The sequence below is a fragment of the Streptomyces sp. NPDC002838 genome (assembly GCF_040295365.1).
Classification (GTDB): domain Bacteria; phylum Actinomycetota; class Actinomycetes; order Streptomycetales; family Streptomycetaceae; genus Streptomyces.
Genome location: NZ_JBEOVF010000014.1, coordinates 1 through 57,671 on the forward strand (window position 1 = coordinate 1; position 57,671 = coordinate 57,671).

A 57,671-nucleotide genomic window follows, 5' to 3' on the forward strand; every position below is an offset into this window, starting at 1 on the left:
GCGTCGGACTCCTACCGCGACTACCTCGAACTACACGGCCTGTCCGTGCAGTTGGCCGAGGCACTCGCCGAGTACTGGCACGCACGCGTACGTTCGGAGCTGGGCTTCGCGGGTGAGGACCCGGCCGACATGGAGGACATGTTCGCCCTGAAGTACCGGGGCGCGCGGTTCTCCCTCGGCTATGGCGCCTGCCCGAACCTGGAGGACCGCGCCAAGATCGCGGACCTGCTGAAGCCGGAACGCATCGGCGTCCAGCTGTCCGAGGAGTTCCAGCTGCACCCGGAGCAGTCCACCGACGCGATCGTCATCCACCACCCGGAGGCGAAGTACTTCAACGCACGCTGAGGCGTGTCTCACAGAGCGCGCTGATCGGATACGCCGTAAACTGGTCGGTCCACCGCAGGCCGGTTCCCCATGTGGGAACCGGCCTGATCGTCCCTCAAGGAGGTGTGCCCGGATGACCAGTACGGTCCCCGCGCCAGTAACCCGTACGGCCGAAGGCTCCGCCCTGCAGGCCGTGCTCCTCGACATGGACGGAACCCTGGTGGACACCGAGGGCTTCTGGTGGGACGTCGAGGTCGAGATCTTCGCCGGTCTCGGACACACCCTCGACGACTCCTGGCGCCATGTCGTGGTCGGCGGCCCCATGACCCGCAGCGCGGGGTTCCTGATCGAGGCCACCAAAGCCGACATCACCCTCGCCGAACTCACGGTGCTGCTCAACCAGGGCTTCGAGGACCGCATCGACCGCGCCCTGCCGCTGATGCCGGGAGCCACCCGGCTGCTGACGGAGTTGGCTACGCACGAGATCCCCACGGCCCTGGTCTCCGCCTCGCACCGGCGCATCATCGACCGGGTGCTGACGTCCCTCGGCCCCCAGTACTTCGCCCTGACCGTCGCCGGCGACGAGGTGCCGCGCACCAAGCCGCATCCCGACCCCTATCTGTTCGCCGCCGCCGGGCTCGGCGCGGATCCGGCCAGATGCGCGGTCGTCGAGGACACCGCGACCGGCGTCGCGGCGGCGGAGGCCGCGGGCTGCCATGTGGTGGCGGTGCCCTCCGTGGCACCCATCGCTCCGGCCGCCCGGCGTACGGTCGTGACCTCACTCGAAGAGGTCGACCTGGCCTTTCTGCGCGGTCTGTTGACGATTTGACGATCTAACGGCGCCTTGATGACGGAAATGCGCAAGGCGTTCACGCAGCGTGCGGTGCCGATAGGACGGGAATTCCACGGGGCGTGTCCAAGGGAATTCGAACCGCACCGGATGGCTGAATTCCGGTGTCTCCGCACACCGTTCAGTATGTGACGTTCCCCACGCCATCAGGGGTCGACAGAGACGCCGACGTGTGCCGTCCCCCCTCGTTCGGGGGGAGTGGGCGTGCCCTTGTGTCCCGATTCATCAAAGCCTGCACTAATCCTTCCCCCCTCGGGTTTCCGGTCCGTTCGCAGCCGGTTCCGCTGCGTGATGGGCACTCAACTCCGGTCGCTGCGAACCCCCGTGCTGGTGCGGACTAATCTCCTAGCGAGAACACCGACCTCACCCCGTGATCCGCCGCACCACCCATGCATGCCGGGTACACGGACTGGACAGCTCTGGAGAAACTCGAGCATGAACCGCAAGACTTTGGTGCTGCCGGCCGTGATCGGCCTGCTCGCGCCGGTGCTCGCCGCCTGCGGCGGGTCCGACGGCGGGAGCGGCGGCGACGCGATCGTCGTCGGCACCACGGACCGGTTCACCGCTTCGAAGGACGCCCCCGCGCCCCTCGACCCGGCCTACGCCTACGACGTCGGCACCTGGAACATCCTGCGCCAGACCGTGCAGACCCTGATGATCCAGCCGAAGGGCGACGGCGAGCCCGTCCCCGAGGCCGCCCAGAGCTGCGGCTTCACCGACTCCGGCAACGAGCGCTACGCCTGCAAGCTCCGTGACGGCCTGAAGTTCGCGGGTGGCGACGCCGTCACCGCCGAGGACGTGAAGTTCTCCATCGACCGCGCTCGCGCCATCCAGTCCGACAGCGGTGTGTTCGCCCTGCTGTCCACCATCGACACCGTCGAGACGCGGGGCGACGACGAAGTCATCTTCCATCTCAAGACCGCAGACGCCACCTTCCCGTACAAGCTGTCGACGCCCGTCGCCGGCATCGTCAACCCGGACGACTACGAGAAGAACAAGCTGCGCGACGGCTTCGACGTGGACGGCTCGGGCCCGTACACCATGCGGGCCGACGTCAAGGGCGACGAACTCGTCGACGCCGTGTTCACCAAGAACCCCAACTACAAGGGGACGCTGAAGGTGAACAACGACAAGGTCGAGTTGCGCTCCTTCGCGGACGCCGAGGACATGGGCGGCGCGCTGGAGAAGGGCGACATCGACCTGATGACCCGCTCGATGTCGCCGGCCCAGATCCAGAAGCTGTCCAACGCGTCCGGCGGCGCCGTCGACCTCGTCGAGGTGGCCGGCCTGGAGATCCGCTACCTGGCCTTCAACACCAGCGCCCCGGCCGTGAAGTCCAAGGCCGTCCGCGAGGCGATGGCCCAGGTCGTCAACCGCAGCGAACTCGTCTCCAAGGTCTACGGCTCCCAGGCCGAGCCGCTGTACTCGATGGTCCCGGCCTCCATCACCGGTCACTCCAACTCGTTCTTCAACAAGTACGGCGACCCGAGCGTCGGCAAGGCCAAGTCCATCCTGAACAGGGCCAACATCACCACACCGGTGAAGCTGACCCTGCACTACACGACCGACCACTACGGCTCGGCCACCAAGGAAGAGTTCGAGGTGCTGCAGAAGCAGCTCAACGACAGCGGCCTGTTCGACGTGACCATCAAGGGCGAGCCCTGGGCGACGTTCGTCCCGGCCGAGCGCAAGGGCGAGTACGAGGTCTGGGGCATGGGCTGGTTCCCGGACTTCCCGGACGCCGACAGCTACATCGCGCCGTTCCTCGACAAGGACAACTTCCTCAAGCTGCCGTACGCCAACAGCCAGATCCGCAACACCCTCATTCCGGAGTCCCGCCGCGAGGCCGACCGGCTGTCCGCCGTCGGCAGTCTGACGGACATTCAGGACATCGTCGCCGAGGACGTTCCGCTGCTGCCGCTGTGGCAGGGCAAGCAGTACGTCGCCGCCCGCGACGACGTCACGGGCACGGCCTACGCCCTCAACTCCTCCTCGACGCTTCAGCTGTGGGAGCTCGGCCGCGGTATGAGCGGCTGACACCTTCCCCTGCCCGGGGCCCGGGAGGGGCGGCCCCGGGGTCCATACAACCGACCAAAGGCACCTGCACGTGAATATGCGCAACCAGTGGCCGGTCCTGCCCATCGTGGCAGGACTGGCCTCCGGCCTGTTGACCGGCTGCGGAACGGAGTCCGGGGGCTCCGGGGGCAGCGGCTCATCGGTGGTGATGGGGATGTCCGACGACGTCCTGGCCACCGACCCCGCCTCCGGCTACGACCCCGGCTCCTGGCTGTTGTTCAACAACGTCTTCCAGTCGCTGCTGAGCTTCCCCAAGGGCAGCACCGAACCCCAGCCGGAGGCCGCCGAGGAGTGCTCCTTCACGGACACGCGGACCCAGGTCTACGAGTGCACCCTGAAGGACGGACTGAAGTTCAGCAACGGTGATTCGCTCACCTCAAAGGACGTCAAGTTCTCCTTCGACCGCATGCTGAAGATCAACGACGACACCGGCCCCGCGATCATGTTCCCCATGCTCGACAAGGTCGAGACGCCGGACGAGGAGACGGTGGTCTTCCGCCTCAACACGCCCGACGCCACCTTCCCGAGCAAGATCGCCTCCGGCGCCGGCTCCATCGTCGACCACACGCAGTACGACGCCGACAGCCTGCGCGAGGACGGCGAGGCGATCGGCTCCGGCCCCTACAAGCTGGAGTCGTTCAGCGAGGACGAGGCCGTCTTCTCGGTCAACGAGAACTACAAGGGCACCGCCGACGTGCAGAACACCGGCGTGACGCTCAAGTTCTTCCAGGGCGACCAGTCCGCCCTGAAGCGGGCCCTGCTCGCCAAGAAGATCGACCTCGCCTACCGCGGCCTCAGCGCGAGCGACATCGCCGACATCGAGAAGACCGGCGACAACTCCGGCGTCGAGGTCGTCGAGGGCAGCAGCGCCGAAGTCCAGCACCTGGTCTTCAACATGGACGACCCGGTGGCCGGACAGCTCGGCGTGCGCAAGGCCGTCGCCCACCTGCTCGACCGGGACGCCCTCATCAGGGACGTCTACCAGGGCACGGCCACCCCGCTGTACTCGATCATCCCGGCCGGAATCTCCGGCCACAACACGGCCTTCTTCGACACCTACGGTGCCCGACCCTCCAAGGCCAAGGCCGCCGCCGCGCTGCAGAGCGACGGCATCACCGACAAGGTGAAGCTGACCCTCTGGTCGACCCCGTCCCGCTACGGCCCGGCCACCGACGCCCTGATGAAGGCGATCGCCGGCCAGCTCAACGCCAGCGGCCTGTTCGACGCCGACGTGAAGTCCGTGGCCTTCGACCAGTACGAGAAGGACATAGAAGCCGGCAAGTACGGCGTCTACGTCAAGGGCTGGGTGCCCGACTACCCCGACGCCGACAACTTCACGGCCCCCTTCTTCGGCAAGGGCAACGTGCTGAGCAACAACTACACCAACAGCACCATCACCGGCACGCTCATCCCGCAGACCGCCGCCCAGAGCGACCGGGCCGCGACCGACGAGAACTACGGCAAGCTCCAGGACATCGTCGCCGACGAACTGCCCGTCCTGCCCGTCTGGCAGGCCAAGCAGTACGCGGTCACCCGCGACGACGTCTACGGCCTGGAGTACTGCCTCGACGCCTCGACCGTGTTCCGCTTCTGGGAGCTCAGCAAGGACTGACAGACCGCCGTACGAACGCAGAGGGCGCCCCTTGCCGACAAGGGGCGCCCTCTGCGTCGTAGAACCTCTTACTGAGCTCCGGGGCGCACCAGCCCGCTCTCGTACGCGTACACCGCCGCCTGCACGCGGTCGCGCAGCCCCAGCTTGGTCAGGACGTGCCCGACGTGTGTCTTGACGGTGGTTTCGCTGACGAAGAGATCGGCGGCGATCTCCGCGTTGGACAGGCCACGCGCCACCAGCTTCAGCACCTCCACCTCACGCTCGGTGAGCGTGTGCAGGGTGTCCGGCACCGGTTCGTCGCCGGACGGCAGATGCGTGGCGTACTTGTCGAGCAGCCGGCGCGTGATGCTCGGCGCGAGCATCGCCTCGCCCGCGGCCACCACCCGGATCGCCTGCACCAGTTCGTTGGCCGGGGCGTCCTTCAGCAGGAACCCGCTGGCGCCCGCCTTCAGCGCCTCCACCACATACTCGTCGAGGTCGAAAGTGGTCAGCACCAGCACCTTGGCCGGGCCGTCCCGCCCGGGACCGGTGATCTGCCGGGTCGCCTCCACACCGTCCATCCGCGGCATACGGATGTCCATCAGAACCACATCGGGCTGCAGCGCCCGCACCTGGTCGAGAGCCTGGAGGCCGTCGCCGGCCTCGCCGACGACCGCGAGATCCTGCTCCGCCTCGAGGATCATCCGGAAGCCGGTACGCAGCAGCGGCTGGTCGTCGACCAGTAGGACGCGGATGGCCACGTGAGTCTCCTTCGCTAGTCCGGCCCCATTCTGCCCTGCGGCACGCCACCGGACTCCGCCGCCCTCACCGGGAGCGGATAGGGCGGGGGAGTGCCGCCGAACTCCGGGCAGTGCTCCTGGTGGTCGCACCACCCGCACAGCTTGGTGGGGCGGGGCCGCCACTCACCGGTCTCGGTCGCCAGCCGGATCGCGTCCCACAGCGCGTGCAGCTTGCGCTCGACGCGCTCCAGGTCGGCGAGGACGGGGTCGTACGTCACGACGTCACCACTGCCCAGATAGACCAGCTGGAGCCGCCGCGGAATCACCTTCTTCAGCCGCCAGACGACCAGGGCGTAGAACTTCATCTGGAACAGGGCACCTTCGGCGTACTCCGGCCGGGGTGCCTTGCCCGTCTTGTAGTCGACGATCCGCACCTCGCCGGTGGGCGCCACATCGACCCGGTCGATGATCCCGCGCAGCCTCAGCCCGGAGTCCAGCTCCGCCTCGATGAACAGCTCACGCTCCGCCGGTTCGAGCCGGGTCGGGTCCTCCAGCGTGAACCAGCGCTCCACGAGCCGCTCCGCCTCGCCGAGCCAGCGCGCCATCCGCTCGCCCTCCGGATCATCGGCGAACAGCTCCACGACCTCCGGCCTGCTCTCGCGCAGCCGGTCCCACTGACCGGGGATGAGCGACTTGGCGCGGGGCGCGGTCCGCTCGGCGGCCGGGGCGTCGAAGAGCCGCTCCAGGACCGCGTGCACCAGCGTCCCCCGGGTCGCCGCCTCGCTCGGCTTCTCGGGCAGCCGGTCGATCACCCGGAACCGGTACAGCAGCGGGCACTGCATGAAGTCACTGGCACGCGAGGGAGACAGCGAGGCGGGAGGTATGGCGACCACCTCGGCCACGGGCGCCACATCCCCCGCCGCCGTCGGCTCGGCCGCGACCGGCGGATCCGCCGGTGCGGTATCGCCACTGTGGGCCTCCGCGGGGCCCTCGGTGCTCGTCTCCATGACCACAGACCATACGGCCCGCCACTGACAGTGACGCAGCCGCGGTCCCCGACCGCCGCGAGAGCGGAGCAAAGGCAGGGGGTGCCGGGGCGGAACGCATCGCGACGGCCGCATACCATCGACCCGAGACCCTTCCGCCCTGCAGGCGCGGAAGACGCTTCGAACGAGGGGACATCGTGGACGAGAGCGGCGGGAGCGGGCAGCCGCGGTCCGGCAACGACGAGTCGGCCGAGCGCCACGGGGGGCCTGTGACGCCGGCCGGCGATCCCGCACACCCCGACCCGACCCCGCAGGGCACCGGCAACGACGACGCCGTCCCGGCCGACGAACAGACCATGGTGGTACGACGGTTCGACGCGCGGCACGATGACGCCGAGGGGCGCGGCCTCCGGGGACAGGACGCGCCCGGCCGTGGCGCGCGGGGGCAGGACGCGCCCGGCCGCGCTGAAGAGGAACCCGGCGCGAAGCCCGCCGTAGGCCCCGCCGCCGAGCCTGCGATCTCACCATCGCCCTCGGAAGCCACCCCGGGCCCGGCCGACCCCGGCCCGGCGGACGGAACCGCGCCCGACCGGGCGACACCCCCCACACCCCCCGGCGACCGACCGACTCCGCACACGCCCGGCGACGCCCGGCCCCCCGCCGGAGCCGACCGCCCCCTCGCTCACTCCGGTCTCGCCAAGGGACGTCCGCCCCAGCGCCCGGCGCCCCGGGGCGGTCTGCTGATGGGACGGCCGTTCGGCGTGCCCGTGTACGTCGCGCCCAGCTGGTTCCTCGTCGCCGCCCTGATCACATGGGTGTTCGGCGGCCAGCTCGACCGCGTACTGCCGGAACTCGGCGCCGCCCGCTACCTCGTCTCCCTCTTCTTCGCGGTCGCCTTCTACGCCTCGGTCCTCGTCCACGAACTGGCCCACACCGTCGCCGCCCTCCGCTTCAAGCTCCCGGTCCGCCGCATCCAGCTCCAGTTCTTCGGCGGAGTCTCCGAGATCGAGAAGGAGGCCGAGACGCCCGGACGGGAGTTCGTACTGGCCTTCGTCGGGCCACTGCTCTCCCTCGTCCTCGCCGGCCTGTTCTACCTCGCCCTGCTGCCCATCGAGCCCGGCACCGTACCGGGCGTCCTGCTGGCGGGCCTGATGATCTCCAACCTCATCGTGGCCGCCTTCAACCTCCTGCCCGGCCTCCCCCTCGACGGCGGCCGCATGCTCCGCGCCGTCGTCTGGAAAATCACCGGCAAGCCCATGAACGGCACCATCGCCGCCGCCTGGGTCGGCCGCGCCCTCGCCGTCTCCGTCCTGATCGGCCTGCCGCTGCTCACCCAGTCCGGGGCGCTCGGCTCCAACGCCGAGGACAACGTCGGCATGGACACCGTCATGGACGCCCTGCTCGCCGCCATCCTCGCCGCGATCATCTGGACCGGCGCCGGCAACAGCCTGCGCATGGCCCGCCTGCGCGAACACCTCCCCGAACTGCGCGCCCGCAGCCTCACCCGCCGCGCGGTCCCCGTCGAGACCGACACCCCCCTGTCCGAGGCCCTGCGCCGCGCCAACGCCGCCGGAGCCCGCGCCCTGGTCGTCGTCGACCCCGACGGCACCCCGATCTCCCTCGTCCGCGAGGCCGCCATCGTCGGCGTACCGGAACACCGCCGCCCCTGGGTCGCCGTCAGCGGCCTCGCCCAGGACCTCACCGACGGCATGCGCGTCTCGGCCGAGCTGGCCGGAGAAGACCTCCTGGACGCCCTGCGCGCCACCCCCGCCACCGAGTACCTGGTGGTCGAGGAGACCGGCGAGATCTACGGCGTCCTGTCCGCGGCCGACGTGGAACGCGCCTTCGTGAAGGCGATGGCCAGGCCCTCGGCCTAGGAGCGGCCCGGTGGTCGGCGGCCCTCGCAAACGCCGGTAGGCTGTTCACATGTCCGAACCGACCGGTGCCGCCCGCCGTCGCGGGCCCTTCAAGGTCGGGGACCAGGTACAGCTGACCGACCCCAAGGGCCGCCACTACACGTTCACGCTCGAAGCCGGGAAGAACTTCCACACCCACAAGGGTTCCTTCCCGCACGACGAACTGATCGGCGCTCCCGAGGGCAGCGTTGTCCGCACCACCGGGAACGTCGCCTACCTCGCGCTGCGCCCCCTGCTCCCCGACTACGTCCTGTCCATGCCCCGCGGGGCAGCCGTCGTCTACCCCAAGGACGCGGGGCAGATCCTCGCCTTCGCCGACATCTTCCCCGGCGCACGCGTCGTGGAGGCCGGCGTCGGCTCCGGCTCGCTCAGCAGCTTCCTGCTGCGCGCCATCGGCGACCAGGGCATGCTGCACAGCTACGAGCGCCGCGCCGACTTCGCCGAGATCGCGCAGGCGAACGTCGAGCGCTACTTCGGCGGCCCGCACCCCGCCTGGCAGCTCACCGTCGGCGACCTCCAGGACAACCTGTCCGACACCGACGTCGACCGCGTCATCCTCGACATGCTCGCCCCCTGGGAGTGCCTGGAGGCCATCTCCAAGGCGCTCGTCCCCGGCGGCATCCTCTGCTGCTACGTCGCCACCACCACCCAGCTCGCGAGGACCGTCGAGTCCATCCGCGAGATCGGCTGCTTCAACGAGCCGACCGCCTGGGAGACGATGATCCGCAACTGGCACATCGAGGGCCTGGCCGTCCGCCCGGACCACCGGATGATCGGCCACACCGGCTTCCTGCTCACCGCCCGCCGCCTCGCCGACGGCGTCGAGCCGCCCATGCGCCGCCGCCGTCCCGCCAAGGGCGCCTACGGCGAGGACTACGCCGGCCCCAACGCCGACGGAGGCACCGGCGGCCGCTAGGCGGTCCGCCCCAGAGCGGCCTGTGCCGCGTCAACGTACAAGCGCTGCGGCCGAGTTCCCCCGGACACCGGGGAACTCGGCCGCGTCGTCCTCGTGCTGACGCGGCGCCAAAGCCCGTCAACACAAGGCGTCAACCGCGCGCCCGGAACTCCGACCCCGCCGTTCCCTGGCACTGTGACGTGTGGCACCATGCTGAGCCACCCCCACCGGCACAGCCCTCACAGGAGACGCTCCGAGTGCAGCAACCCGCCGTCCCGGAACTGGCACACACCCACACCCGTCCGATCCACTGGGTCGCCACCGCGTCGGCGGTCGCCGGAGTCGTGGCCCTGTCCTCGGTCCTGCAGCCCAACCCGGCCACGGCGGCCCAGGCGGCCGGCCCGGAGAACAAGCCCGCCCCGGCGATCACCGCACCCCCCGACCCCGCGGGCGTCGACTTCCCCCTCGAATGCGGTCCGGTCAGGGCGCTCGTGGTGAAGAAGGCATCCGGAGACCTCGACGGCGACGGCAAACCGGAAACGGTGGCCGTGGTGCACTGCGACGCCCCCATGGGCACCCCGCCCGACGCCGTGTACGTCATCACCCGGGCCGCGGACACCGGTGCCCCCCGCCTCGTCGCCACCCTGGTCGACCCCAAGGACCGCCGCACCGTCACCGACTTCGCCGTCCGGGACGGAGCCGTCCTCGCGACGCTGCTCGGCTACTCCTCCTCCGCCGTACCCAGTTGCTGCCCCGACACGAAGGACAGCGCGAAGTGGCAGTGGAAGGACGACGCCTTCGTCCGCTCGACACCCCGCGGAGCGCACGCCGTCTGAGCCGCGCCAACCCTGCGGATGTGAGAAATCAGACAAAGGTAACGGGGAGCGCCTTCGCGGTCACTCCGCGTCCGCGTCCGGGCCGTACACCTCGACCCTGTCCGAAGCCCGGCGCACATGGATGCACTCGCCCGGACACTCCTTGGCGGAGTCCACCACATCCGTGAGAAGCGGCAGCGGTACGGGCGTTGTGGCCCCCTTGCCCTGCAACAGCTCGTCGTCCGCGCCCTTCACATAGGCCAGGCCGTCGATGTCCAGCTCGAACACCTCGGGCGCGTACTGGGCACAGATGCCGTCGCCGGTACAGAGGTCCTGATCGATCCAGACCTCCAGGGCCTCGCCGCCGACCCCGGCCTCCTGCTGCACGCTCATCTCTCCTGCCGTTTCCTGCGTCGGGTCCCCGACCGCGAAAGCAAGTCGGTCCTGCCCTGACGGGTGTTGAACACTTCGACCCTACCTCCGGCCGCTTTCAGCCACGTTCGGTGCACATTCCCCCGACGGGTGAGATGCCTCCGATCGCCCGCCCCGGCCGGTCGGACCCGGCCGGCGACCGCCGGAAGCCGAGCCGCATCGCGGGTGACGCGCTCCGTCCAGCCGGACACCCAGCGTCACATGACCAGGCCCCCGGGCGGCCCCGGACGCCTCACCGGCCGGCCCGGAAGCCACCGCCGACCCCGCCCCCACCGACCGACCGCGGCCGTTTTCGCCCAGGCAGCCCCGCCCCCGACCACCGCAACTCCGGTCAGCAGTGCAGGTATTTGACCACTCCGGCCTGGAACAGGCCGCTTCTGAATGTCGTTGAGTGGGTATCCACACCGCGTGAGGAAGAGCACGGGGTGTGGCCGACGACACACCTTGACAGTCTTTGTGATCTAGGGGTTTCAATCGACACCCACCCAGGTAGGGTCTGGAAGCGTCCAGCTCCCCTTGGAGGAGGTGAGGACCGTGGCAGCCCACGACGACGACATGAACCGCGGCATCCGCCCGGGACGAGGGTCCGAAGACCCTGCCGGGCAGATTGCCTACCTTGAGCAGGAGATCGCCGTCCTGCGACGCAAGCTCGCCGACTCTCCGCGACACACGAGGATTCTCGAAGAGCGGATCGTCGAGCTGCAGACCAACCTGGCCGGCGTGTCCGCCCAGAACGAGCGACTCGCCAACACGCTCCGTGAGGCCCGCGACCAGATCGTGGCCCTCAAGGAGGAGGTCGACCGGCTCGCACAGCCGCCGGCCGGCTTCGGTGTCTTCCTCACGGCGAACGAGGACGGCACGGCCGACATCTTCACCGGAGGCCGCAAACTCCGGGTGAACGTCAGCCCCAGCGTCGAGCTCGACGAGCTCCGGCGCGGCCAGGAAGTGATGCTCAACGAAGCTCTCAACGTGGTCGAAGCCATGCAGTTCGAGCGCGTCGGGGACATCGTCACCCTCAAGGAGATCCTCGAGGACGGCGAGCGCGCCCTGGTGCTCGGGCACACCGACGAGGAACGGGTGGTACGGCTCGCCGAGCCGTTGCTGGACGTCACCATCCGCCCCGGCGACGCCCTGCTGCTCGAACCCCGCTCCGGCTACGTCTACGAGGTCGTCCCCAAGAGCGAGGTCGAAGAGCTCGTCCTCGAAGAAGTACCGGACATCGGCTACGAGCAGATCGGCGGCCTGGGCAACCAGATCGAAATGATCCGCGACGCGGTCGAGCTCCCGTACCTCTACCCGGACCTGTTCAAGGAGCACGAACTGCGCCCGCCCAAGGGCGTCCTCCTGTACGGACCGCCCGGATGCGGCAAGACGCTCATCGCCAAGGCCGTCGCCAACTCGCTGGCCAAGAAGGTCGCCGAGGTCACCGGCCAGGCCACCGGCAAGAGCTTCTTCCTCAACATCAAGGGCCCCGAGCTGCTGAACAAGTACGTCGGCGAGACCGAGCGGCAGATCCGCCTCGTCTTCCAGCGTGCCCGTGAGAAGGCCAGCGAGGGCACCCCCGTCATCGTCTTCTTCGACGAGATGGAATCCCTCTTCCGCACCCGAGGCTCGGGCGTCAGCTCGGACGTGGAGAACACCATCGTCCCCCAGCTGCTCGCCGAGATCGACGGCGTGGAGGGCCTGCAGAACGTGGTCGTGATCGGCGCCTCCAACCGCGAGGACATGATCGACCCCGCCATCCTGCGGCCCGGCCGGCTCGACGTGAAGATCAAGATCGAGCGTCCGGACGCCGAAGCGGCGAAGGACATCTTCCAGAAGTACCTCACCGAGCGCCTCCCGCTGCACTCCGAGGACGTCGGAGAGCACGGCGGCGACAGGGCCTCCACGGTCCAGAGCATGATCCAGACGGCCGTGGAACAGATGTACGCCGAATCCGAGGAAAACCGCTTCCTGGAGGTCACCTACGCCAACGGCGACAAGGAAGTCCTTTACTTCAAGGACTTCAATTCCGGCGCCATGATCGAGAACATCGTGGGCCGCGCCAAGAAGATGGCGATCAAGGACTTCCTCGAGCACAACCAGAAGGGCCTCCGCGTCTCCCACCTCCTCCAGGCGTGCGTGGACGAGTTCAAGGAGAATGAGGACCTGCCCAACACCACCAACCCGGACGACTGGGCCCGTATCTCCGGAAAGAAGGGCGAACGGATCGTCTACATCCGTACCCTCATCACCGGAAAGCAGGGCGCGGACACCGGACGCTCCATCGACACGGTGGCGAACACCGGTCAGTACCTGTAAAACGCAGGGCGGCTGCGGGTGCCCTCACCGGGTACCCGCAGCCGACTGTTTTACGGGCCACGGCTGGAGCAACCCAATGACGCAAATGATCTCCCCACCAGCGCAAAGGCGTTCTAGGCTCTTCCATACCGCCGAGTCGCGCAGTGCGGGGACGGGCACCGCACACGCACCGGAGCGCCAGCGGTACTTGAGCGGCGCCCCCGACCGAGGGCGCCGCCGGGCAAGGAGGGCCGCATGACCGTACGGCGAGTAATGGGCATCGAGACGGAGTACGGGATCTCCGTCCCCGGCCACCCCAACGCCAATGCCATGCTCACCTCATCCCAGATCGTCAACGCCTACGCAGCGGCGATGCACCGGGCCCGCCGGGCCCGCTGGGACTTCGAGGAGGAGAACCCGCTGCGGGACGCGCGAGGCTTCGACCTCGCCCGCGAGGCCGCCGACTCCAGCCAGCTCACCGACGAGGACATCGGCCTCGCCAACGTGATCCTCACCAACGGTGCGCGGCTCTACGTCGACCACGCACACCCCGAATACAGCGCCCCCGAGGTCACCAACCCCCGCGACGCCGTCCTGTGGGACAAGGCCGGCGAGCGGATCATGGCCGAGGCAGCGGACCGGGCCGCTCAGCTGCCCGGTGCCCAGCCGATCCACCTCTACAAGAACAACACCGACAACAAGGGCGCGTCCTACGGCACGCACGAGAACTACCTGATGAAGCGGGAGACCCCCTTCTCGGACATCGTGCGCCACCTCACGCCGTTCTTCGTCTCCCGCCAGGTCTTCGCCGGAGCCGGCCGCGTCGGCATCGGCCAGGACGGGCACGAGCACGGCTTCCAGCTCAGTCAGCGCGCCGACTACTTCGAAGTCGAGGTCGGCCTCGAGACCACCCTCAAGCGCCCGATCATCAACACCCGAGACGAGCCGCACGCCGACGCCGAGAAATACCGCCGGCTGCACGTGATCATCGGGGACGCGAACCTCTCGGAGATCTCGACGTACCTCAAGCTGGGCACGACCGCCCTGGTCCTGTCCATGATCGAGGACGGCTTCATCGCCGTCGACCTGGCCGTCGACCAGCCCGTCCGCACCCTCCATCAGGTCTCCCACGACCCGACACTCAAGCGCCTGGTCACGCTCCGCAGCGGCCGGACACTCACCGCGGTCCAGTTGCAGATGGAGTACTTCGAGCTGTCCCGCAAGTACGTCGAGGAGCGGTACGGCGCGGACGCCGACGACCAGACCAAGGACATCCTGGCGCGCTGGGAGGACACCCTCAACCGCCTGGAGCGGGACCCGATGAGCCTGGCCGGCGAGCTGGACTGGGTCGCCAAGCGGGAGCTCATGGAGGGCTACCGCCGCCGCGACAGCCTCGACTGGGACGCGGCCAGGCTCCACCTGGTCGACCTCCAGTACGCCGACGTACGGCCCGAGAAGGGCCTCTACAACCGTCTCGCGGCCCGCGGCCGCATGAAGCGCCTGCTGGACGACGGCGAGGTCGAGCGGGCCCGTACGAAGCCGCCGGAGGACACGCGTGCGTACTTCCGCGGCCGCTGCCTGGAGCAGTACGCCGACGACGTCGCCGCTGCCTCCTGGGACTCCGTGATCTTCGACCTGCCGGGCCGGGACTCCCTCCAGCGCGTTCCAACCCTGGAACCGCTTCGCGGAACGCGTAATCACGTCAAGGAACTCCTGGACCGCTGCCGCACGGCGGAAGACCTGGTCAGGGTGCTGTCGGGCGGCTAGCGGGTACTCGGGGCCGGCTCGGTCCCACAGGGTGGAATCCTCGGCGTCCGGGAATCATCGAGGTGGTCCCCGGACGTTGAGGGAACTGCGGGGCCGATGTCGGACCCTGCTTGTAGGGTCTGATCAAGAACGTCGAACCGAGCGGGGTGAGGGTTATGGCGACCAAGGACACCGGCGGCGGACAGCAGAAGGCGACGCGCAACACCGAAGAGGTCGAGGAGACGCCCGAGGCGCAGGTATCCGAGGACCTCAAGGAGCGCCAGGAGAAGCTGAGCGACGACGTGGACTCGGTGCTGGACGAGATTGACGATGTCCTCGAGGAAAATGCGGAGGATTTCGTGCGGAGTTTCGTTCAGAAGGGCGGCCAGTAGGCCGCTTTGGCCTTCGAATCGAAGGTTCGAGGGTTCCGGGGGTCGTGGGTGCAGGAAGAGCAGATGGTGAAGCGCTGCTCGCGGTGCAAGGAGTCCAAGCCGCGAGCGGCCTTCGCCGCCAACAGGGCAGCTCGGGACGGGCCGCAGGCCTACTGCCGGGAGGGCTGGGCCGAGTACCACCAGGCCCGGCAGTTGGCCAAGGGGAAGAACGTCCGGCCGCGGGTGCAGACCCCCGAGGGGCACAAGTTCTGTCGCGGTTGCGGTGAGATCAAGCCGCACAGCGAGTGGCATCGCAACGCGACTGCTTCCGACGGCCTCTCGACGAGTTGCGAGACGTGCCGGGCCAGCAAGGGGCGTGCCGGTCACCTGGAGCGCCAGTACGGCATCACCGAAGCCGACCGCGACGAGTTGATCTCTTCTCAAGCGGGCGTCTGCCGCATATGTTTGGCGGCCCCGGCCGCACATGTGGATCACTGCCACAACACGGGTAGGGTCCGAGGCGTACTGTGCTTCAGCTGCAACGCCGCACTGGGGCAGTTCAAGGATCGGCCCGACGTCATAAGGCGGGCTGCTGCTTACGTGGAAGGAATCGCGTGGAAGCCAACACTCGTAGCACCGGGCGTCTACCAGCTGCCTTCCTGACGCCTGGGTCGTCGTCCTTCATGGACTTCCTGTCCGAGCACCAGCCGGAAATGCTGCCCGGCAACCGGCAGCTGCCCCCCACGCAGGGAGTGATCGAGGCGCCGCACGGGACGACGATCGTGGCCGTGACGTTCCCGGGCGGGGTGGTGCTCGCCGGTGACCGGCGCGCCACTATGGGTAACGTCATCGCTCAGCGTGACATCGAGAAGGTGTTCCCGGCCGACGAGTACTCGGCCGTCGGTATCGCCGGCACCGCCGGTCTGGCCGTCGAGATGGTCAAGCTCTTCCAGCTGGAGCTGGAGCACTTCGAGAAGGTCGAGGGGGCGCAGCTCTCCCTGGAGGGCAAGGCGAACCGGCTGTCGACCATGATCCGTTCCAACCTGGGCATGGCCATGCAGGGCTTGGCCGTGGTTCCGCTCTTCGCCGGGTACGACGTGGACCGGGACAGGGGGCGGATCTTCTCCTACGACGTCACCGGTGGCCGTTCCGAGGAGCAGCACTTCGCGGCCACGGGCTCCGGCTCGATCTTCGCGCGCGGGGCCATGAAGAAGCTCTTCCGTGACGACCTGTCCGAGGCCGATGCCGCGATGCTCGTGGTGCAGGCCTTGTACGACGCGGCAGACGACGACTCGGCGACCGGTGGTCCCGATGTCGCGCGCCGGATCTACCCGATCGTCACCGTGATCACCGAGGACGGCTTCCGTCGGCTCACCGAGGACGAGTCCTCCGAGATCGCCCGCTCGATCCTGGAGCGTCGTCTGGAGCAGCCCGACGGCCCGCGGGCCGCGCTGCTGTAGTCGGTGACCCGGTCTTATCAAGGTGATCCTGTGACTTCGACAGAAAGGGACGGATAACCGGTGTCGACGCCGTTCTATGTCTCACCCCAGCAGGCCATGGCCGACCGGGCGGAGTACGCCCGCAAGGGCATCGCCCGTGGCCGCAGCCTGGTTGTGCTGCAGTATGCCGACGGCATCGTCTTCGTCGGCGAGAACCCGTCCCGCGCGCTGCACAAGTTCAGCGAGATCTACGACCGGATCGGCTTCGCGGCCGCCGGCAAGTACAACGAGTACGAGAACCTGCGGATCGGCGGTGTGCGGTATGCCGATCTTCGTGGTTACACCTATGACCGTGACGACGTGACCGCCCGTGGTCTGGCCAATGTCTACGCCCAGACGCTGGGCACGATCTTCTCGAGCTCGGCGGAGAAGCCGTACGAGGTGGAGCTGGTGGTCGCCGAGGTCGGGGAGACGCCCGAGGGCGACCAGATCTACCGGCTGCCGCACGACGGTTCGATCGTGGACGAGCACGGCTCGGTCGCGGTCGGCGGCAATGCCGAGCAGATCAGCAGCTATCTGGACCAGCGCCACCAGGACGGCATGAGCCTGGCCGAGGCGCTCAAGCTGGCCGTGCAGGCCCTGTCCCGCGACACCAACGGCAGTGAGCGGGAGATCCCCGCGGAGCGCCTGGAGGTCGCGGTGCTGGATCGTACGCGTCCGCAGGCCCGCAAGTTCAAGCGCATCGTCGGCCGCCAGCTCGCCCGGCTGCTGGAGAGTGGCGGTGCGAGCACCGAGGCGGAGAGCTCTGAGGAGGAGTAGTTCCGTCTCGTCTCATCCCTTGTGTGCCCCGGCCGCTCGCTCGGCCGGGGCACAGGTGGTTCAGGAGGCGCTCGGCGGGGCCGTGGAGGCCCGTACGACGAGTTCGACGGGAATGTCCCCCGCCTCGGGCCGACGGCCCTCCAGGACGGCCAGCAGGGCCTGCATGCCGCGTTCGCCGAAGAGCTCCGCGTCCAGTCGTACGGTGGTCAGCTCCGGGTCGATGGCGGTGGCCAGGGCGAGGTCGTCGAGGCCGGTGACGGAGATGTCGTCGGGGATGCGCAGGCCGAGGCGGCGGACGGCCTTGTAGGCGCCGGCCGCGAGTTTGTCGTCGTCGCAGACCAGGGCGGTGGGGCGGGGGCCGGGGGCCGAGAGCGCGGTCTCTGTGGCGGTCAGGGCGTCCTCGATGGAGATGGGTGCGTGGGCCGTGCGGATCGAGGTGCCGGGGACGGCGCCGACCCGGGTGGCCAGTTCGCGGGCGCGTACGTCGAAGGTCCAGGAGGAGATGTCGGCCGCGAGGTGCAGGAAGCGGCGGTGGCCGAGGCCGAGCAGGTGCTCGGCGACCTGCCGTACTCCGTCGGTGATGTCCAGGTTGACGGTCGCTGCGCCGAGGCTTCCGTACGGGTCGCTGTCCAGCATGACCAGGGGCAGCTGGTCGCCGCGGATGGCGGTGAGGGCGTCGGCGGCCATGGAGGAGGCGATGACGCCGTCCAGGGCGGCCTGGGCGGAGGCGAAGGGGTCGCGGGCGGGTCCGATGCCTTCGGGGGAGGGGTAGAGGACGACGCCGAAGCCGTGTTCGGCGGCGACGCGGGCGGCGCCGGTGTAGACGCCCGCGAAGAATTCGGTCGTCAGGGCGGGGACGACGAGGAGGACCGTGCGGGTGCGGCCGAGGCGGAGGTTGCGGGCGGCGAGGTTGGGGCGGTAGCCGAGTTCGCGGGCGGCTTCGCGGACGCGCTCCGCCGTGGCCTGCGAGACCCGTCCGCGCCATTTGTCGCCGAGCACCAGGGAGACCGCGGCCTGGGAGACGCCGGCGGCCTGGGCGACGTCGCGGCTCGTGGGGCGGGTGCTGGCTCGGGCCACCGGGTGCCTGCGCTTTCGTCTGGACGTGTGAACAGCGCACATGGTACGTATGGCAGCGGACGTTATACGTAAAACTTCATGGGCCACGGCGAGGGAGAGGGCGGGACATGGCCGCGGGATATCTGGAGATCCTCAGGGCGAGGCACGCCGCCCGGCTGCTCGTCGGCACGCTCATAGGACGGCTGCCGAACGCCACCGCCGCGATCGCGATCGTGCTGTTCGTGCGCGCGGAGGGCGGCTCGTACAGCCTGGCCGGGGCCCTCGCGGCCGTCTACGGTGTCGCCAACGCCGTGGGGCAGCCAGTGCTCGGGCGGCTGGTGGATCTCCACGGGCAGCCGCGTGTCCAGCTGCCGGCGGTGGTGCTGTCGGCGCTGGCGATGGCCGCCTTCGCCTTCACGGGCGTCGACCCGCTGCCGCTCGCCTACGTCGCCGTGGCGGCCGCCGGAGTCTTCACACCGCCCCTGGAGGGCGGTCTGCGGGCCCTGTGGCCCTCTGTCCTCCGTAAGGAGGGCCAGGTGCACACGGCTTATGCCATGGACGCCATAGCGCAGGAAGTCATGTTCGCCGTCGGGCCCTTGCTGGTGACGCTGTGCGTGTCGCTGTGGTCGGCGCAGGCGGGGCTGCTGGTCCTGAACGTGATCGGGGTGCTGGGCGCGCTCTCCGTGGTCGTGTCGCCGCCCTCGCGTGCGTGGCGGTCGGCGCCGCGCGAGGCGCACTGGCTCGGCGCGCTCAGGTCGCCTGGACTTCTCGCGCTCCTTGGCGCGTTCCTGTTCGTCGGCATCGCGCTCGGCTCCCTCACCGTGGCGTCCGTGCCGTACGCGGACGACCACGGCGGCGACGTGGTGTACGGCTGGCTGATGGCGGCCGTGGGGCTGGGCGCGCTCGTCGGCGGCACGCTCTACGGGGCACGGCAGTGGACCGGCGAGCCCGCGCGGCGGCTGCAGGTCCTGGTGGCTTTTCTGGCGGTGTGTTATCTGCCGCTGATGCTGATGCCGGGCGTCGTCGCCATGACGCTGCTGACGGTCCTCGCGGGTGTCTTCCTCGCGCCCGCGATCGCCTGCGCGTTCGTCCTGGTCGACCGGCACGCGCCGAGGGGGACGGTCACCGAGGCGTTCTCCTGGCTTGTGACGACGTTCACAGTGGGCCACTCGGTCGGAACAGGGCTGGCGGGACCGGTCGTCGATGCGGGCGGCGCCCTGTGGGGCTTCGCCCTGCCGGGTGCCGCGGGGGGCGTGTCGTCGCTGGTTCTGCTGGCCACGGGGCGGGTCCTCGCAGCTTCCGGTGGGGGAGCGGTGGTCGCGTCTTCATCGGAAAATGATCCAAACCGTGCCGTCGAACCCCGTTTCAGCTCGGGGGATCGGGCGTAATGTTCACTCATGGACCGCCGCATTTTCGGGCTGGAGAACGAGTACGGCGTCACGTGCACGTTCAGGGGACAGCGCCGCCTGTCTCCTGACGAGGTGGCGCGGTACCTCTTCCGCCGTGTCGTGTCATGGGGCCGCAGCAGCAATGTCTTTCTGCGAAACGGCGCCCGCCTCTATCTCGACGTGGGCTCACATCCGGAATACGCGACACCCGAATGTGACAACGTGACCGAACTGGTCACCCACGACAAGGCCGGCGAACGCATTCTGGAAGGACTCCTGGTAGACGCCGAACGACGCCTGCACGAGGAAGGAATCGCGGGCGACGTCTACCTCTTCAAGAACAACACCGACTCGGCGGGCAACTCGTACGGTTGCCACGAGAACTATCTCGTGGCGCGGCACGGCGAGTTCTCCCGGCTCGCGGACATTCTCATTCCGTTCCTTGTCACGCGTCAGCTGCTGTGCGGCGCGGGCAAGGTCCTGCAGACCCCGCGCGGTGCCGTCTACTGCGTCAGCCAGCGCGCCGAGCACATCTGGGAGGGCGTCTCCTCGGCGACGACCCGCTCCCGGCCGATCATCAACACGCGCGACGAGCCGCACGCGGACGCCGAGCGCTACCGCCGCCTGCACGTCATCGTGGGCGACTCGAACATGTCCGAGACGACCATGCTGCTCAAGGTCGGCGCCACCGACCTGGTGCTGCGCATGATCGAGGCGGGCACGGTGATGCGGGACCTGACTCTGGAGAACCCGATCCGGGCGATCCGCGAGGTCAGCCACGACATCACCGGCCGCCGCAAGGTGCGCCTGGCCAGCGGCCGGGAGGCCTCCGCGCTGGAGGTGCAGCGCGAGTACTACGAGAAGGCCGTGGACTTCTGCGAGCGCCGCGGCATCCGCACCGGCACCGTGGAGCAGGTCCTGGAGCTGTGGGGCCGCACGCTGGACGCGATCGAGGCCGAGGACCTCGACCGGATCGGCACCGAGATCGACTGGGTGATGAAGTACAAGCTCCTCGAGCGGTACCGGGCCAAGCACAACATGACCATGTCCCACCCGCGGGTGGCGCAGATAGACCTCGCCTACCACGACATCCACCGCCGTCGCGGCCTGTACTACCTGCTGGAGAAGAAGGGTCAAGCAGCGCGGATCTGCAACGACTTGAAGATCTTCGAAGGCAAGTCGGTGCCGCCGCAGACCACTCGGGCGCGCCTGCGTGGCGACTTCATCCGGCGGGCGCAGGAACAGCGCCGTGACTTCACGGTCGACTGGGTCCATCTCAAGCTCAACGACCAGGCTCAGCGCACGGTGTTGTGCAAGGACCCGTTCCGTTCCGTGGACGACCGGGTGGAGAAGCTGATCGCCGGAATGTGAACCGCGCGTTCCGCCTGAGGTGATTCGGAACGCAACACGGGCGCCGTACGTTTCCCGTACGGCGCCCTTCTCACGCCGTAGAGTTGCGCGCACGCCATCAACAAGATCGACTGATTACGAGGCCCCCACAGTGCGCCGACGCTCCCTTCTCATTGCCGTACCCGCAGGACTGACGACGCTCGCCGCATGCGGCGACGACGGGTCCGACTCGAGTAAGGCGAGCGACAGCGCGTCGCCCTCGGCGTCGGCCCCGTCTCCGTCGGCCGCGCCGCCGCCGAAGATCGTCGACGGCCCGCTGCCGGCGATCACCGCGGGCACGAAGTTCAACGAGAAGCCGACGGTGGCCAAGGGCAGCGGCGACCCGTCGAAGCAGCTGGCGGTGAAGACACTCGTCGCGGGCAGCGGCAAGACGGTCGCGGAGAACGACTACATCCAGGCGCACTACCTCGGCCAGATCTGGGACACGGCGAAGGTCTTCGACAACTCCTACGACCGCAAGACGCCGCTGCTCATCCAGCTCTCCACGGGCAGCATCATCGACGGCTGGCGGTACGCGCTGGCGGGTAAGAAGACCAGCAGCCGGGTCGAGTTCGCCGTGCCGCCCACCTGGGGTTATGGCACGCAGGGCAATCCGCAGGGGGGTATCAAGGGCACCGACACGCTGGTCTTCGTCGTCGACGTGCAGGACACGTTCAACGCGACGAGCTCGGCCAAGGGCACGGAAGTCGCCCAGGACAACGTCGACGTGCCGAAGGCCGGCACCAACACCGACGGCAAGGCGCCCTCCATCGAGATCCCCAAGGCGGACGCGCCGACGAAGCTGGTGGCGAACTACGTCATCGAGGGCGACGGCGACGAGGTCGCCGCGGACAGCACCGTGCTCGTGCAGTACAAGGGCGTGCTGTGGGACACCGGCAAGGAGTTCGACTCGACGTACGGCCGGAAGGCGCTGACGTCGTTCTCGCTCCAGCAGGTCGTCAAGGGCTGGGCACAGGGGCTGACCGGCAAGAAGGTCGGCAGCCGCGTACTGATCGTCGTTCCGCCGAACCTGGGGTACGGCGACAGCCCGCCGGAGGGCAGCGGTATCAAGAAGGACTCCACGCTGGTCTTCTCGGTGGACATCCTGGCGAAGATGTGACGCTCCCGGCCGCGGGCGCGCGGTGATCACGCCGGGATGCAAGACTGGTCCCTGTTGCCTTTCCGCGGACAAGCAGGAGCGTAAGACGTGAGCATCGACAAGCCCGAGATCGACTTCCCGGGCGGCGAGCCCCCGGCGGACCTCGAGATCAAGGACATCTGGGAGGGCGACGGCGCCGTGGCGCAGGCGGGTCAGACCGTCACCGTCCACTACGTGGGCGTCGCCTTCAGCACCGGCGAGGAGTTCGACGCCAGCTGGAACCGCGGTACCCCCTTCCGCTTCCCGCTGGGCGCCGGCCGGGTCATCAAGGGCTGGGACCAGGGCGTGCAGGGCATGAAGGTCGGCGGCCGCCGCCAGCTGACCGTCCCGGCCCACCTCGCCTACGGCAACCAGAGCCCGACTCCGGCGATCAAGCCCGGCGAGACCCTGATCTTCGTGGTCGACCTCCTCGGGGTCTGATCGCCGTACGACCGGTCTCGACCACCTGGGGCCCATGCCTGTCCGGGCATGGGCCCTCGGCTTTTGCCACGCCACTTCGGGGCGGTACGGTCAACGTCGTCAAGCATAGGGAGGCGAAGGGCGTCGATGGCCATTGCCAAGGCCGAGCGGCTGATGAACCTGGCGCTGTGTCTGCTCGGGACGCGGCGGCCGCTCAGCAAGCGCGAGCTGCGTGAGTCCATCGAGGCCTACCTCGAAGCGGGTAGTGACGACTCCTTCAACCGGATGTTCGAGCGGGACAAGGACGATCTGCGCGAGCTCGGGCTCGTGATCGAGACCGTCGAGAACCTGGACGGCGAGGTCGGTTATCTCGCCCGCCGCGACAGCAACCGGCTCCCGCCCATCACCCTCGACGCCGAGGAGGCCGCCGCCCTTGGCCTGGCCGCCAAGGTGTGGCAGCAGGCGCGGCTCGCCGGCGCGGCCAGCGGCGCCCTGCAGAAGCTGCGCGCGGCCGGGCTGCCCGAGGGCGTCGACCCCTATGAGCCGCATGGCGCGCTGGAGCCGCGCATCCCGGTGCACGAGGCCGCGTTCGAGCCGCTGATGCTGGCCTGCCGCGACCGCCGCCCGGTGGTCTTCGAATACCGCAAGGCCACCGCCGCACGCCCCGAGCCCCGGCACGTCGAGCCGTGGGCGTTGGAGTGCTGGCGCGGTCACTGGTACCTCGCGTGCTTCGACCGCGACCGGGGCGCCGAGCGGGTGTTCCGGCTGTCCCGGATCACCGGCAAGGTGCGCACGCGCGGAACCCGGTTCACCGCCCCGGTTCCGGATGTCGTCACCGTGCGGGAGACCGTCGCGAGCTGGGCGGGCGAGACCGCCGACCGCTCCGCGCTGATCCGGCTGCGGACGGGCGCCGGGTACCCCTTGCGGGCGAAGGCCACCTCCGTGCGGGAACTGGGCGACGGCTGGGACGAGTTGGAGATTCCGTACGGCCATGGCCTGGACGCCTGGCTGGTGGAGTTCGGGCCGGACGTCGTGGTCCTGCAGCCCGCCGAACTGCGGGCCGACGTGGTGGACCGGCTGCGTGCCGTGGCCAAGGGTTGAGAGGGCGTAAGAAAGTGGTGGGAAAACCGGCCAGGCCGACCAACGCCATCGATCAGACCCGGCGGATGCTCTCCCTGGTGACCTATCTGAAGGAGCGCCCGGGCGCCCGGGTCGAGGACGTCGCCCGCGCCTTCGGGATCACCGAGGACGAGCTGGTCTCCGACCTCGACGTGCTGCCCATGTGCGGCACCAGCTTCCGCGGCGGCGATCTGCTCGACATCGACACCGACGGCGAGCGCATCTGGTGGCACAACCCCGACGATGTCGCGGAGCCGCTGAGGCTCGCCGCCGACGAGGCCACCGCGCTGCTGGTGGCCGCCCGCGCGGTGTCGACCCTGCCCGGCCTGCGCGAGAGCGACCGGCAGGCGCTGCTGCGGGCCACCGCCAAGGTGGAGGCCGCGGCCGGCGAACAGGCGGGGGCCAGCTCCCGGCTGTCCGTGACCTTCGAGGCCGAGGGCGGCGTCTTCGCCGACGTCGACCGGGCGATCGCCGAGCGGCGCCGCCTGTGGATCCGCTACTACTCGCCCGCCCGCGACGAGGTCACCGAACGCGAGATCGACCCCATCCGGCTGGTCAGCGTCGGCCACACCTATGTCGAGGCCTGGTGCCGCCGCTCCGAGGCGCGCCGCACCTTCCGGCTCGACCGGGTCGCCGAGATCAAGATCCTCGACGAGCCGTCCGCGCCGCCCGAGATCGAGCTGCGGGACCTGTCGGAGGGGCTGGTGCAGCCCGCCGCCGAGGATCCGGAGGTCGTGGTCGAGGTCGGTCCGGGCGGGCGCTGGGTGGCCGAGTACTACCCGCACGACAGCGCGGATGAGCTGCCGGACGGCGGGCTGCGTATCACTCTGCGCACCCCGGACCCGGCGTCGCTCAGGCGGCTGGCGCTGCGGCTCGGCCGCGACGGCCGGATCGTCTCGCCGCACGACCTCGCCGACAGCGCCCGTCAGGCGGCTCGCGAGGCGCTGGCGGCGTACGACGGGGTCGAGGCGGCGGGCGCGCACGGAGCGCACGCGGGGCAGGACGGGCAGTCCGACATGCCGTACGACAGGCAGGAGCAAGGGCTTTGACCGAGTCGTCGACGTCTGGTGTGCGGGGGATGACGGTGGCCGCCGCGTTCGCCGGGATGAAGAGCGTGGCTCCCGTGGTGTTCCGGGCGGGCTGCCCGGACTGCCGGGGGCGCTTCGAACTGGCCGCGAGCGCCCTGCGTCTCGCCATCGGGGCCACGAGCCGTACCACCTTCTACTCCTTCACCTGCCCCGAGTGCGGGGCCGCCGTCCGCAAGCCCGCCGGCGAGCGGATCGTCGAGCTGCTCACCGGGGGTGGGGTCAGCACCCTGCGACTGCACTCGACCCTCCAGCACTGACCGACGTGCCGGACGGTCTAGGCTCGGCGTCATGTTCTGGCCGATGTTCGCGGTAGCTGTGGGTTTCCTGGGTCTCGCCGTTCTCGGTGTGCTCGCCGTACGGGTCTTCCTGGAGGCGCAGCGTCTGGGCAGGCAGGTCACGGACTCCGCGCAGCGCATCAACCGCGCCGCCGAGGACCTGGAGCGCGCGTCCATGAGTGCGGCGCGCGCTGTGGACTCACTGTGAGACCTGCTGTCCGGGGCCTGTGAGTCCTGGATGTGATGCGCTTTGGGCCACTTCGCCCTGTCACCCTGCCGGTTGCGCCAGGTACGCTGCTGGTCGCGGCCCGGAGAACGAGGCCCGGACCGCGGACCGGGAGTACGCACGGGGATTGCCACACGTTTACCCCTGAGCGTTACGATCGCTGCCAGCACGGTCGTTCGGACAGATGTCCGACCGGTCGGACAGCACCCCACCCCAGCCGCCTCGGTGAGAAGGTAAAGACTTATGTTCGGAAGGCTCGGCGCCCCCGAGATCATTCTCATCCTCGTCGTCATCATCCTGCTGTTCGGCGCGAAGAAGCTTCCGGACATGGCGCGTTCGCTCGGCAAGTCCGCGCGCATCCTCAAGAGCGAGGCCAAGGCGATGAAGACCGAGGGCCAGGACAACGCGTCCGCTCCCGCGGCCCCGCCGCACGACGACCAGCAGCCCCCGGCTCAGCGCACGATCCAGGCCGCCCCCGGTGACGTGACGAGCTCGCGCCCGGTCACCGAGCCGACGGACACCACCAAGCGCTGACGCAGGGCCGGTGACCTCCGGCCCGCCGCACGAGATGGGAACGTGGGTTGCTGAAGTCTGCCCGCAAAGAGGAGAAGGATCCCGAGGGGCGGATGCCCCTCGCGGAGCATCTTCGTGAGCTTCGCAACCGGCTGGCGAAGGCGCTGCTGGCCATCGTCGCCGTGACGGTTGTCGCCGCCTTCTTCTACAACGACATCATCAACTTGATCACCAAGCCGATCCTCGACTCGGTCGGCTGTGACATGACCTTCGCGGAACTGGCGAAGTCGCAGTCCACCGAGCCGTGCGCCCAGATCACCATCAACGGTCTGCTCACGCCGTTCACGCTGGCGCTGAAGGTGTCGTTGATGGCCGGCGTCGTCCTGGCCTCGCCGGTGTGGCTCTACCAGCTGTGGGGCTTCGTGGCGCCCGGACTCCACCGGCACGAGAAGAAGTACGCGTACGCGTTCGTCGGCACGGGCGCCCCGCTCTTCATCGGCGGCGCCTACTTCGCCTACTCGGTGCTGCCCACCACGGCGAAGGTACTGCTCGAGTTCACACCGGGCAGCACCTCCAACCTCCTGCCGCTGGACGACCTGCTCGACCTCGTCACGCGCATGGTGCTCGTCTTCGGCCTCTCCTTCGAGCTGCCCCTGCTGCTGGTCTTCCTCAACCTCACCGGGGCGATCACCGGCAAGCGGATGGTCGGCTGGTGGCGCGGGATGATCATGGGCATCACGGTGTTCGCGGCGATCGCGACGCCGAGCACCGACCCGCTGACGATGCTGGCGCTGGCCGGACCGATCTGGATCCTGTACTTCGGCGCGGTCGCCTTCTCACTGGTCAACGACCGGCGCAGGCGCCGCCGCGAGGCGCTGGGCCCCGACGACGACGAGGCCTCCGAGCTCGACCTCACGCCCGAGGACATCGGCGATGTCGAGACCGTCAGCGCCAGCCGTGCCCTGCCCGAGCAGGCGACCACGGAACGGGTCAACGGCTACGACGACGTGACCTGAGGATTCCCCACCCGCACAGCCCCCGCGGCCGGGACGTCCACGTGGCGCACCCGGCCGCGTGTCGTATACACGGGGATCCCCGGTTCGCGGAGTGCGGATCCGGATAATGATCGTCCCGTTGTCAGTGGGGCCCGGTACGCTCGAAAGCACGATGACAGAGGATCTCTCACCGGCCGAGCGGTACGCGGCAGCACGCAGGCGCGCTGTCGAGCAGGCCACCGCGCTCGCCTCCTTCCGCGAGATGTACGACTTCGGCCTCGATCCCTTCCAGATCGAGGCCTGCCAGGCACTAGAGGCGGGCAAGGGCGTCCTGGTGGCCGCTCCCACCGGCTCCGGCAAGACGATCGTCGGCGAGTTCGCCGTGCACCTCGCCCTCCAGCAGGGCAAGAAGTGCTTCTACACGACACCCATCAAGGCGCTGTCGAACCAGAAGTACGCCGACCTGTGCCGCAGGTACGGCACGGCGAAGGTGGGCCTGCTCACCGGCGACAACAGCGTCAACTCCGATGCCCCGGTGGTCGTGATGACCACCGAGGTGCTGCGGAACATGCTCTACGCGGGCTCCCAGACCCTCCTCGGCCTCGGACACGTGGTCATGGACGAGGTGCACTACCTCTCCGACCGCTTCCGCGGAGCCGTCTGGGAAGAGGTGATCATCCACCTCCCCGAGTCCGTCACCCTCGTCTCGCTCTCGGCCACCGTGTCGAACGCCGAGGAGTTCGGCGACTGGCTCGACACCGTCCGCGGCGACACCGAGGTGATCGTCTCCGAGCACCGGCCCGTGCCGCTGTTCCAGCACGTGCTCGCCGGACGCCGGATGTACGACCTGTTCGAGGAGGGGGAGGGCCACAAGAAGGCCGTCAACCCCGACCTCACCCGGCTGGCCCGGATGGAGGCGACCCGGCCGTCGTTCCAGGACCGCAGACGCGGCCGCGCGATGCGCGAGGCCGACCGCGAGCGGGAACGGCGCCAGCGCTCACGCGTGTGGACGCCCGGCCGGCCCGAGGTCATCGAGCGGCTCGACGCCGAGGGCCTGCTGCCCGCCATCACGTTCATCTTCAGCCGCGCCGCCTGCGAGGCCGCCGTACAGCAGTGCCTGTACGCGGGGCTGAGACTCAACGACGAAGAAGCGCGGGGACAGGTGCGCGCCCTCGTCGAGGAGCGCACGGCCTCCATACCGGCCGAGGACCTGCACGTCCTCGGTTACTACGAGTGGCTGGAAGGCCTGGAGCGCGGTATCGCCGCCCACCACGCGGGCATGCTGCCGACGTTCAAGGAGGTCGTCGAGGAGCTGTTCGTACGCGGCCTGGTCAAGGCCGTGTTCGCGACCGAGACGCTCGCGCTGGGCATCAACATGCCCGCGCGTTCGGTGGTGTTGGAGAAGCTCGTCAAGTGGAACGGCGAGCAGCACGCCGACATCACCCCCGGCGAGTACACGCAGCTGACGGGGCGTGCGGGCCGGCGCGGAATCGACGTCGAGGGTCACGCGGTGGTGCTGTGGCAGCGGGGGATGAGCCCCGAGCACCTCGCGGGACTGGCCGGGACGCGCACGTATCCGCTGCGCTCCAGCTTCAAGCCGTCGTACAACATGGCGGTCAATCTCGTCGAGCAGTTCGGGCGGCACCGCTCGCGCGAACTGCTGGAGACCTCGTTCGCGCAGTTCCAGGCCGACAAGTCGGTCGTCGGGATCTCGCGGCAGGTGCAGCGCAACGAGGAAGGGCTGGGGGGCTACAAGGCCTCCATGACCTGCCACCTCGGCGACTTCGAGGAGTACGCGCGGCTGCGGCGCGAGCTGAAGGACCGCGAGACCGAACTGGCCCGGCAGGGGGCGGCGCAGCGCCGGGCCGAGGCGGCCGTGGCGCTGGAGAAGCTCAAGCCGGGGGACGTCATCCATGTCCCGACCGGCAAGTACGCGGGTCTGGCGCTGGTGCTGGACCCGGGCCTGCCTGCCGGGCGGTCCAACGGGCACCGCGGGTTCGAGGCCCACGACGGGCCGCGTCCGCTGGTACTCACGGCGGAGCGGCAGGTCAAGCGGCTCGCGTCGATGGACTTCCCGGTGCCCGTCGAGCCGCTCGAGCGGATGCGGATCCCGAAGTCCTTCAACCCGCGGTCGCCGCAGTCCCGTCGGGACCTCGCGTCTGCCCTGCGGACCAAGGCCGGACACATTCCGCCGGAGCGGGCCCGCAAGAAGCGGTCCCAGGCCGCCGACGACCGGGAGATCGCCCGGCTGCGCACGGCGATCCGGGCACATCCGTGCCATGGCTGCGACGACCGTGAGGATCACGCCCGTTGGGCCGAGCGCTACCACCGGCTGCTGCGGGACACCTCGCAGCTGGAGCGGCGCATCGAGGGGCGCACCAACACCATCGCTCGCACCTTTGACCGGATCGTGGCGCTGCTGACCGAGCTGGACTATCTGCGCGGCGACGAGGTGACCGAGCACGGCAAACGGCTCGCGCGGCTGTACGGCGAGCTGGACCTCCTGGCGAGTGAGTGTCTGCGCGCGGGTGTCTGGGAGGGGCTTGGGCCCGCTGAACTCGCCGGGTGTGTCTCTGCGTTGGTGTACGAGGCGCGGTTGAGCGACGATGCGATGGCGCCGAAGTTGCCTTCGGGCAAGGCGAAAGCCGCGCTGGGTGAGATGGTGCGGATCTGGGGGCGGCTGGACGCGCTGGAGGAGGAGTTCCGGATCAGTCAGACCGAGGGGGTCGGGCAGCGGGAGCCTGATCTTGGGTTTGCCTGGGCCGCGTACATGTGGGCTTCCGGGAAGGGGCTCGACGAGGTTCTGCGTGAGGCGGAGATGCCGGCGGGGGACTTCGTGCGGTGGTGCAAGCAGGTGATTGACGTGCTGGGGCAGATTTCGGCGGCGGCGCCGGTTCCCTCCGGGGGTTCGACGGTTGCCAAGAACGCGCGTAAGGCGGTTGATCAGCTGTTGCGGGGGGTTGTGGCCTACTCGTCGGTGGGGTGAGGGTTCGGGGGGGCGGGTGCGGGTTGTCTGTGGCTGGTCGCGCCCACGCGGCGGAGCCGCATATCGACTCAGCCCCGCGCCCCTGGGGGTGTTGCCCCTTGCGTCGATTCAGCGGCTTAGGTACGCCCGCCAGCCCTCGTGCGCCGTGATGTCGGCCGCGCCTTCCAGCGCGCCCGGCTCGCACAGGAACCCTGGGACGCCGGTGCCGTCGGCCAGTTCCACTCTGCCCAGCGTCATCGGGCGGGGCAGGGCCGTCAGCAAGCGGCCCAGGCCCTCCGCCGGCAGGCGCCAGACCTCGGTCTCGATCGCCGCTCCGCCCTCCCCGACATGGACCAGACCCGGCTTCGGCGGGGCGGTCGGCAGTGCGTGGAGGCGGTAGACGGGGGCCGTCGTGGTCGTGCGGTCGAGGTGGGCGCCCAAGGCGAGCAGCTGTGGGTTGAGGGGCTGGCCCGTGAGGTGCGCGCCCACCACCGCCAGGTGTGTCTCCGGCTGGAGCAGTGCGGCGATCCGGGCCAGGCGGTCGTCCGTGAACGCCGGGCCGATCAGCATCACGCCGAACGGCAGGCCGTTCACCTCGCCGGACGGGACGGCGACCGCGGCGAGGTCGAAGAGGTTGGTGGAGTTGGTGAAGCGGCCCAGGCGGGCGTTGGTGCCCAACGGGTCCGCGGCCACCTCGGCCAGGGTGGGGTGGCCGGGAGCGGTGGGCAGCAGCAGGGCGTCCGCGTCGGCCAGTTCGGCGAGGGCGCGGGTGCGCAGGGCGGCCAGACGATCGTTGTCGGCGAAGAGCTGGTGGGCCGGGATGTCGCGGGCGCGGGTGATGATGCCGGCGACGGTGGGGTCGAGACTCGTGCCGCCCGCAGCTGCCTCCTTGTCGACAAAGGTACCCACCGCCGTGTAGCGCTCGGCGACGAACGCGCCCTGGTAGAGCATCGCGGCGGCTTCGGTGAAGGGCGTGAGGTCGAGCGTGCGGATCGAGGCCCCAGCGGAAAGCAGCTGGCGTACCGCCGTCTCGTACACCTCCGCCCAGCCCTCGTCCAGTTCGCCGAGCTGATCCCGCGCCGGGACGGCCACGCGCCATGGGCCCGGTGCGCGCTGGGGGAGCGGCGGGAGGTCCCGGTCGGGTGGGGACGTCATGTACGCCAGTGCCTGTTCGGCCTCCGGCAGGGTGCGGGCGAAGACCGTCACGCAGTCGAGGGAGGCGCAGGCCGGGACGACGCCCGTCGCGGGGACGAGCCCGCGGGTGGGCTTGAGGCCGACGATGCCGTTGAAGGCGGCCGGTACCCGGCCGGAGCCCGCCGTGTCGGTGCCGAGGGCGAAGTCGACGATGCCCAGTGCCACGGCGACGGCCGAGCCGGAGCTGGAGCCGCCGCTGATGCGGGAGGGGTCGTGGGCGTTCCGGACAGCGCCGTAGGGGGAGCGGGTGCCCACCAGGCCCGTCGCGAACTGGTCCAGGTTCGTGGTGCCCAGGACGATCGCCCCGGCGGCCCGGAGGCGGGCGACCACCGGCGCGTCGGCCTCGGGGTGGTAGGCGTACGCCGGGCAGCCCGCGGTGGTGGGCAGGCCGGCCACGTCGATGTTGCCCTTGGCGGCGAACAGGCGGCCCGCGAGGGGGAGCCGTTCGCCCAGGGACACGCGGTCGTCGATCGCGCGGGCCTCGGCCTCCACCTCCGGCTGCGGGCGCAGGTCGATCCAGATCTCGGGGCGGTCGACGGCCTCGACTCGGGCGTAGGCGGCGCGGACCCGGGAGAGGGTGGTGGACATGCTGGACATCGGGGGTCCTCGACTTTCAGTTCGCGGCCGGGGCCAGGACGACCAGCGCCGTCCCCGCCTCCACCTGGTCGCCCGGCCTGGCCAGGATCTCCGCCACCACGCCGTCCATCGGCGCGTGCACCCTGGACTCCATCTTCATCGCCTCCAAGGCGAGCAGCGGCTGCCCGGCCGTGACCTCGTCGCCCGGCTCGACGTTCAACTGCCATACGGACGCGGCGAATTCGGCCTCGATCAGACGGCCGCCCGTGGGCACGGTCACCTCCGCCGGAGGAGCCGCCGGTGCGGCCACCGCCTCCGCGCGCGTGAACTCGCCCGCCGCCTCCCACGCGTCCCGCTCCGCCGCGAAGGCCGCCTGCTGCCGGGACCTGAACTCCGCGACCGACTCGGCGTTCTCGGCGAGGAAGGCCTGGTACTCGGCCAGCGAGAAGGTGCCCTCCTCGATGCGGGGCACGAAGCGGCCGGAGGTGATGTCGGCGCGCAGATCGAGGAGTTCGTCCGCGTCCACCGGATACCACCTGATGCGGTCGAAGAAGCGCAGCAGCCAGGGCGAGCCCGGCTCGAACGCGCCGCGCTGCTGCCAGCCCGACCACACCTGGGTCGTACGGCCCACGAACTGGTAGCCGCCCGGGCCCTCCATGCCGTAGACGCACAGGTACGCCCCGCCGATGCCGACCGAGTTCTCGGCCGTCCAGGTGCGGGCCGGGTTGTACTTCGTCGTCACCAGGCGGTGGCGGGGGTCGAGCGGGGTGGCGACCGGGGCGCCCAGGTACACGTCACCCAGGCCCAGGACCAGGTACTCCGCGTCGAAGACCGTGCGGTAGACGTCCTCGACCGACTCCAGGCCGTTGACGCGGCGGATGAACTCGATGTTCCAGGGGCACCAGGGCGCGTCGTCGCGGACGCCCGCCATGTAGCGGGCGATCGCCTCGCGGGTCGCCGGGTCGTCCCAGGACAGGGGGAGGTGGACCGTGCGGGAGGGGACGACCAGTTCGTCGGACGGCGGGAGGGATGCGGTGATCTTCCGTACGGCGGCGAGGAGTTCGTGCTGTGTCAGGCGGTGCGGGTCCGTGCGGATCTGGAGGGAGCGGATGCCGGGAGTCAGGTCGGTGATCCCGTCCGGGCCCTCCTCGGCCACCGCCTCCATCAGCGCGTGGACGCGCATGCGCAGGGCCAGGTCGAGGTGCATCGGGCCGAACTCGACCAGCAGGTTGTCGTCGCCGCTGCGGCGGTACGTCACATCGCCGTCCCGGGCGAGGATGCCGCCGTCCACGATGGAAGGGCGTGCCGTGCCCGACACGTCCACCGGCACGAAGCGCACCGTGTCGCCCGGGCGCAGCTGGCCCAGCTTCCAGCGCTCGGTGCTGAGGACCGTCGCCGGGCACACGAATCCGCCGAGTGACGGGCCGTCCGGTCCGAGCAGCACCGGCATGTCGCCGGTGTAGTCGACGGCACCGACGGAGTACGGGGCGTCGTGGATGTTGGACGGGTGCAGGCCCGCCTCGCCGCCGTCGGTGCGTGCCCAGCGCGGCTTGGGGCCGACCAGGCGGACGCCGGTGCGCGCCGAGTTGAAGTGAACCTTCCAGTCGGCGGCGTAGAAGTCGTGGATGTCGTCCTCGGTGAAGAACTCCGGCGCGGCGTGCGGGCCTTCGACGGCCTTTACGTGCCACTCGGCGCCGAAGTCCGGTCGGTCGGACTCCGCGACCGGGCTGCCCGCGACGACCGTCCCACCGTGCAGGACGTCCCCCGTGCGCAGCGCCCGCCCGCCGTGCCCGCCGAACCGGCCCAGTGTGAAGGTGCTCGCGCTGCCCAGGAAGGCCGGAACGTCGAGCCCTCCGGCGAAGAGCACGTACGACCGCAGGCCGTGCTCAAGGGGTGCGCCGATCTCCAGTACGGCCCCCGCCGGCACCGTCACCGGTTCCCACCGCGCGACCGGCGCACCGTCCACGGTGACCGGAGCCGGCGCGCCGGTCACGCACACGGTCGTGGCGTGGGTGAACTTCAAGGACGGTCCCTGGAGCGTGCACTCGAGCCCCGGCGCCCCCTCGTGGTTGCCGAGCGCCCGGTTGCCGAGCCGGAAGGACAGGTCGTCCATCGGGCCGCACGGCGGCACGCCGACCTGCCAGTAGCCGGTGCGGCCCGGCCAGTCCTGGACGGTGGTGAGCGTTCCGCCCGAGACGACCTCGATGCGCGGGGTCGGATCGCTCACGGAAGCGAGCGTCGCCGTGGAGTGCGCGGCCCGCGTGAAGTCCCGGTCCGCGAGCGCCGCCCGCACCAGGCCCAGGTTCGTCTCGATGCCGTCGACGCGCGTGCGGGCCAGCGCCTCGTCCAGGCGGGCGAGGGCGTGCGCGCGGTCCGGGCCGTATGCGACGACCTTCGCGAGCATCGGGTCGTACGACGTCGTCACCTCGGTACCCGTCTCCACCCAGCCGTCCACGCGCACGCCCGGCGGGAACTCGACCCTCGTCAACAGGCCCGCGCTGGGCCGGTGTTCGCGTGAGGGATCCTCGGCGTAGAGGCGGGCCTCGACGGCGTGGCCGTGCGGTGGGCCCGGTTCGCGGACGACGTCCGTCTCACCGCGGGCCAGGCGGAGCATCCAGGCGACCAGGTCGACGCCGTAGATCTCCTCGGTGACGGGGTGCTCGACCTGGAGGCGGGTGTTGACCTCCAGGAAGTACGCTTCCTCGCGGGCGGCGTCGTAGACGAACTCGACGGTTCCGGCGGAGCGGTAGCCGACGGAGGCGCACAAGTCGCGGGCGCTCGAAGCGAGTCGCCGACGCACGTGCGCGGGCAGCCCCGGCGCGGGCGCCTCCTCCAGCACCTTCTGGTTGCGGCGCTGGAGGGAGCAGTCGCGGTCGCCGAAGGTGACGACCCGGCCGTCGCCGTCGCCGAAGACCTGCACCTCGACATGGCGGGCGTGTTCGACGAGACGCTCCAGGAAGACGCCGGCGGAGGAGAAGGAGGCGGCGGCGACGCGCTGCACCCGCTCCCAGGCCTCGGCCAGTTCATCGGCGGAACGACATGCCGACATGCCGATACCGCCGCCTCCGCCGGTGGCCTTGAGCATGACGGGGTAGCCGATGACGGCTGCCTCGGAAAGAGCCTCCCGCACAGACGCCAGCAGCCCCGTCCCCGGTGCCAGCGGCACCCCTGCCGCCTCGGCCGCCGCCCGTGCCGTGTGCTTGGCGCCGAACAGGTCCAGCTGCTCGGGCGTGGGACCCACGAACACGATCCCGGCCTCCTCGCACTGCCGCGCGAACGAAGCGTCCTCGGACAGGAAGCCGTAGCCGGGATGGATCGCGCCCGCGCCCGAGTCCTTGGCCGCCTTCAGCACGAGGTCGGCGTCGAGGTACGACTCCTTCGCGGGCGCCGGGCCGAGCCGTACCGCCTGGTCGGCGAGCCGGACGTGCGGTGCGGAGCGGTCGGCGTCGGAGTACACCGCGACCGTCCTCAGGCCCAGCTCACGGGCCGTACGGATGATCCTCACCGCGATCTCGCCCCGGTTGGCGACCAGCAGCGTGTCGAAGGTCATGTGCCCGCCTCGGTGATCGTCATCTCCACCGCCGTCGGCTCGAAGCCGTTGCACGGGTTGTTGATCTGGGGGCAGTTGGAGACCAGGACCAGGACGTCCCGATCGGCGCGGAGCGTGAGCGACAGGCCCGGCGCCGAGAGACCGTCCACGATGCCGAGCGTGCCGTCCTTCTCGACGGGCACGTTCATGTACCAGTTGATGTTGGAGACGAGGTCGCGCTTGCCGAGACCGTGCCGCGCGCCCTCGGCGAGGAAGTTGTCCACGCACGCGTGCTGCGACCAGGTGTGGTGGCCGTAGCGGAGGGTGTTCGACTCCTTGGAGCAGGCGCCGCCGACCGTGTCGTGCCGGCCCACGTCGTCCGCGACGACCGTCATCAGGGCAGTGTGCTCGTTCGACAGCAGCACGCTGCCCGTGGTGAGGAAGATGCCGCCCTGCGCGTGGATCGTGTCGGGGGCGCTGTAGCGCACGGACGTGTCGTGGGCGTCGTAGACGAGGAAGTCGACGGCCTGGTTGCCGTGCAGGTCGGTGATGGTGAGCGTCTCGCCCGCGCTGATCACGGACGACCAGGCGGCCCGCGCCGGAACCACGGTCTTCGTACTCATGCGATCCCCCTCGAGGCAAGGAACTCGGCGGTGTTCAGGAAGGCGCGGCGGCCCTCGGGTGTGGCGTCCCACAGCGGGTTGCCGGGCCGGGTGGCCTCGGCACGCCAGGCGAGCACCTCCAGCGGGGTGCTGACGTACTCGGGGCGCGGGTCGGCCGGGTGGGGCACGTTGGCGAGGAGGACCGTGACGTCCTGTTCGGCGCGCAGGATCACGCTGCCGCCGGGACCGGCCGAGCCGGTGAAGTCGAGGGTGCCGTCCTCGCGGACCTCGACGCCCTGGAAGAAGGAGAGGGACGGCGGCAGGTCGCGCGGTGCGAGGCCGTTCTTCGCCGCGGCCAGCTTGAACAGCTCGCGCCCGGCGGGGGAGGGGCCCTGCGGAGTGCCGTCGCCGTACCGCTCCGCGTTGCGGACGAGGGTGGAGGTTCCGCACAGGGCGTCGTGCCGGCCGGAGGTGTCGGCGATCACCGAGGCGAGCACCCGGCCCTGGTCGGACAGCAGCAGCCGGCCCTCGCCCAGGTAGGCGTTCCACTGCACCTTCACCGTGTCGGCGACGTTCAGCCGCTCCCAGGGCCGGTCGGCCGCGTACAGCAGCAGATGCGCGCAGGCCTCGCCGCGCGGGTCGGTCAGGCGCAGTTCGGTGCCGCGGGCCAGCACCCGGTGCGTGTAGTTGCCGCCCGCCACCGTTTCCGCCCACACCAGGTGGCCCGCCTCGCAGGGTGGGGCCGGCCAGTTCGCGGCCGGTACGACGGGCATGGCCTCGGTGTGCGTGCCCTCCTGGGCGCGCGCATGGGCGCGGGCTCCGTACGCGGTCTCTGTCGCCATACCGGCACCTCCGGCTCTCGGCTTATTTCTGTCGCTCGACAGAAATTAAGGGCGCGGTGGGTCGTGGCCGTTGCGGGCCGGTTGCCGGTCGGTTGCCGGACCCTCACCAAGATCGCCGTACGGGGCGGTGTGCGAGGATCGAACACATGGGGACAGCGGACGGAGACCGGAGTCGACGGGTCGGCAGGCCGCGGGCCGCGCAGCGGCCGGACAGCGGTCTCGAGCCGCGCGAGGAACTCCTCGTAGCCGCCGCGGAGTTGTTCACCACCCTCGGCTACGCGGCCACCTCCACCCGCGCCGTCGCCGAGCGCGCCGGAATGCGCCAGGCGTCCATGTACCACTACGTCTCCGGCAAGGAGGAGTTGCTCGCCGAGCTCCTGGAGTCCACCGTCACGCCCTCGCTGGCGTACGCCCGTGAACTCCTCGCCGACGACACGACCCCGGCCGAGGGCCGGCTGTGGGAGCTGTGCCGCGCCGACGTGGAGGTGCTGTGCGGCGGGCCGCACAACCTCGGCGTCCTGTACCTGCTGCCCGAGGTGCGCGCCGAGCGGTTCGCCGGCTTCCATGCCGTCCGGGCCGAACTCAAGGACGCCTACCGGCAGTTGCTGGCCGCGACGCGGGCCGGCGGCGCGCTCGCCAAGAGTGAGCTCGATCTGCGGACGGATCTGGTGTTCGGGCTGATCGAGGGAGTCATCCTCGTGCACCGCTCCGATCCCGAGCGGCCCGTGTCGGCGTTCGCGGAGGCGGCGGCGGACGCGGCTCTGCGCATTGCCGGAGTCTGAGCGGGGTAACGATCCAGAGCCCGGTTCCGGGCTTCTTCACTCGTTACGGTGAGTGATTTTCGTACGCCTGTGCGCAGTGACGCAGCGTGTGCGAATGATCTCCGAGTGTGTAAATGGAGTCGAGCGTACCCCTGCCGCCGACCCCATTTCAGGCGCTTGCTGAATATGACACGGCGATGATCCGGTCGGACTAAGCTCGCCCGCAGCGCACCGAGTTGAGATGTATTCGTGCGTTTGTTCCCGAAAACACCGAAGATCCCGACAGATCCATGACGTACCCCCCTGCAAGCTCCCCCGAACCCCAGCCGATTTGTTTCAGAGGGCCCACATGGTGAGTGTTCAATCCCCTCCAGGTCGCCGTGAACTTTCGTACGCGCGCGTGCTGTTGCCGCCCGGCATAGTGATGGCCGCGGCGACCGGGGCCGCCGTCGCCGTGGTGACGGAGCCGGCCCGGGTGGCTGTCGGCTGGTGCGGCGCCGTCGCCACGCTCCTGGTGATCGCGACGGCAGCCGAAGCGGTGCGCCGCGGCCGCACCCTGCGGAAGGAACGTGCGGACCACGCCCGTCACACCGCGTATCTGGAACGGCGCATCGCCGCCCACGACGACGAGATGACCCGCCTCGCGAAGGAGATCGCGCCGACCGCGCTCCACTATCTGCGCGGTGGGAATTCCCCCAGAGAGGTGATTCTCCAACTCGGCGACATGGACCCCGCCTGGCGCGACCTCCCCGAAGCCCAGGTGTCGCTGATCCGGACGGTGCTCGACATCGTCGACCAGGAAGAGACGCTGCGTGACGCCACGCAGCGCTCCTTCGTCAACATCGCCCGGCGCGTCCAGGCGATCGTCCACCAGCAGGCCAACGAACTCCGCGAGATGGAGGAGGACCACGGCCGCAACCCCGAGGTCTTCGACGACCTGCTGCGCATCGACCACGGCACCGCGCTGATCGGCCGCCTCGCCGACTCCATCTCCGTCCTCGGCGGCGGCCGGCCGGGCCGCCAGTGGCCCGAGCCCGTCGCGCTGTACAGCGTGCTGCGCGGCGCCATGTCCCGGATCCTGGAGTTCGGGCGCATCGACCTGACCTCCATCGCCAAGGTCAACGTCAAGGGCACCGCCGTCGAGCCCGTCATCCACGCCGCGGCCGAACTCCTCGACAACGCCACCCGCTACTCGCCGCCGCAGACCAAGGTGCACGTCACCGCCACCGAGGTGCAGACCGGCGTCGCCATCGAGATCGAGGACTCCGGCGTCAGCCTCAGCGAGGAGGCCCGCGCCCGCGCCGAGGGCATGCTGGAGCGCGCCATGGCGGGCGTAGACCTGCAGGACATCGGCGAATCGCCGCGCCTGGGTCTGGCCGTCGTCGGTCGGCTCTGCCGTACGTACGACATGAAGGTCTCGCTGCGCTCCTCCGCGTACGGCGGGGTCCGTGCCGTCCTCGTCGTGCCGAGCGACATGCTCACCTCCGAGCCCGGTGTCGGACTCGCCCACGGCATCGGCGCCACGGCGCTGCCCCAGCCCGAACCCGGCGCTCTCCCGGGGCCCAAGCGCAGGCCCAAGCTGCGCCGCCCCACCAGCCCCAAGTTCGTGACGCCGGTCTCGCTGGAGGACGACGTCCCCGAGGTCACCGAGTGGACGGCCAACGGCCTGCCGCAGCGCCGCAGCCGGGTCAAGACCTCGCTCACCCAGCGGTACGCCGAACAGGCCGCCATCGAACAGGCCGAACGGGAGGGCCGGCCGACCATCTGGTCGACCGCCAAGCGCGAGCCCGAGCCCGAGCCGCAGCCCGAGGAGAAGACGCCCGAACCCCCACCGGGCCTGTGGGTCCAGGCGTTCTTCGACGGACTCAAGCGCCCGGACCCCAACGCATTCACCCAGCCGACCAACGAACCGGCCCGCGTCGAGGCCGACGACGAGGGGGACCTCAAGTGATCCAGCAGCGAGGCAACTTCGACTGGATGCTCACGGACCTCGCCAAAGGCGTGCCGGGCATCCAGATGATCGTGGTGCTTTCCGCCGACGGCCTGCGCATCGCCCGCCACGGCGGCGACCCGGACACCGCCGACCGCGTCGCCGCGGCCTGTGCGGGCCTGCAGAGCCTGGCGAGCGCCGTCGCCCAGGAGATCCCGGGCAGCGACGGCGAGATGAAGATGGTCCTCATCGAGATCAACAGGGGCTACTTCTACCTGATGGCCGCGGGCCCCAACGCCTATCTCGCGGTGCTCTCCGACGTGCGCGCCGAACCCGGCTTCATGAGCGCCCGCATGAGCGACCTGGTCGTCCGGATCGGCGCGCATCTGACCAGCCCGCCCAGGCGCAACGGGCAGAGCGTATGACTCCTCCGCAACGCCGGCGGCGCTACGCCCAGCAGGAACCGGAACCTCAGCCCCCACAGCAGGGACAGCGACCCCCGCAGGAGGAGGAGCAACCGCCCGAGGGCCAGAAGAAGAACCCCGAGCGGCTGTACGTGATCACCGGACCCGACGGCGTCGAGCGCACCGAACTCGACCTGGTCACGTTAGTCGTGGCGCGCGCCGACCCGCCGCGCTCCGCCACGCCCGAGCAGGCGGCGCTGCTCCGGCTGTGCACGGCCCCCCTGTCCGTGGCCGAGTTGTCGGCCTATCTGAGCCTGCCGTTCAGCGTGGTGAGCGTCCTGGTCACCGAGCTGCTGACGGCCGAACTGGTGACGGCGCGCGCCCCGATCATCCGCCAGGCGCTGGCCGACCGTTCCCTCCTCGAAGCGGTGATGCATGGACTTCAAAAGCTCTGACACCATCCCGGGTCCCCGAACCGAGGACCAGCTTCCGCACACCGCCGAGGCCGCGGTGAAGATCGTCATCGTCGGCGGCTTCGGCGTCGGCAAGACGACCATGGTCGGGTCGGTCAGCGAGATCAAACCGCTGACCACCGAGGAGACCATGACGCAGGCCGGTGTCGGCGTCGACGACAACTACGGCTCCGAGTCCAAGACGGCCACCACCGTGGCGATGGACTTCGGCCGGATCAGCATCACCGACCAGCTCGTGCTGTATCTCTTCGGCACCCCCGGGCAGGAGCGCTTCTGGTTCCTGTGGAACGGGCTGTTCGAGGGCGCGCTCGGCGCGGTCGTGCTGGTCGACACCCGTCGGCTGGAGGTCAGCTTCGACGTCATGGGACGCCTCGAAGAGCGCGGCGTGCCCTTCGTCGTCGCCATCAACTCCTTCCCGGACGCGCCCCGTTACCCCGTCGAGGAGCTGCGCACCGCGCTCGACCTGAGCGAGGACATCCCCATCGTCGAGTGCGACGCGCGCCGCCGCGCCTCCAGCCGGGACACCCTGATGACCCTCATGCGCTTCCTGCACGGCCTCGCCATGACGGGCGCGCTGAGGTGACCGCCGTACCCACTCCTCGTCCCCAGACACAGACACAGACACACACAGACACCGGATCCACCGCGGAGCGACCACTGTGACGCCTGAATCCCACTCCCCGACCGGTACGGACCCCAGCCTCGGCCCGCCGCCCGGCTGCCCCGCCCACGGCCCCGCCCACGGCCGCGGCCCCGGCGGGCTGCCCCGGCTCTACGGCCCCGAGGCCCAGGACCTCAGGTCCCTGTACGAGAAACTCCGGGAGGAACACGGCCCGGTGGCGCCCGTGCTGCTCCACGACGACGTGCCGATCTGGGTGGTACTCGGCCACACCGAGAACCTGCACATGGTGCGCTCGCCCGGGCAGTTCTGCCGGGACGGCCGCACCTGGACGCCGCTCGTCGAGGGCATGATCAAGCCCGACCACCCGCTCATGCCCCACTTCGCCTGGCAGCCCATCTGCGCCATGGCGGAGGGCGACGAGCACCTTCGGCTGCGCGGCGCGGTCACCGGCGCCATCTCGACCATCGACCACCGGGGCCTGCGCCGCCACATCAACCGGCACACCCAGCGCCTGGTCAACCGGTTCTGCGAAGAGGGCGCCGCCGACCTCGTCAGCCAGTTCGCCGAGCACCTGCCGATGGCCGTGATGTGCGAGATCCTCGGCATGCCCAACGAGTACAACGACCGGATCGTGCAGGCCGCCCGGGACATGCTCCGGGGCACCGAGACCGCGATCGCCAGCAACGCCTACATCATGGAGGCCCTCGGCCGGCTCACCTCCCGCCGTCGTGCACGGCCCGAGGACGACTTCACCTCCCACCTCCTCAACCACCCGGCGGGACTCAGCGACGACGAGGTCAGGGAGCACCTGCGGCTCGTGCTGATCGCCGCGTACGAGGCCACCGCCAACCTCATCGCCAACGTGCTGCGCATGGTGCTCACCGACCCGCGCTTCCGCGCCCAGCTGAACGGCGGCCAGATGACGGTGCCGGAGGCGGTCGAGCAGTCCCTGTGGGACGAGCCGCCGTTCAGCACGGTCCTCGGCTACTTCGCCAAGCAGGACACGGAGCTCGGCGGTCAGCGCATCCGCAAGGGCGACGGGCTGCTCCTCGGCATCGCACCGGGCAACGTCGACCCGCGGGTGCGTCCCGACCTGTCCGCCCACATGCAGGGCAACCGCTCCCACCTCGCCTTCAGCGGCGGCCCGCACGAGTGCCCCGGCCAGGACATCGGCCGTGCCATCGCCGACACCGGCGTCGACGCCCTGCTGATGCGGCTGCCCGACGTCGAACTCGACTGCGACGAGGACGAGCTGACCTGGACGGAGTCGATCGCCTCCCGCCATCTGGTGGAACTGCCGGTCCGGTTCCAGCCGAAGCCACAGCAGGACGTGAAGGCCAAGCCGGGGCTCGCCGCGGTCCCGCCCCAGCGGCCCGCCTGGCAGATCGGCACTCACCAGCCGGAGCCGAAGCCGGCGCCCGCCTCGGTCGCCGAGCCCCAGCCGGCCGCCGCCCCGCCGCAACCCGCGCCGACACCGGAACCGGCCCGGCCTCGGGGTGCCTGGCGGCGCTTCCTGTGCTGGCTGCGCGGTTACTGACCGGCGGCCCAGCCGTCGTACGACGTCCACGCCTGAAGGACCCGACCGCTGCGGAACCGGTGCTCCGCCCCCGTGACCGGATCGGTGAACTCCAGGCTCCGCGCGAGCAGTTGGAGCGGACGCCGGAAGTCACCGGCTGGCACGGGGCCGGTCACCACCGGGTAGAGCGGATCGCCGAGGATCGGCACGCCGAGCGCGTTCATGTGGACGCGCAGCTGATGGGTCTGCCCGGTGGCGGGCACCAGCCGGTACCGGCCGAGCCCGTCGGCCCCGCTCTCGCGGTGCTCGACCAGCTCGACACGGCTGACGGCGTTCGGCTCGCCCTCCACCTCGTACGCGGCCAGCACCCCGCGCTCCTTCACGATCCGGCTGCGCACCGTCCGGGGCAGGGTGAGCGCGGGATCGTACGGCGCGACCGCCTCGTACTCCTTGCGCACCCGCCGGTCGCGGAACAGCGCCTGGTACGCCCCGCGCTCCTCGGGCCGCACGGTGAACAGCACGAGCCCGGCGGTGAGCCGGTCGAGGCGGTGCGCCGCACTGAGCGTGGGCAGGCCCAGCTCCCGGCGCAGCCGGGCGAGCGCGGTCTCGGTGATGTGGCTGCCGCGCGGGGTGGTGGCCAGGAAGTGCGGCTTGTCGACGACGACGATGTGCTCGTCGCGATGCACGACCTCCAACCGGAACGGCACCCGCACCTCGTCCGGCAGCTCCCGGTGGAACCACACGAACATCCCCGGCACGAACGCCGCGTCCGGCACCACCGCCCGCCCGTCCGCCCCGACGATCTGCCCCGCGTCGAACATCCTGTCGACGACCCCGGCACCCGCTCCGGACAGCCGCTCCACCAGATGCTCCCGCACGGTGGCCCACGCCCCCTCGACAGGCAGCCGCACCCGCACCGGATCCACCCCCGCGCGCTGCGGCAGGGGGGAGGGCGGGATCCGGGTCTTGCGTCTCATCACCCGCCAGCGTAAGCGCCGCTCAGACCGGGACGGCCTCGGGAGCGACCGCCGTACGGGCCTTGTACGCCCGGTAGGCCACGCCCAGGGCGATCGTGATGCTCAGGAAGAGCACGGTGAAGTACTGGAAGTACCAGTGCCCGCCCGCCGGGTCGTACACCGCCGCGCGCGGCCAGGCCAGGTTGACGGTCATGAACAGGCCGTACAGCAGGGCCAGCGCGTTGACCGGGACGCCCCACCGGCCGAGGGAGAACAGCCGGGCGCCCGTCTCGTCCGTGCCGTCGGTGGTGAAGCGGCCGCGCAGGCGGCTGACCAGCAGCGGACCGGTGACCATCGCGTAGGCCAGGTACAGCATCACGATGCAGGTCGTGCCGATGGCCAGGAACGCCTCCGGGGAGGCGAAGTTGAGCAGCAGCAGGGCCGCCGCGAGGACGCCGACCACCAGGGCGGGGGCGCCGGGCATACCGGTGCGCGGGTTGACCTTGGCGAGGCGGCCGGCGAAGGGGAGCTGGCCGTCGCGGGCCATGGAGAACAGCATCCGGCAGGCCGATGTCTGGATCGCCAGGGTCGCCACGGCGATCGCCACCACCACGTCGGCCAGCAGCACGCGGCCCACTCCGTCGCCGAGGCTGCTGGTGAGGACGTAGCTCAGTCCGTCCACCGCGAGGCGCCCGTCCGTGAGGCTGGGCGCGGCGAGCAGACCGCCGAGGACGATCAGGCCGCCCAGCAGGCCGGCCGCGCCGAGCGCCGTGAGGATCGTGCGGGGCGCGGTACGGCGCGGATTTCGGGTCTCCTCGCTCATCTCACCCGCGCTGTCGAAGCCGATCATCACGTACGCCGCCGTGAACGAACCCACGAGCAGCGCGCCCAACAGGCCGGACTGGGCGGCGCCCTCGGTGTGGAAGGTGATGCCGGGGGAGCGCTGGGAGTGGGTGAGCAGCAGGACGACGATCAGGATCGCGCCGATGATCTCGGCGGTGACGCCGACGCGGTTGATCACGGACATCACGCGGTTGTCGAGGATGTTCACGAGCGTCGTCAGGGCCAGCAGGATCACACCGAGGACGGCCGCGTTGGCCGCGCCGTCCGCCGAGGTGGGCGCGGAGTCGGTGCCGATCAGCTGGAAGCCGGACCAGATGGCCGGCAGCACCATCTGCAGCGCCAGCGCCGCCGCCGCGACCACCACGACCTGCCCGATCACCATGATCCAGCCGGCGAACCAGCCGAAGGTGACGTTCGACAGGCGGGACGACCACTGATAGATGGCGCCGGAGATCGGATAGCGCGCGGCCAGCTCGGCGAAACAGGCGGCCACCAGCAGCTGCCCGACCAGCACCGCCGGCCAGGTCCAGAAGAAGACGGGGCCGCCGAAGGCGTACCCGAAGGCGAAGAACTGGAAGACGGTGGTCAGGACGGAGATGAAGGAGAACCCGGCCGCGAAGGACGCGTACCGGCCCAGGCTGCGGTGCAGTTCCTGGCGGTAGCCGAACGCGGTGAGGGAGCGGTCGTCGGGGGAGTGCGGCGGATCGGGACGTACGTCGGCGGGGGTGGTTGTCGTCACGGCGGCACCTGCCTTCGGCGCAGGGGAGCGGGAGGGAAACAGAATTCCTGTCGAGTGACAGAAATTAGGGAGGGGCTGTTTCACGTGCGTCACGTCGCCATGTCGGGTGCGGGCCCAAGTCCTCACGCTCTTGCCGTGCCCGCCGAATCGCGATACATCGTGTCCATTGACGTTTTTGTGCGACTCGAGATATGTTCGGCTACGGATATTCGGAAGCGAGGGATGTGCGGAAGTGAGGTGGGTCCGTCGTGGCCGTGAAGCGCCGCAAGCTCGGCAACCCGCTCGCGCTCGCCGTGCTGGTGACCCTCTGGCAGAAGCCGATGCATCCGTACGAGATCGCCCAGACCCTGCGCCGTCAGGGCAAGGACACCAGCACGAAGATCAACTACGGCTCGCTCTACACGGTCGTGCAGAGCCTGGAGAAGCACGGCTTCGTCGAGGTGACGGACGTGGAGCGGCAGGGCAACCGGCCCGAGCGCACGGTGTACGGGCTCACCGAGGCCGGCCGCGCGGAGATGACCGAGTGGCTGTCGGACCTCGTCGCCGTCCCGGCGAAGGAGTACCCGATCTTCGAGACCGCCCTGTCGCTGCTGGGCGCGCTGTCTCCCGACGAGGTGGTGCGGCTGCTGGAGGAGCGGCTCAAGTCGCTGGAGGTTCAGGCGGCGAGCGGCCGGGGGGCACTGGAGAAGCTGTACGAGACGCTGCCACGGCTCTTCCTCGTCGAGACCGAGTACCAGTTGCACATGGTCGAGGCGCAGGCGGAGTGGGTCCGCGGTTTCCTGGAGGAGATCAGGAAGGGCTCGCTGCCGGGCGTCGAGGAGTGGCGGCGGTTCCACGAAACGGGGGAGTTGCCACCGGAGTTCATGTAATGAGAAGGACCCCGGCCGGGCTGTTGCAGCAGCCCCGCCGGGGTCGCGAACCCCGAACCGACATCCGCCGTGAGACGGAACCGGGCGATCGAGGTGCGGCACACCCAGGATAGCCCGGCGCTGCTCACGCGGATCAGTTGTCATCCGCTCATTCAGGAGAGCAGCCATGATGCATACGCGTGCGCCCGCGGTCGAGGCGCGTCAGCTGATCAAGACCTATCCCGGTGGCGTCACCGCCCTCGGCGGCATGGACATCACCGTCGAACCCGGCACCGTCTTCGGCCTCCTCGGCCCGAACGGCGCCGGAAAGTCCACCACCGTCAAGATCCTCACCACCCTCGCCCGCCCCGACTCCGGCTCGGCCACCGTCGCCGGCCACGACGCACTGCGCCACCCGGACCGGGTGCGCCGCGCGATCGGCGTGGTCGCCCAGGGCTCCGGCGCCGACCCGGTCGCCACCGGCCGGGAGAACCTCCGGCTCCAGGGCAGGCTCTACGGACTGAAGGGCGGCGCGCTCGAGAGCCGGGTCGACGAACTGCTGGAGCGCTTCTCGCTCACCGACGCCGCCCGGCGCCCGGTCAAGGGCTACTCCGGCGGCATGCGCAGGCGCCTCGACGTCGCCCTCGGCCTGGTGCATCGGCCCGAGGTGCTCTTCCTCGAAGACCCACCACCGGCCTCGACCCGGAGGCCCGCGGCGCGATGTGGGACGAGATCGGCCGCCTCGCCGACGAGGAGGGGCTGACGATCCTGCTCACCACGCACTACCTCGAGGAGGCCGACCGGCTTGCCGAGCGCGTCGCCATCGTCGACCGCGGCCGGGTCGTCGTCGAAGGCGCCCCCGACTCCCTCAAGGGCGAACTGCACGGTGACGCCGTCCACATGGAACTGCGCGAAGCGGTCGGCGAAGCCGGCCGTACGCTGCTCACGGGCGCCCTCGGCGGGCTGTCGGGCGTGCACGACGTACTGGTCGACGGGCGCCGGATCAGCGTCCGCGCCGACGACGGAGCCGCCGCCACCCCCGCGCTGCTCGGCGCGCTCGAACGAGCCGGGGTCGGTGTCGCCACCGCGACCCTCGCCCGCCCGTCCCTCGACGACGTCTACCTCCGTTACGCCGGCCGCCGTTACTCCGAGGCCGAGAACGACCAGGAGCCTGTCCTCGCCGGAGGTGCGCGATGAGCACGGCCGTCTCCCAGACCTGGTACATGACGCAGCGCCAACTCATGGTGTTCGTACGGCAGCCCGCGTACGCCCTGATCACCCTGGTCCAGCCGGTGATCTGGCTGTTCCTGTTCGGCAGCCTCTTCAGGAAGGTCGTCGAGCTCGGCGGCTTCGGCACCACGTCCTACCTCGACTACCTCGTCCCGGGCGTGGTCGTGATGAGCGCGCTGAGCTCCAACATGTGGGCGGGGATGACCACGTTGGACGAGATCCAGCGCGGCACGCTCAACCGCTTCCTGACCACACCGGTCGGCCGGGCCGCGCTGATGAACGGCAATGTCGTCAACAACGGCCTGGTCACCGCCCTCCAGTCGGTGATCATCGTGCTCCTCGGGCTGCTGGGCGGCGCCGACTACCCGGGCGGCCTCGGCGGCGTGGCCGTCCTGGTCGTCGCCTCCGTGCTGCTCGGCACGGTCTTCGGTGCGCTGTCCAACGCGCTGGGCATGCTGGTGCGGGAGCGGGAGTCGATCATCGGGATCAACACCTTCCTGCTTCTCCCGCTGACGTTCCTGTCCTCCGCCTTCATGGCGCCGGCCCAGATGCCCGCGTGGATGCGGCACGTCGCCGACTTCAACCCGCTGAACTGGGCCATGGTCGCGGGCCGTTCGGCGCTGTCCGCCGACCCCGACTGGGGTGACGTACTCAGCCGTGGGGGAGCGCTGCTCGCGCTGGCGGTGGCGGCCGTATGGCTTTCGATCCGGACGTTCCGCTCGTACCAGCGGTCGGTGTGAGCGTCCGGGCACAGTGAAGGGGCGGCAACCGTGAAGGTGCCGCCCCTCAGAGCTCGAACAGCCTGGTTCAGGCGGCAGGTGCCGCCCCCTCCTGCTCTGCCTCGATGCGCGCGTTCCAGTCCCGCTTGGCGGCCTGCCAGCCGTCCTCGTTGTGGCCCAGGCGCCAGTAGCCGGAGATCGACAGGTCCTCGCGCGGGACGCCGCGCTCGACCCGCAGCAGCCGGCGCAGCTCCTTCACCCAGGCCGCCTCACCGTGCACGAACGCGTGCACGCGGCCCTCGGGGAACTCCAGCGCCCGAACCGCCTCGGCCAGCGCCTCGCCGATGGGCCGGTCGCCGCGGTGCAGCCAGACGACCTCCACATCGGAGTCGATCTTCTGCTCCTCCTCCGGCCCGGCGACCTCGACGAAGGCATGGGCGCGGGCGCCGTCGGGCAGCGCCTCCAGGGAACGGGCGATCGCGGGCAGCGCGCTCTCGTCACCGACGAGCAGATGCCAGTCGGCGGCGGGGTCGGGGGCGTACGCGCCGCCGGGGCCCATGAACCACACGGTCTCGCCCGGCTGGGCGCGCAGCGCCCACGGTCCGGCGAGCCCCTCGTCGCCGTGGATCACGAAGTCCAGGGTCAGCTCGCGGTGTTGGGGGTCCCAGGCGCGCACCGTGTACGTCCGCGTCACGGGCCACTGCTCGCGCGGGAACTCTTCACGGATGCGCTGCATGTCGAAGGGCTCGGGATAGGTCACGCCCTCGGCCGGGAACAGCAGCTTCACATAGTGGTCGGTGCAGGTGCCCGCCGAGAAGTCGGCCAGGCCCTCGCCGCCGAGCACCACGCGCTGCATGTGCGGGGTCAGCCGTTCGGTACGGACGACCTGCGCGGAGTGGGGTTTCCGCGGCGTGCGTCCCGGTCGTTCTGCCATGGCGGCCTCCCTGTCCATATGCTTAGGCTTACCTAAGTTAGCACCTTCTCCCGCGGTAAAGACCCCCATATTGCGCCACGAGATCTTCGATTACGCCACGAGGGTCGCGAGCAGTCGCTGCAACGACCCGCCCAGTCCCCAGCGAACCGCCAACGCGTCCAGCGCCGCGGGATCGCGCGGCGTACGCGGCAAAACCGTGTCGACGTCCGGCAGCGGGACGTCGTCCGCGACCTTCACGACCTTTGGCGCCACCGCCAGATACGGCCGTGACTCGTCCAGCCGCTTGCGCTGCGACGGCGTGAGCCTGGCCTTCGGATCGTCGACCGCGGCCATGATCCCGGCCAGGTCGCCGAACTCGGCCAGCAGCTTGGCCGCCGTCTTCTCACCGATGCCGGGCACGCCCGGCAGGCCGTCGCTCGGATCGCCGCGCAGCAGCGCCAGATCCGCGTACCCCCTGCCGTCGACCCCATACTTCTCCCGCAGCACCGCCTCGTCGGTGATCTGCAGCGTGCCGACGCCCTTGAGCGGATACAGCACGCGCACCCCGCGCGCGTCGTCCACCAGCTGGTACAGGTCGCGGTCGCCGGTGACGATGTCGACCGGGCCCCCCGCCCGTGCGGTGAACGTGCCGATCACGTCGTCCGCCTCGTACTCCGCCACGCCCACGCGCGCGATGCCCAGCGCGTCGAGGACGGCCTCGATGACGGGCACCTGTGGTGACAGTGTGTCGGGCACCTCCTCCTCATCCGGGCCGACTTCGTGCTCCTCGGCAACGCGATGTGCCTTGTACGAGGGAATCAGCTCGACCCGCCACCCCGGCCGCCAGTCCGCGTCCATGCACGCCACGAGATGGTCCGGCCGATGGTCCTTGACCAGACGGTCGATGAAGTCCAGCAGCCCGCGCACCGCGTTGACCGGTGTGCCGTCCGGGGACTTCACGGACTCCGGCACGCCGAAGTAGGCGCGGAAGTAGAGCGAGGCGGTGTCGAGGAGCATCAGTCGTCCGGTCACGCCTCGCATCATGCCGTACGGCACTGACACCGACCGCCGACGGCAACGCCGTGGGCACAGGTAAACGTCATGTGAAGTGGAGCACGCGTGCGTTTGACCCGCAGGCGTTCGGGCAGGCGCCGCCTCGGAGCGATGCCGGTTGCGCATTCAACAGTTTGCGGCCCTTCGTCTCCTTGCTTGCCGTCGAGACGAGAGGTACGCGTGTCAGCCAGACTTGAGGCCGAAAGGCTTTACAAGGTGTTCGGTAAACGGCCGGACGAGGCAGTCGAGCAGCTCCGAAAGGGAGCCGACCGGGAGGAACTGCGCGCCGGCGGCACCACCGCGGCCGTGGTCGACGCCTCCTTCACCGTGGAACCGGGCGAGATCTTCGTCGTCATGGGCCTGTCCGGCTCCGGCAAGTCCACGCTGCTGCGTATGCTCAACGGCCTCCTGGAGCCGACCGCGGGGCACGTCCGCTTCGACGGCCAGGACCTCACCGCGCTCACCGACCGCGAACTGCGCGAGGTACGCGCGAAGAAGATCAGCATGGTCTTCCAGCACTTCGCGCTCTTCCCGCACCGCAGCGTCCTCGACAACGCGGCCTACGGCCTCGCGGTCCAGGGCGTCCCCGGCGCCGAGCGCGAGAAGCGCGCCACCGAGGCACTGGCCATGTGCGGACTGGCCGGCTGGGAGAAGTCCTGGCCGGACGAGCTGTCCGGCGGTATGCAGCAGCGCGTGGGCCTGGCCCGCGCCCTGGCCACCAACGCCGACCTGCTCCTCATGGACGAGTCCTTCAGCGCGCTGGACCCGCTGATCCGCCGTGACATGCAGGACCAGCTGATCGAGCTCCAGAGGAAGCTCAAGAAGACCATCGTCTTCATCACCCACGACCTCAACGAGGCCATGCGCCTGGGCGATCGCATCGCCGTCATGCGTGACGGCCGTATCGTCCAGATCGGCACCGCGGAGGACATTCTCATCCGCCCCGCGAACGACTACGTCGCCTCCTTCATCCAGGACGTCGACCGCTCTCGCGTGCTGACCGCCGGTGCCGTCATGGACGGGGACGTCCGTGGCGACGAGGTCAGCTGCGGCTGCGAGACCGCGACGCCGGACACGCCGTTCACCGAACTCTGCGCGATCAGCGCCCGCCTGACGCACCCCGTGGCAGTCGTCGACGCGAAAGGGAAACTCGTCGGTCGCGTTCCCAGACAACGCCTCGTCGGTTTCCTCGGCGACCAGCAGGGCGAGCCCGCGCCCTGCGACAACCCGCGCGGAACCCGCGAGGGGAAGGTGATCGAGAATGCCTAGACTCCATTTCGGTGACTGGGTCGAAGACCTGGTGGACTGGCTGCAGTCCCATCTGAGCTTGCTGTTCGATGTCGTCAAGGCCGTGCTCGGCGGCATGTACGACGGCGTCGACGCCGTACTCGGCGGTGGGGAACCGCTGTTGATGGCGGGCATTTTCGCCGTGATCGCGTGCTGGCTGCGCGGCCTGCTGCCCGGTGCGCTGGCCTTCGTCGGCATGGCCCTGATCGACTCCCTCGGGTTGTGGGACGACGCGATGGACACGTTGTCCCTCGTCCTCGTCGCCGCGGTCATCACCGTCGTGATCGCGGTTCCCCTGGGCATCTGGGCCGCCCGCAGCGATCGGGTCAGTGCCCAACTGCGGCCGGTACTCGACGTCATGCAGACGATGCCGGCCTTCATCTACCTCATCCCCGGCGTCATGTTCTTCGGCGTCGGTACCATCCCCGGTCTCCTCGCGACGATCATCTTCGCCATGCCGCCGGGCGTCCGGATGACCGAACTGGGCATCCGGCAGGTGGACGGCGAACTGATCGAGGCGGCCGACGCGTTCGGCACCAGCCCGCGCACCACCCTGACCCGGGTGCAACTGCCGCTCGCCCTGCCGACGATCATGGCCGGGGTCAACCAGGTCATCATGCTGTCCCTGTCGATGGTCGTCATCGGCGGCATGGCCGGGGCCGGCGGCCTCGGCGAGCAGGTCTACTCCGCGATCACCCAGCTCCGGGTCGGCCTGGCCGCCGAGAGCGGCGTGGCGGTGGTCCTCCTCGCCATGTACCTGGACCGCATGACCGGAGCGCTGGGCGAGCGGGTGTCCCCGCTCGGTCGCCGGGCGGCGGCCAAGGCGGCCGCCGTCGCCGCGGGGCGAGTGAAGTTCACGCGTTACAAGCCGAACGCCGCGGTCGCGGTCATCGGCGTCGTGGTTCTCGCGCTCGTCGCGGGCGGCATGAACCTGGCCGGCTCCGACGACTCCCAGCAGGCCGCAGGGAGCAGCAAGAACGTCGGTGAGGGCAAGAAGATCAACCTCGGCTACATCCCCTGGGACGAGGGGATCGCCACGACGTACCTGTGGAAGGAGCTCCTGGAGGAGCGCGGCTACGAGACGGACGTCAAGCAGCTCGACCCGGGACCGCTCTACTCCGGCGTGGCCCGGGGGGACATCGACTTCCAGACCGATGCCTGGCTGCCCACGACGCACAAGGCGTACTGGGACAAGTACAGCTCCCAGATGGAGGATCTCGGTTCGTGGTACGGGCCGACGTCGCTCGAGTTGACGGTTCCGTCGTATGTGAAGGGCATTGATTCGCTGGCGGATCTGAAGGGTCAGGGGAAGAAGTTCGGCGGCAAGATCATCGGTATTGAGGCGAGTGCCGGGATGATGGGGACGCTGAACTCGAAGGTCCTGAAGGCTTATGGACTCGATGGCGAGTACAAGGTGGTGTCGTCGAGTACGTCGTCGATGCTGGCGGAGCTGGACCGGTCGATCAAGAAGCGTGAGCCGGTGGTGGTGACGCTGTGGTCGCCGCACTGGGCGTACGGGAAGTACGACCTGAAGAAGCTCAAGGACCCGGAAAAGGCCTGGGGTGAGGGCGAACAGATCCACACGGTCGCGCACAAGGGCTTCAGTCAGAAGGACCCGGTCGTCGCGCAGTGGCTGAAGGACTTCAAGCTCACCGAGCAGCAGCTGACCAGCCTGGAGAACGACATCCGTGCCGCGGGCGAGGGCGCCGAGCAGGACGGCGTGCGCACGTGGCTGAAGAAGAACCCCGGGCTGGTCGACCAGCTCGCTCCGGTTGCCGGTGGCGCGAAGGCGCAGGGCAAGGACGCGGGGAAGACGGTCGACATGGGCTACTTCCCGTGGGACGAGGCGATCGCCGCCACCTACCTCTGGCAGAACATCCTGGAGGACCGCGGCTACAAGCCCAACGTCGAGCAGCTCGATCCCGGCCCGCTCTACACCTCGCTCGCCCAGGGGCAGATGGATGTCCAACTGGACGGCTGGCTACCGACCACGCACAAGCAATACGTGGACCGCTACAAAGGCCAGTTGGAGGATCTCGGTTCGTGGTACGGGCCGACGTCGCTCGAGTTGACGGTTCCGTCGTATGTGAAGGGCATTGATTCGCTGGCGGATCTGAAGGGTCAGGGGAAGAAGTTCGGCGGCAAGATCATCGGTATTGAGGCGAGTGCCGGGATGATGGGGACGCTGAACTCGAAGGTCCTGAAGGCTTATGGACTCGATGGCGAGTACAAGGTGGTGTCGTCGAGTACGTCGTCGATGCTGGCGGAGCTGGACCGGTCGATCAAGAAGCGTGAGCCGGTGGTGGTGACGCTGTGGACGCCGCACTGGGCGTACGGGAAGTACGACCTGAAGAAGCTCAAGGACCCGGAAAAGGCCTGGGGCGAGGGCGAACAGATCCACACGGTCGCGCACAAGGGCTTCAGCAAGGAATTCCCCGAGTTCTCCGGCTGGCTGAAGAATTTCAAGCTGACCGAGGAACAGCTCGCGTCCCTCGAGGTGGAGATTCAAAAGGGAGGCGCCGGGAACGAGAAGGCGTCCGCGAGGAAATGGCTGGACGCTCAGCCGGGGCTTGAGGACAAGCTGGCTCCGGTGGCCTGAGGCCTGACGATTGGTTTCCGCCTCCGGATTCGCATCGGAGGTGCGGGTGGAATGGTTTCCGGGAAATTTTGGAAACCATTCCACCCATTTTTCGTTCTGCGGGGATTTCCCCGTGCCCGACCAATGAAGGGGGACGTTCATTCGCTGCCGGCGGTTATACGGCACGGAACGTCTCCGGCGGGCCTCCGGCCGGGGCGGCGTGTGCCACGGATGGCTGGGCCGAGGGATGTTTCGTCAAGGAGGGCGACGAGATCCGGGTGCGGGACACCCGCGGCGACCGGTATCACGCCGCCGTCCACTGGTGGCTCACCGGTGGCAGTGCCGGCGACGACCGCCTCTGCCACGACCACGCGGGCAAGGCCGCCGGCTGGACGGTGTGCGACGGGCTCTCCGGCGTCATCGCCGAGAACAAGAACATCACCATCTGGCCGAAGACGATGGACGGCGACCAGATCGTCCCCGACGGGGCCGGCCCGCAGACGATCGCAGCAGGATCCTGACAGTGGCGGGAGCCATGGTGAGCGCGGTCGTCCTGGCCGCCACGCCCGCACTGGCGACCGAGTCCGTCAAGCAGACGGCGACGAAGGACGGCTCCGCCCCGCCGAGCGGCGCTCCGTGCTCGGTGGGCAAGGGGGTCACCGTCTGTTTCCAGAAGGCGGGAGACCTCATCTGAGTGCGGGACGAACAGGCGGACGGCCACCACGCCGTCGGCGGCTGGGGTTTCGGCGACGGCGAGACCGACGTCTGGGACCAACGAGTGCCACGACCACCTGGGGCCGTCGGCCGGCTGGACCCGTTGCGGGTGGTCCGACACGATCGGCGAGAGCCGCGTGATCACGTTCCGCGGGACCGAGTTCGACGGCAGCACGCCGAAGCTCAACGGTGACGCCGGACCGGCCGCGGGCTCCAAGGCGTCCTGAGGGGCGAGGTGGGCTCTCCCCGGCTTCACCCTCACCCCCGGGCGGGGCCCACCTTCTCGGGACACTTCCCTATCCTCGCGTCAGCGACAGCAGCTCCCGTGCCGGTCCCACCGGTCGGTGGCCCGTCGGCCACACCGCCCTCAGGTCTCGCGCCAGTGACACGTCCTCCAGCGGCACCCTCACCAGGCGGCGCATCGCCAACTCCTCGCCCACGGCCAGTTCGCTGAGCACCGCCGGTCCGGCCCCGCTCACGGCCGCCGCCTTCACCGCCGTGGTGGACGACAGCTCGATCAACGGCCGTGCGAGCCCGCCCAGCGCGGCGTCCAGCACCTGCCGTGTCCCCGATCCCTTCTCCCGCAGGATCAACGGAGTCGCCGCCAGTTCCGACGCCTCCAGCGGACGGCGCCGACGTGCCCAGGGATGCTTGGGTGCCGTCACCACTATCAGATGGTCGTGGGCGATCACCACGGAGTCCAGGCCCGTCGGCACATTGAGTCCCTCCACGAATCCGAGGTCCGCCTCGTCCGCCAGCAGCCGCTCCGCCACCGCCGCCGAGTTGCCCGCCAGCAGCGACACCGCCGTGTCCGGCCGCTGGGCGCGCAGCGCGAGCAGCCAGCCCGGCAGCAGGTACTCGGCGATCGTCATGCTCGCCGCCACGCGCAGACGCGAGTCCCGGCGGTCCCGCAGCGCCTGCGCTCCCGCGTCGAACGCCTCCGCCGCCTCCACGATCCGCCGCGCCCAGTCCGTCACCAGCGCACCGGCGTCCGTGAGCCGGGAGCCGCGCGGTGAACGGTCCACCAGCGCGACGCCCAACTGGCGTTCCATCGAGCGGATCCGGCTGCTGGCCGCCGGCTGCGTGATGCCCATCTCGCGCGCCGCCCCGCCGAGACTCCCGAGCCGCGCCACCGCCAGCAGCAGTTCCAGCGCCCCGAGATCCGGTACCCGGTGCGCCAGCGAGCCACCGGCCACCGACCCGCCGTTCTGCTGTTCCCCAACGCCGCTCATAAAGACACCTTATGCCCTAATAGAGTCATACTCCCTGGTCGGGGGCGTCCACCGGCGAGACGGTGGACACATGGTCACCGCCGTCCGTCACCTCGGGCCGAACTGGTACGCCACCGTCATGGGCACCGCCGTCGTCGCCACCGCGGGAGTCGCCCTTCCCGCGCACATCCCCGGCCTGCGCACGGCCTGCACCGCCGTCTGGTCGGCTCCCTGGCGTCCTCGCCGTCCTCTACGGCGTCCCCGTCATGGGCTTCGCGCTGCTGTGGCTGGGCCTCGCCACCGCCCACGTCCTGCGCGCCCGGCGGCAGGGCATGGGCTTCGCGATGACCTGGTGGGCGTTCACCTTTCCGGTGGGCACCTGCGTGACCGGGACCGCGGCGCTCGCACGGCACACCGGGCTGCTCGCCTACGGCTGGCTCGCGGTCGGGCTGTACGTCGTCCTCGTCGCCGCCCTGGGCCACCGCCGCCCCGCACACCGTGCGCGGCCTGGTCAACGGCCGGCTGCGCGCAGCGCCTCGCCCAGCAGTCGTGGTGCCTCGGCCAGCGACGGTCCGTACCACGTCAGGTGCCGCCCGCTGACCAGCGCGCACGGCAGCCCCGGGAAGGCCTCCGGACCGTCGTCGGCCGTGAAGCGGTACGGCTCGTCCGGGAGCACGACCACGTCGGGTGCCGCCGCCCGGAGGTCCTCGACGGGGATGCGCGGATAGCGCTCGGCGTGCGTCGCGTACAGGTGGTCGACACCCAGGCGGGACAGGACGTCACCCGCGAACGTGTCCCGGCCCAGCACCATCCACGGGCGGCGCCAGATCGGTACGACCGCTGTCGTGCGGTGCGCCGGCGGTGGCAGCGCCGACCAGGCCTGCTCCGCCTCGTCCAGCCAGCGTGGCCGGGCCGGCGCCCCGCACGCCTGAAGCACCCGTGCCAGTTCCTCGAAGGACTCCGGTACGTCGCGTACCTCGGTCACCAGTACCTCGACGCCTGCCGCGCGCAGGGCGGCCAGGTCGGGGGCGCGGTTCTCCTCCTCGTTGGCGATCACCAGGTCGGGGGCGAGGCCGATGATCCGGTCGACCTTCGGGTTCTTGGTACCACCGATTCGGGTGACGTCCAGGTCCGCCGGGTGCGTGCACCAGTCGGTGGCGCCGACCAGGGTGCCGGGGACCGTCGCGGCGACGGCCTCCGTGAGCGACGGGACGAGCGAGACGACCCTCACTGGCGTGGCCGGTCCTGGACCGCCTCGATGTGCTCGGCCACCGCGACGACGACCACGCGGGTGTCCGCCACCGTCGCCCGCCAGCGGTGGCGGACCCCGCCGGTGAGATACAGGGTGTCGCCGCGGCCGAGACGGTAGGCGCGGCCCTCCGCCTCGATCTCCACGCCGCCGTCGGCCACGTACATCAACTGGTCGTTGCGGTACTGGAACTCGCGGCCCGCGTCGTGGTCGCCGGTGAACTCCGAGGCGTGCATCTGGTGGTGACCGCGCACCAGGGAACGCATCTGGGGTGCGAGCGTCGACTCGACGCCCTCCGCGCGTACGACGTCGACGCTGCACGCCGGGTCGGCGGCGGCGAGGAGTTCGACGGCGGTGGTGCGCAGGGCGTCGGCGACCTTCTCCAGGGAGCTTCTGCTGGGCCGCGCCCGTTCGTTCTCGATCTGGCTCAGGAAGGGGACCGACAGGCCGCTGCGCTCGGCCACGACGGCGAGGGTGAGCTCCAGCGACCGGCGCCGACGCCGTACGGCCGCGCCCACCCGAAGGGGCTGCTCTTTGTAGTCGCCCATCGCTCCGGCTCCCTCCTTCGCTCGTCGTCGCGCTGCCCGTGCGCGCCGGCCGCGGCGCACCGCTTCTGCTGAGTTGTCTGCACCTTACGCATGTTCGGCAAACCGTTTCATGCGGCCGTCACATCGATGTCACATTGGGTGTCCTCGTACCTCACAGTTCGCGCCAGTGGATCAGCCGCCGGGCCTGGCCGGGAGCGAGTTGCCTCTCCGGGGCGAAGGGGCTGACCAGCAGCGCCGGACGGCCGTCCGGGCCGGTGAGCAGGGCGGCCGCGGGACGGGCGAACGAGCGCTGCCTTTCAGTTCAATGCGCGAGCGGCCGTCTGTGTTCCCGCCCGTCCCAGGCTCGCAGGGCCCGATCGAGCCGGTGATCAGGGGTGCGTGCCCGGTTGTGAAGACGGTGAAGTCCGGGCAGTGATGTAGCGCTATGTGGTTGGCCGGATTCATCCCGTGCTCGCGACGGTCCGTACGGCGCCTGTCGGCGC

Annotated in this window: 51 protein-coding genes and 2 pseudogenes; 38 read left to right on the plus strand and 15 right to left on the minus strand. The window is 70.0% G+C overall.

Annotated features, from left to right (window positions below):
- From ABT063_RS19480 to ABT063_RS19495, 4 genes are all read left to right on the plus strand, one after another.
- The coding region (locus ABT063_RS19480; protein WP_351058598.1) for a vitamin B12 dependent-methionine synthase activation domain-containing protein at positions 1-345 on the plus strand (345 nt) is incomplete at its 5' end.
- A gap of 112 nt (positions 346-457) precedes the next feature.
- Entirely contained in the window at positions 458-1,153 is a 696-nt protein-coding gene (locus ABT063_RS19485; protein WP_351058599.1) for an HAD family hydrolase, read from the plus strand.
- A gap of 456 nt (positions 1,154-1,609) precedes the next feature.
- Entirely contained in the window at positions 1,610-3,211 is a 1,602-nt protein-coding gene (locus ABT063_RS19490) for an ABC transporter substrate-binding protein (protein ID WP_351058600.1), read from the plus strand.
- A gap of 70 nt (positions 3,212-3,281) precedes the next feature.
- The gene (locus tag ABT063_RS19495) at positions 3,282-4,862 is read left to right on the plus strand and encodes an ABC transporter substrate-binding protein (RefSeq protein WP_351058601.1); all 1,581 of its coding nucleotides are present in this window, start codon (positions 3,282-3,284) and stop codon (positions 4,860-4,862) included.
- A gap of 68 nt (positions 4,863-4,930) precedes the next feature.
- On the opposite strand, the gene ABT063_RS19500 is transcribed toward ABT063_RS19495, so the two are convergent.
- Positions 4,931-5,602, minus strand: a complete 672-nt coding sequence (locus ABT063_RS19500) for a response regulator (RefSeq protein WP_093909075.1) — start codon at positions 5,600-5,602, stop codon at positions 4,931-4,933.
- 14 nt (positions 5,603-5,616) lie between these two features.
- Entirely contained in the window at positions 5,617-6,588 is a 972-nt protein-coding gene (locus tag ABT063_RS19505) for a RecB family exonuclease (RefSeq protein ID WP_351058602.1), read from the minus strand.
- A 176-nt stretch (positions 6,589-6,764) separates the two neighbouring features.
- Here ABT063_RS19505 and ABT063_RS19510 point away from each other — a divergent pair, with 176 nt between their 5' ends.
- The 3 genes from ABT063_RS19510 to ABT063_RS19520 all read left to right on the plus strand — a co-directional run bounded on the left by ABT063_RS19510 (position 6,765) and on the right by ABT063_RS19520 (position 10,214).
- The gene (locus ABT063_RS19510; protein ID WP_351058603.1) at positions 6,765-8,444 is read left to right on the plus strand and encodes a site-2 protease family protein; all 1,680 of its coding nucleotides are present in this window, start codon (positions 6,765-6,767) and stop codon (positions 8,442-8,444) included.
- 49 nt (positions 8,445-8,493) lie between these two features.
- Positions 8,494-9,399, plus strand: coding sequence for a tRNA (adenine-N1)-methyltransferase (locus ABT063_RS19515; RefSeq protein ID WP_351058604.1), 906 nt, complete (start codon positions 8,494-8,496; stop codon positions 9,397-9,399).
- Positions 9,400-9,635: 236 nt separating this feature from the next.
- Positions 9,636-10,214 (plus strand): hypothetical protein, encoded by a 579-nt coding sequence (locus tag ABT063_RS19520; protein WP_351058605.1) that lies wholly within the window; start codon positions 9,636-9,638, stop codon positions 10,212-10,214.
- A gap of 60 nt (positions 10,215-10,274) precedes the next feature.
- On the opposite strand, the gene ABT063_RS19525 is transcribed toward ABT063_RS19520, so the two are convergent.
- The gene (locus ABT063_RS19525; RefSeq protein WP_351058606.1) at positions 10,275-10,586 is read right to left on the minus strand and encodes a ferredoxin; all 312 of its coding nucleotides are present in this window, start codon (positions 10,584-10,586) and stop codon (positions 10,275-10,277) included.
- A gap of 573 nt (positions 10,587-11,159) precedes the next feature.
- Between ABT063_RS19525 and arc the strand changes: the two genes are divergently transcribed.
- The 6 genes from arc (at position 11,160) to prcA (ending at position 17,280) form a co-directional block, all read left to right on the plus strand.
- Positions 11,160-12,926, plus strand: coding sequence for a proteasome ATPase (gene arc, locus ABT063_RS19530; protein WP_351058607.1), 1,767 nt, complete (start codon positions 11,160-11,162; stop codon positions 12,924-12,926).
- A 234-nt stretch (positions 12,927-13,160) separates the two neighbouring features.
- On the plus strand, positions 13,161-14,672 hold the full coding sequence (gene dop, locus ABT063_RS19535; RefSeq protein ID WP_351058608.1) for a depupylase/deamidase Dop: 1,512 nt from the start codon (positions 13,161-13,163) through the stop codon (positions 14,670-14,672).
- A 155-nt stretch (positions 14,673-14,827) separates the two neighbouring features.
- Complete coding sequence (locus ABT063_RS19540; protein ID WP_351058609.1) at positions 14,828-15,043, plus strand: ubiquitin-like protein Pup; 216 nt, start codon at positions 14,828-14,830, stop codon at positions 15,041-15,043.
- Positions 15,044-15,106: 63 nt separating this feature from the next.
- Complete coding sequence (locus ABT063_RS19545) at positions 15,107-15,685, plus strand: endonuclease VII domain-containing protein (protein WP_351058610.1); 579 nt, start codon at positions 15,107-15,109, stop codon at positions 15,683-15,685.
- Positions 15,637-16,482: a proteasome subunit beta gene (gene prcB, locus ABT063_RS19550; RefSeq protein ID WP_351058611.1), complete on the plus strand. Its 846-nt coding sequence runs from the start codon at positions 15,637-15,639 to the stop codon at positions 16,480-16,482. Before ABT063_RS19545 ends, prcB begins: the two co-directional genes overlap by 49 nt.
- A 60-nt stretch (positions 16,483-16,542) precedes the next feature.
- Positions 16,543-17,280: a proteasome subunit alpha gene (prcA, locus tag ABT063_RS19555; protein WP_351058612.1), complete on the plus strand. Its 738-nt coding sequence runs from the start codon at positions 16,543-16,545 to the stop codon at positions 17,278-17,280.
- A 60-nt stretch (positions 17,281-17,340) separates the two neighbouring features.
- Here prcA and ABT063_RS19560 read toward each other — a convergent pair whose 3' ends face one another.
- Positions 17,341-18,357 carry a LacI family DNA-binding transcriptional regulator gene (locus ABT063_RS19560; RefSeq protein WP_351058613.1) on the minus strand — a complete coding sequence of 339 codons (1,017 nt, stop codon included), beginning with the start codon at positions 18,355-18,357 and terminating at the stop codon, positions 17,341-17,343.
- A 107-nt stretch (positions 18,358-18,464) separates the two neighbouring features.
- Between ABT063_RS19560 and ABT063_RS19565 the strand changes: the two genes are divergently transcribed.
- The 11 genes from ABT063_RS19565 (at position 18,465) to ABT063_RS19615 (ending at position 29,873) form a co-directional block, all read left to right on the plus strand.
- Positions 18,465-19,724 (plus strand): MFS transporter, encoded by a 1,260-nt coding sequence (locus ABT063_RS19565; RefSeq protein ID WP_351058614.1) that lies wholly within the window; start codon positions 18,465-18,467, stop codon positions 19,722-19,724.
- A 9-nt stretch (positions 19,725-19,733) separates the two neighbouring features.
- Positions 19,734-21,095, plus strand: coding sequence for a Pup--protein ligase (gene pafA / locus ABT063_RS19570; RefSeq protein WP_351058615.1), 1,362 nt, complete (start codon positions 19,734-19,736; stop codon positions 21,093-21,095).
- Positions 21,096-21,225: 130 nt separating this feature from the next.
- Positions 21,226-22,233, plus strand: coding sequence for an FKBP-type peptidyl-prolyl cis-trans isomerase (locus tag ABT063_RS19575; protein ID WP_351058616.1), 1,008 nt, complete (start codon positions 21,226-21,228; stop codon positions 22,231-22,233).
- 87 nt (positions 22,234-22,320) lie between these two features.
- On the plus strand, positions 22,321-22,692 hold the full coding sequence (locus tag ABT063_RS19580; protein WP_124443655.1) for an FKBP-type peptidyl-prolyl cis-trans isomerase: 372 nt from the start codon (positions 22,321-22,323) through the stop codon (positions 22,690-22,692).
- A 126-nt stretch (positions 22,693-22,818) separates the two neighbouring features.
- Complete coding sequence (locus ABT063_RS19585; RefSeq protein WP_351058617.1) at positions 22,819-23,772, plus strand: helix-turn-helix transcriptional regulator; 954 nt, start codon at positions 22,819-22,821, stop codon at positions 23,770-23,772.
- A 14-nt stretch (positions 23,773-23,786) separates the two neighbouring features.
- The gene (locus ABT063_RS19590) at positions 23,787-24,839 is read left to right on the plus strand and encodes a helix-turn-helix transcriptional regulator (RefSeq protein WP_351058618.1); all 1,053 of its coding nucleotides are present in this window, start codon (positions 23,787-23,789) and stop codon (positions 24,837-24,839) included.
- Complete coding sequence (locus tag ABT063_RS19595; RefSeq protein ID WP_351058620.1) at positions 24,836-25,135, plus strand: hypothetical protein; 300 nt, start codon at positions 24,836-24,838, stop codon at positions 25,133-25,135. Before ABT063_RS19590 ends, ABT063_RS19595 begins: the two co-directional genes overlap by 4 nt.
- Before the next feature lie 31 nt (positions 25,136-25,166).
- On the plus strand, positions 25,167-25,361 hold the full coding sequence (locus ABT063_RS19600; RefSeq protein WP_124443659.1) for a hypothetical protein: 195 nt from the start codon (positions 25,167-25,169) through the stop codon (positions 25,359-25,361).
- Between the two features lie 261 nt (positions 25,362-25,622).
- Complete coding sequence (gene tatA, locus ABT063_RS19605) at positions 25,623-25,913, plus strand: Sec-independent protein translocase subunit TatA (RefSeq protein WP_124443660.1); 291 nt, start codon at positions 25,623-25,625, stop codon at positions 25,911-25,913.
- Positions 25,914-25,960: 47 nt separating this feature from the next.
- The gene (gene tatC / locus ABT063_RS19610; protein ID WP_351058621.1) at positions 25,961-26,908 is read left to right on the plus strand and encodes a twin-arginine translocase subunit TatC; all 948 of its coding nucleotides are present in this window, start codon (positions 25,961-25,963) and stop codon (positions 26,906-26,908) included.
- A gap of 106 nt (positions 26,909-27,014) precedes the next feature.
- On the plus strand, positions 27,015-29,873 hold the full coding sequence (locus ABT063_RS19615) for a DEAD/DEAH box helicase (protein WP_351058622.1): 2,859 nt from the start codon (positions 27,015-27,017) through the stop codon (positions 29,871-29,873).
- A 108-nt stretch (positions 29,874-29,981) separates the two neighbouring features.
- On the opposite strand, the gene atzF is transcribed toward ABT063_RS19615, so the two are convergent.
- Genes atzF through ABT063_RS19635 form a run of 4 tightly spaced genes read right to left on the minus strand, consistent with a single transcriptional unit; the run spans position 29,982 to position 36,595 of the window.
- Positions 29,982-31,634: an allophanate hydrolase gene (gene atzF, locus ABT063_RS19620; protein ID WP_351058752.1), complete on the minus strand. Its 1,653-nt coding sequence runs from the start codon at positions 31,632-31,634 to the stop codon at positions 29,982-29,984.
- A gap of 25 nt (positions 31,635-31,659) precedes the next feature.
- A complete protein-coding gene (locus ABT063_RS19625; RefSeq protein WP_351058623.1) occupies positions 31,660-35,172 on the minus strand; it encodes a 5-oxoprolinase/urea amidolyase family protein in 3,513 nt (1,170 codons plus the stop codon).
- Positions 35,169-35,774 (minus strand): urea amidolyase associated protein UAAP2, encoded by a 606-nt coding sequence (locus ABT063_RS19630; protein WP_351058624.1) that lies wholly within the window; start codon positions 35,772-35,774, stop codon positions 35,169-35,171. The genes ABT063_RS19625 and ABT063_RS19630 overlap by 4 nt, the downstream gene beginning before the upstream one ends.
- The gene (locus ABT063_RS19635) at positions 35,771-36,595 is read right to left on the minus strand and encodes an urea amidolyase associated protein UAAP1 (protein ID WP_351058625.1); all 825 of its coding nucleotides are present in this window, start codon (positions 36,593-36,595) and stop codon (positions 35,771-35,773) included. Before ABT063_RS19635 ends, ABT063_RS19630 begins: the two co-directional genes overlap by 4 nt.
- Positions 36,596-36,741: 146 nt before the next feature.
- Here ABT063_RS19635 and ABT063_RS19640 point away from each other — a divergent pair, with 146 nt between their 5' ends.
- The 6 genes from ABT063_RS19640 to ABT063_RS19665 all read left to right on the plus strand — a co-directional run bounded on the left by ABT063_RS19640 (position 36,742) and on the right by ABT063_RS19665 (position 42,322).
- Positions 36,742-37,377 (plus strand): TetR/AcrR family transcriptional regulator, encoded by a 636-nt coding sequence (locus tag ABT063_RS19640; RefSeq protein WP_351058626.1) that lies wholly within the window; start codon positions 36,742-36,744, stop codon positions 37,375-37,377.
- A gap of 328 nt (positions 37,378-37,705) precedes the next feature.
- Positions 37,706-39,307, plus strand: a complete 1,602-nt coding sequence (locus ABT063_RS19645; protein WP_351058627.1) for a sensor histidine kinase — start codon at positions 37,706-37,708, stop codon at positions 39,305-39,307.
- On the plus strand, positions 39,304-39,711 hold the full coding sequence (locus tag ABT063_RS19650; RefSeq protein ID WP_351058628.1) for a roadblock/LC7 domain-containing protein: 408 nt from the start codon (positions 39,304-39,306) through the stop codon (positions 39,709-39,711). The genes ABT063_RS19645 and ABT063_RS19650 overlap by 4 nt, the downstream gene beginning before the upstream one ends.
- On the plus strand, positions 39,708-40,145 hold the full coding sequence (locus ABT063_RS19655; protein ID WP_351058629.1) for a DUF742 domain-containing protein: 438 nt from the start codon (positions 39,708-39,710) through the stop codon (positions 40,143-40,145). Before ABT063_RS19650 ends, ABT063_RS19655 begins: the two co-directional genes overlap by 4 nt.
- Positions 40,126-40,746 carry a GTP-binding protein gene (locus tag ABT063_RS19660; RefSeq protein WP_351058630.1) on the plus strand — a complete coding sequence of 207 codons (621 nt, stop codon included), beginning with the start codon at positions 40,126-40,128 and terminating at the stop codon, positions 40,744-40,746. The genes ABT063_RS19655 and ABT063_RS19660 overlap by 20 nt, the downstream gene beginning before the upstream one ends.
- Positions 40,747-40,822: 76 nt before the next feature.
- The gene (locus tag ABT063_RS19665; protein ID WP_351058631.1) at positions 40,823-42,322 is read left to right on the plus strand and encodes a cytochrome P450; all 1,500 of its coding nucleotides are present in this window, start codon (positions 40,823-40,825) and stop codon (positions 42,320-42,322) included.
- On the opposite strand, the gene ABT063_RS19670 is transcribed toward ABT063_RS19665, so the two are convergent.
- A complete protein-coding gene (locus ABT063_RS19670; protein WP_351058632.1) occupies positions 42,316-43,278 on the minus strand; it encodes an RluA family pseudouridine synthase in 963 nt (320 codons plus the stop codon). The genes ABT063_RS19665 and ABT063_RS19670 overlap by 7 nt on opposite strands.
- A gap of 22 nt (positions 43,279-43,300) precedes the next feature.
- Positions 43,301-44,839 carry an amino acid permease gene (locus tag ABT063_RS19675; protein WP_351058633.1) on the minus strand — a complete coding sequence of 513 codons (1,539 nt, stop codon included), beginning with the start codon at positions 44,837-44,839 and terminating at the stop codon, positions 43,301-43,303.
- Between the two features lie 248 nt (positions 44,840-45,087).
- Here ABT063_RS19675 and ABT063_RS19680 point away from each other — a divergent pair, with 248 nt between their 5' ends.
- The 3 genes and pseudogenes from ABT063_RS19680 (at position 45,088) to ABT063_RS19690 (ending at position 47,657) form a co-directional block, all read left to right on the plus strand.
- Positions 45,088-45,708: a PadR family transcriptional regulator gene (locus ABT063_RS19680; protein WP_351058634.1), complete on the plus strand. Its 621-nt coding sequence runs from the start codon at positions 45,088-45,090 to the stop codon at positions 45,706-45,708.
- A gap of 169 nt (positions 45,709-45,877) precedes the next feature.
- Positions 45,878-46,884 (plus strand): annotated as a pseudogene (locus ABT063_RS19685) (ATP-binding cassette domain-containing protein).
- A complete protein-coding gene (locus tag ABT063_RS19690) occupies positions 46,881-47,657 on the plus strand; it encodes an ABC transporter permease (protein WP_351058635.1) in 777 nt (258 codons plus the stop codon). Before ABT063_RS19685 ends, ABT063_RS19690 begins: the two are co-directional and overlap by 4 nt.
- Before the next feature lie 67 nt (positions 47,658-47,724).
- Here ABT063_RS19690 and ABT063_RS19695 read toward each other — a convergent pair whose 3' ends face one another.
- Together ABT063_RS19695 and ABT063_RS19700 are read right to left on the minus strand one after the other, a co-directional pair.
- Complete coding sequence (locus ABT063_RS19695; RefSeq protein WP_351058636.1) at positions 47,725-48,570, minus strand: siderophore-interacting protein; 846 nt, start codon at positions 48,568-48,570, stop codon at positions 47,725-47,727.
- Between the two features lie 90 nt (positions 48,571-48,660).
- Entirely contained in the window at positions 48,661-49,590 is a 930-nt protein-coding gene (locus tag ABT063_RS19700) for a 5'-3' exonuclease (RefSeq protein ID WP_351058753.1), read from the minus strand.
- Positions 49,591-49,782: 192 nt separating this feature from the next.
- Between ABT063_RS19700 and ABT063_RS19705 the strand changes: the two genes are divergently transcribed.
- From ABT063_RS19705 to ABT063_RS19720, 4 genes are all read left to right on the plus strand, one after another.
- Positions 49,783-50,871, plus strand: a complete 1,089-nt coding sequence (locus tag ABT063_RS19705; RefSeq protein ID WP_351058637.1) for a quaternary amine ABC transporter ATP-binding protein — start codon at positions 49,783-49,785, stop codon at positions 50,869-50,871.
- On the plus strand, positions 50,864-53,488 hold the full coding sequence (locus ABT063_RS19710) for an ABC transporter permease/substrate binding protein (RefSeq protein ID WP_351058638.1): 2,625 nt from the start codon (positions 50,864-50,866) through the stop codon (positions 53,486-53,488). The genes ABT063_RS19705 and ABT063_RS19710 overlap by 8 nt, the downstream gene beginning before the upstream one ends.
- A 257-nt stretch (positions 53,489-53,745) precedes the next feature.
- Positions 53,746-53,988 carry a hypothetical protein gene (locus ABT063_RS19715; protein WP_351058639.1) on the plus strand — a complete coding sequence of 81 codons (243 nt, stop codon included), beginning with the start codon at positions 53,746-53,748 and terminating at the stop codon, positions 53,986-53,988.
- A gap of 2 nt (positions 53,989-53,990) precedes the next feature.
- On the plus strand, positions 53,991-54,161 hold the full coding sequence (locus ABT063_RS19720; RefSeq protein ID WP_351058640.1) for a hypothetical protein: 171 nt from the start codon (positions 53,991-53,993) through the stop codon (positions 54,159-54,161).
- Between the two features lie 316 nt (positions 54,162-54,477).
- Here the strand turns inward: ABT063_RS19720 and ABT063_RS19725 are convergent, their stop codons facing one another.
- On the minus strand, positions 54,478-55,413 hold the full coding sequence (locus tag ABT063_RS19725; RefSeq protein ID WP_351058641.1) for a LysR family transcriptional regulator: 936 nt from the start codon (positions 55,411-55,413) through the stop codon (positions 54,478-54,480).
- 212 nt (positions 55,414-55,625) lie between these two features.
- Here ABT063_RS19725 and ABT063_RS19730 point away from each other — a divergent pair.
- Positions 55,626-55,992 (plus strand): annotated as a pseudogene (locus ABT063_RS19730) (SLAC1 family transporter); the annotation flags it as partial.
- Here ABT063_RS19730 and ABT063_RS19735 read toward each other — a convergent pair.
- On the minus strand, positions 55,904-56,623 hold the full coding sequence (locus tag ABT063_RS19735; protein ID WP_351058642.1) for a helical backbone metal receptor: 720 nt from the start codon (positions 56,621-56,623) through the stop codon (positions 55,904-55,906). The pseudogene ABT063_RS19730 and the gene ABT063_RS19735 overlap by 89 nt on opposite strands.
- Positions 56,620-57,189: a helix-turn-helix domain-containing protein gene (locus tag ABT063_RS19740; RefSeq protein ID WP_351058643.1), complete on the minus strand. Its 570-nt coding sequence runs from the start codon at positions 57,187-57,189 to the stop codon at positions 56,620-56,622. The genes ABT063_RS19735 and ABT063_RS19740 overlap by 4 nt, the downstream gene beginning before the upstream one ends.
- Positions 57,190-57,671: the final 482 nt, after the last annotated feature.

Coding starts and splice junctions, on each gene's coding strand:
- ABT063_RS19485 (WP_351058599.1), top strand. CDS start 458: ATGACCAGTACGGTCCCCGCGCCAGTAACCCGTACGGCCGAAGGCTCC.
- ABT063_RS19490 (WP_351058600.1), top strand. CDS start 1,610: ATGAACCGCAAGACTTTGGTGCTGCCGGCCGTGATCGGCCTGCTCGCG.
- ABT063_RS19505 (WP_351058602.1), bottom strand. CDS start 6,588: ATGGAGACGAGCACCGAGGGCCCCGCGGAGGCCCACAGTGGCGATACC.
- ABT063_RS19515 (WP_351058604.1), top strand. CDS start 8,494: ATGTCCGAACCGACCGGTGCCGCCCGCCGTCGCGGGCCCTTCAAGGTC.
- ABT063_RS19525 (WP_351058606.1), bottom strand. CDS start 10,586: ATGAGCGTGCAGCAGGAGGCCGGGGTCGGCGGCGAGGCCCTGGAGGTC.
- dop (WP_351058608.1), top strand. CDS start 13,161: ATGACCGTACGGCGAGTAATGGGCATCGAGACGGAGTACGGGATCTCC.
- ABT063_RS19540 (WP_351058609.1), top strand. CDS start 14,828: ATGGCGACCAAGGACACCGGCGGCGGACAGCAGAAGGCGACGCGCAAC.
- ABT063_RS19545 (WP_351058610.1), top strand. CDS start 15,107: ATGGTGAAGCGCTGCTCGCGGTGCAAGGAGTCCAAGCCGCGAGCGGCC.
- ABT063_RS19565 (WP_351058614.1), top strand. CDS start 18,465: ATGGCCGCGGGATATCTGGAGATCCTCAGGGCGAGGCACGCCGCCCGG.
- pafA (WP_351058615.1), top strand. CDS start 19,734: ATGGACCGCCGCATTTTCGGGCTGGAGAACGAGTACGGCGTCACGTGC.
- ABT063_RS19585 (WP_351058617.1), top strand. CDS start 22,819: ATGGCCATTGCCAAGGCCGAGCGGCTGATGAACCTGGCGCTGTGTCTG.
- ABT063_RS19600 (WP_124443659.1), top strand. CDS start 25,167: ATGTTCTGGCCGATGTTCGCGGTAGCTGTGGGTTTCCTGGGTCTCGCC.
- tatA (WP_124443660.1), top strand. CDS start 25,623: ATGTTCGGAAGGCTCGGCGCCCCCGAGATCATTCTCATCCTCGTCGTC.
- ABT063_RS19615 (WP_351058622.1), top strand. CDS start 27,015: ATGATCGTCCCGTTGTCAGTGGGGCCCGGTACGCTCGAAAGCACGATG.
- atzF (WP_351058752.1), bottom strand. CDS start 31,634: ATGTCCACCACCCTCTCCCGGGTCCGCGCCGCCTACGCCCGAGTCGAG.
- ABT063_RS19625 (WP_351058623.1), bottom strand. CDS start 35,172: ATGACCTTCGACACGCTGCTGGTCGCCAACCGGGGCGAGATCGCGGTG.
- ABT063_RS19630 (WP_351058624.1), bottom strand. CDS start 35,774: ATGAGTACGAAGACCGTGGTTCCGGCGCGGGCCGCCTGGTCGTCCGTG.
- ABT063_RS19635 (WP_351058625.1), bottom strand. CDS start 36,595: ATGGCGACAGAGACCGCGTACGGAGCCCGCGCCCATGCGCGCGCCCAG.
- ABT063_RS19640 (WP_351058626.1), top strand. CDS start 36,742: ATGGGGACAGCGGACGGAGACCGGAGTCGACGGGTCGGCAGGCCGCGG.
- ABT063_RS19645 (WP_351058627.1), top strand. CDS start 37,706: ATGGTGAGTGTTCAATCCCCTCCAGGTCGCCGTGAACTTTCGTACGCG.
- ABT063_RS19655 (WP_351058629.1), top strand. CDS start 39,708: ATGACTCCTCCGCAACGCCGGCGGCGCTACGCCCAGCAGGAACCGGAA.
- ABT063_RS19660 (WP_351058630.1), top strand. CDS start 40,126: ATGGACTTCAAAAGCTCTGACACCATCCCGGGTCCCCGAACCGAGGAC.
- ABT063_RS19670 (WP_351058632.1), bottom strand. CDS start 43,278: ATGAGACGCAAGACCCGGATCCCGCCCTCCCCCCTGCCGCAGCGCGCG.
- ABT063_RS19690 (WP_351058635.1), top strand. CDS start 46,881: ATGAGCACGGCCGTCTCCCAGACCTGGTACATGACGCAGCGCCAACTC.
- ABT063_RS19695 (WP_351058636.1), bottom strand. CDS start 48,570: ATGGCAGAACGACCGGGACGCACGCCGCGGAAACCCCACTCCGCGCAG.
- ABT063_RS19700 (WP_351058753.1), bottom strand. CDS start 49,590: ATGCGAGGCGTGACCGGACGACTGATGCTCCTCGACACCGCCTCGCTC.
- ABT063_RS19710 (WP_351058638.1), top strand. CDS start 50,864: ATGCCTAGACTCCATTTCGGTGACTGGGTCGAAGACCTGGTGGACTGG.
- ABT063_RS19725 (WP_351058641.1), bottom strand. CDS start 55,413: ATGAGCGGCGTTGGGGAACAGCAGAACGGCGGGTCGGTGGCCGGTGGC.
- ABT063_RS19740 (WP_351058643.1), bottom strand. CDS start 57,189: ATGGGCGACTACAAAGAGCAGCCCCTTCGGGTGGGCGCGGCCGTACGG.